This window comes from Nonomuraea sp. NPDC003707, from assembly GCF_053587055.1.
Map to the genome: position 1 here is coordinate 167,181 of NZ_JBSFNK010000017.1, position 55,667 is coordinate 222,847.

Annotated in this window: 54 protein-coding genes (2 of these 54 cut by a window edge); 25 read left to right on the forward strand and 29 right to left on the reverse strand. The window is 70.7% G+C overall.

Annotation, left to right across the window (positions count from 1 at the left end):
• On the forward strand, positions 1-462 hold the 3' portion of the coding sequence (locus ACWDRB_RS37045) for an NAD(P)-dependent oxidoreductase (protein ID WP_449901744.1). 372 nt of this gene lie to the left of the window's left edge; the window shows 462 of its 834 coding nt (coding positions 373-834); its start codon lies beyond the left edge, outside the window; its stop codon occupies positions 460-462.
• Positions 463-506: 44 nt separating this feature from the next.
• Here ACWDRB_RS37045 and ACWDRB_RS37050 read toward each other — a convergent pair whose 3' ends face one another.
• The 3 genes from ACWDRB_RS37050 to ACWDRB_RS37060 form a co-directional block, all read right to left on the reverse strand.
• Positions 507-1,832 carry a maltokinase N-terminal cap-like domain-containing protein gene (locus tag ACWDRB_RS37050; RefSeq protein WP_364264375.1) on the reverse strand — a complete coding sequence of 442 codons (1,326 nt, stop codon included), beginning with the start codon at positions 1,830-1,832 and terminating at the stop codon, positions 507-509.
• Between the two features lie 3 nt (positions 1,833-1,835).
• Positions 1,836-3,539: a maltose alpha-D-glucosyltransferase gene (gene treS / locus ACWDRB_RS37055; protein ID WP_364264377.1), complete on the reverse strand. Its 1,704-nt coding sequence runs from the start codon at positions 3,537-3,539 to the stop codon at positions 1,836-1,838.
• A 72-nt stretch (positions 3,540-3,611) separates the two neighbouring features.
• Positions 3,612-5,711, reverse strand: coding sequence for an alpha-1,4-glucan--maltose-1-phosphate maltosyltransferase (locus tag ACWDRB_RS37060; RefSeq protein WP_449901747.1), 2,100 nt, complete (start codon positions 5,709-5,711; stop codon positions 3,612-3,614).
• 293 nt (positions 5,712-6,004) lie between these two features.
• Between ACWDRB_RS37060 and glgP the strand changes: the two genes are divergently transcribed.
• Positions 6,005-8,587: an alpha-glucan family phosphorylase gene (glgP, locus tag ACWDRB_RS37065; RefSeq protein WP_449901750.1), complete on the forward strand. Its 2,583-nt coding sequence runs from the start codon at positions 6,005-6,007 to the stop codon at positions 8,585-8,587.
• 53 nt (positions 8,588-8,640) lie between these two features.
• Positions 8,641-9,537, forward strand: coding sequence for a MurR/RpiR family transcriptional regulator (locus ACWDRB_RS37070; protein ID WP_350729495.1), 897 nt, complete (start codon positions 8,641-8,643; stop codon positions 9,535-9,537).
• Here ACWDRB_RS37070 and ACWDRB_RS37075 read toward each other — a convergent pair.
• Both ACWDRB_RS37075 and ACWDRB_RS37080 read right to left on the reverse strand, forming a co-directional pair.
• Positions 9,500-11,419, reverse strand: coding sequence for an N-acetylmuramoyl-L-alanine amidase (locus ACWDRB_RS37075; RefSeq protein WP_449901753.1), 1,920 nt, complete (start codon positions 11,417-11,419; stop codon positions 9,500-9,502). The two genes, ACWDRB_RS37070 and ACWDRB_RS37075, sit on opposite strands and share 38 nt — an antisense overlap.
• 104 nt (positions 11,420-11,523) lie before the next feature.
• Positions 11,524-12,462: a S66 peptidase family protein gene (locus ACWDRB_RS37080; RefSeq protein WP_449901756.1), complete on the reverse strand. Its 939-nt coding sequence runs from the start codon at positions 12,460-12,462 to the stop codon at positions 11,524-11,526.
• Positions 12,463-12,530: 68 nt separating this feature from the next.
• On the opposite strand from ACWDRB_RS37080, the gene ACWDRB_RS37085 reads away from it, so the two are divergent.
• Positions 12,531-13,322 (forward strand): class I SAM-dependent methyltransferase, encoded by a 792-nt coding sequence (locus tag ACWDRB_RS37085; protein WP_449901758.1) that lies wholly within the window; start codon positions 12,531-12,533, stop codon positions 13,320-13,322.
• Here the strand turns inward: ACWDRB_RS37085 and ACWDRB_RS37090 are convergent.
• The 4 genes from ACWDRB_RS37090 to ACWDRB_RS37105 form a co-directional block, all read right to left on the reverse strand.
• Positions 13,319-14,290, reverse strand: coding sequence for a zinc-binding dehydrogenase (locus ACWDRB_RS37090; protein WP_449901761.1), 972 nt, complete (start codon positions 14,288-14,290; stop codon positions 13,319-13,321). The genes ACWDRB_RS37085 and ACWDRB_RS37090 overlap by 4 nt on opposite strands.
• Positions 14,291-14,362: 72 nt before the next feature.
• On the reverse strand, positions 14,363-15,145 hold the full coding sequence (locus ACWDRB_RS37095) for an SDR family NAD(P)-dependent oxidoreductase (RefSeq protein ID WP_449901763.1): 783 nt from the start codon (positions 15,143-15,145) through the stop codon (positions 14,363-14,365).
• Positions 15,142-16,416, reverse strand: a complete 1,275-nt coding sequence (locus ACWDRB_RS37100) for a beta-ketoacyl-[acyl-carrier-protein] synthase family protein (protein ID WP_449901765.1) — start codon at positions 16,414-16,416, stop codon at positions 15,142-15,144. The genes ACWDRB_RS37095 and ACWDRB_RS37100 overlap by 4 nt, the downstream gene beginning before the upstream one ends.
• A gap of 119 nt (positions 16,417-16,535) precedes the next feature.
• Positions 16,536-17,564: a 3-oxoacyl-ACP synthase III family protein gene (locus tag ACWDRB_RS37105; protein WP_449901768.1), complete on the reverse strand. Its 1,029-nt coding sequence runs from the start codon at positions 17,562-17,564 to the stop codon at positions 16,536-16,538.
• 177 nt (positions 17,565-17,741) lie between these two features.
• On the opposite strand from ACWDRB_RS37105, the gene ACWDRB_RS37110 reads away from it, so the two are divergent.
• Both ACWDRB_RS37110 and ACWDRB_RS37115 read left to right on the forward strand, forming a co-directional pair.
• Entirely contained in the window at positions 17,742-17,990 is a 249-nt protein-coding gene (locus ACWDRB_RS37110; protein ID WP_364264393.1) for an acyl carrier protein, read from the forward strand.
• A 232-nt stretch (positions 17,991-18,222) separates the two neighbouring features.
• Positions 18,223-18,483, forward strand: a complete 261-nt coding sequence (locus tag ACWDRB_RS37115; protein WP_449901770.1) for a hypothetical protein — start codon at positions 18,223-18,225, stop codon at positions 18,481-18,483.
• A gap of 217 nt (positions 18,484-18,700) precedes the next feature.
• Here the strand turns inward: ACWDRB_RS37115 and ACWDRB_RS37120 are convergent, their stop codons facing one another.
• Complete coding sequence (locus ACWDRB_RS37120; RefSeq protein WP_449901772.1) at positions 18,701-19,429, reverse strand: helix-turn-helix domain-containing protein; 729 nt, start codon at positions 19,427-19,429, stop codon at positions 18,701-18,703.
• Positions 19,430-19,833: 404 nt separating this feature from the next.
• On the opposite strand from ACWDRB_RS37120, the gene ACWDRB_RS37125 reads away from it, so the two are divergent.
• Together ACWDRB_RS37125 and ACWDRB_RS37130 are read left to right on the forward strand one after the other, a co-directional pair.
• Entirely contained in the window at positions 19,834-20,964 is a 1,131-nt protein-coding gene (locus ACWDRB_RS37125) for a DUF418 domain-containing protein (RefSeq protein ID WP_449901775.1), read from the forward strand.
• Between the two features lie 131 nt (positions 20,965-21,095).
• Complete coding sequence (locus ACWDRB_RS37130) at positions 21,096-21,971, forward strand: oxidoreductase (RefSeq protein WP_449901777.1); 876 nt, start codon at positions 21,096-21,098, stop codon at positions 21,969-21,971.
• Here the strand turns inward: ACWDRB_RS37130 and ACWDRB_RS37135 are convergent.
• The 3 genes from ACWDRB_RS37135 to ACWDRB_RS37145 form a co-directional block, all read right to left on the reverse strand.
• A complete protein-coding gene (locus ACWDRB_RS37135) occupies positions 21,951-23,093 on the reverse strand; it encodes a helix-turn-helix domain-containing protein (protein WP_449901779.1) in 1,143 nt (380 codons plus the stop codon). The two genes, ACWDRB_RS37130 and ACWDRB_RS37135, sit on opposite strands and share 21 nt — an antisense overlap.
• A complete protein-coding gene (locus ACWDRB_RS37140; RefSeq protein WP_449901782.1) occupies positions 23,086-23,847 on the reverse strand; it encodes a hypothetical protein in 762 nt (253 codons plus the stop codon). Before ACWDRB_RS37140 ends, ACWDRB_RS37135 begins: the two co-directional genes overlap by 8 nt.
• Positions 23,848-23,972: 125 nt before the next feature.
• Positions 23,973-25,979, reverse strand: a complete 2,007-nt coding sequence (locus ACWDRB_RS37145) for a CehA/McbA family metallohydrolase (protein WP_449901784.1) — start codon at positions 25,977-25,979, stop codon at positions 23,973-23,975.
• Positions 25,980-26,047: 68 nt separating this feature from the next.
• Here ACWDRB_RS37145 and ACWDRB_RS37150 point away from each other — a divergent pair, with 68 nt between their 5' ends.
• The gene (locus tag ACWDRB_RS37150; protein WP_449901787.1) at positions 26,048-26,737 is read left to right on the forward strand and encodes a rhodanese-like domain-containing protein; all 690 of its coding nucleotides are present in this window, start codon (positions 26,048-26,050) and stop codon (positions 26,735-26,737) included.
• Positions 26,738-26,743: 6 nt separating this feature from the next.
• Here ACWDRB_RS37150 and ACWDRB_RS37155 read toward each other — a convergent pair whose 3' ends face one another.
• The gene (locus tag ACWDRB_RS37155; protein ID WP_350729526.1) at positions 26,744-27,028 is read right to left on the reverse strand and encodes a Fe-S cluster assembly protein HesB; all 285 of its coding nucleotides are present in this window, start codon (positions 27,026-27,028) and stop codon (positions 26,744-26,746) included.
• A 94-nt stretch (positions 27,029-27,122) separates the two neighbouring features.
• Here ACWDRB_RS37155 and ACWDRB_RS37160 point away from each other — a divergent pair, with 94 nt between their 5' ends.
• The 12 genes from ACWDRB_RS37160 (at position 27,123) to ACWDRB_RS37215 (ending at position 40,347) form a co-directional block, all read left to right on the forward strand.
• A complete protein-coding gene (locus tag ACWDRB_RS37160) occupies positions 27,123-27,776 on the forward strand; it encodes an endonuclease (protein WP_449901789.1) in 654 nt (217 codons plus the stop codon).
• 46 nt (positions 27,777-27,822) lie between these two features.
• Positions 27,823-28,596 carry an enoyl-CoA hydratase/isomerase family protein gene (locus ACWDRB_RS37165; protein WP_350729529.1) on the forward strand — a complete coding sequence of 258 codons (774 nt, stop codon included), beginning with the start codon at positions 27,823-27,825 and terminating at the stop codon, positions 28,594-28,596.
• 69 nt (positions 28,597-28,665) lie between these two features.
• Positions 28,666-29,028 carry a hypothetical protein gene (locus ACWDRB_RS37170; protein ID WP_397373691.1) on the forward strand — a complete coding sequence of 121 codons (363 nt, stop codon included), beginning with the start codon at positions 28,666-28,668 and terminating at the stop codon, positions 29,026-29,028.
• On the forward strand, positions 29,019-30,224 hold the full coding sequence (locus ACWDRB_RS37175) for a DUF6395 domain-containing protein (protein ID WP_449901792.1): 1,206 nt from the start codon (positions 29,019-29,021) through the stop codon (positions 30,222-30,224). Before ACWDRB_RS37170 ends, ACWDRB_RS37175 begins: the two co-directional genes overlap by 10 nt.
• Positions 30,225-30,240: 16 nt before the next feature.
• A complete protein-coding gene (locus ACWDRB_RS37180) occupies positions 30,241-31,083 on the forward strand; it encodes a M55 family metallopeptidase (RefSeq protein ID WP_449901794.1) in 843 nt (280 codons plus the stop codon).
• A gap of 54 nt (positions 31,084-31,137) precedes the next feature.
• Complete coding sequence (locus tag ACWDRB_RS37185; protein WP_397373694.1) at positions 31,138-32,688, forward strand: flavin monoamine oxidase family protein; 1,551 nt, start codon at positions 31,138-31,140, stop codon at positions 32,686-32,688.
• Between the two features lie 71 nt (positions 32,689-32,759).
• Positions 32,760-33,278 carry a YbaK/EbsC family protein gene (locus ACWDRB_RS37190; RefSeq protein ID WP_449901797.1) on the forward strand — a complete coding sequence of 173 codons (519 nt, stop codon included), beginning with the start codon at positions 32,760-32,762 and terminating at the stop codon, positions 33,276-33,278.
• Between the two features lie 132 nt (positions 33,279-33,410).
• Entirely contained in the window at positions 33,411-35,366 is a 1,956-nt protein-coding gene (locus ACWDRB_RS37195) for a serine/threonine-protein kinase (RefSeq protein WP_363976278.1), read from the forward strand.
• A 16-nt stretch (positions 35,367-35,382) separates the two neighbouring features.
• On the forward strand, positions 35,383-37,158 hold the full coding sequence (locus ACWDRB_RS37200; RefSeq protein WP_449901800.1) for a serine/threonine-protein kinase: 1,776 nt from the start codon (positions 35,383-35,385) through the stop codon (positions 37,156-37,158).
• A 35-nt stretch (positions 37,159-37,193) separates the two neighbouring features.
• Positions 37,194-38,399 (forward strand): serine/threonine-protein kinase, encoded by a 1,206-nt coding sequence (locus ACWDRB_RS37205; protein WP_449901802.1) that lies wholly within the window; start codon positions 37,194-37,196, stop codon positions 38,397-38,399.
• A gap of 195 nt (positions 38,400-38,594) precedes the next feature.
• The gene (locus ACWDRB_RS37210; RefSeq protein ID WP_350729545.1) at positions 38,595-39,374 is read left to right on the forward strand and encodes an electron transfer flavoprotein subunit beta/FixA family protein; all 780 of its coding nucleotides are present in this window, start codon (positions 38,595-38,597) and stop codon (positions 39,372-39,374) included.
• A 19-nt stretch (positions 39,375-39,393) separates the two neighbouring features.
• Positions 39,394-40,347 (forward strand): electron transfer flavoprotein subunit alpha/FixB family protein, encoded by a 954-nt coding sequence (locus ACWDRB_RS37215; RefSeq protein ID WP_350729546.1) that lies wholly within the window; start codon positions 39,394-39,396, stop codon positions 40,345-40,347.
• A gap of 350 nt (positions 40,348-40,697) precedes the next feature.
• Here the strand turns inward: ACWDRB_RS37215 and ACWDRB_RS37220 are convergent, their stop codons facing one another.
• Positions 40,698-41,492 (reverse strand): ArsR/SmtB family transcription factor, encoded by a 795-nt coding sequence (locus ACWDRB_RS37220; RefSeq protein WP_449901805.1) that lies wholly within the window; start codon positions 41,490-41,492, stop codon positions 40,698-40,700.
• A gap of 285 nt (positions 41,493-41,777) precedes the next feature.
• Here ACWDRB_RS37220 and ACWDRB_RS37225 point away from each other — a divergent pair, with 285 nt between their 5' ends.
• Entirely contained in the window at positions 41,778-42,104 is a 327-nt protein-coding gene (locus tag ACWDRB_RS37225; RefSeq protein ID WP_449901807.1) for a hypothetical protein, read from the forward strand.
• Positions 42,105-42,186: 82 nt separating this feature from the next.
• Here ACWDRB_RS37225 and ACWDRB_RS37230 read toward each other — a convergent pair whose 3' ends face one another.
• The 4 genes from ACWDRB_RS37230 to ACWDRB_RS37245 all read right to left on the reverse strand — a co-directional run bounded on the left by ACWDRB_RS37230 (position 42,187) and on the right by ACWDRB_RS37245 (position 44,302).
• Positions 42,187-42,483 carry a hypothetical protein gene (locus tag ACWDRB_RS37230; protein ID WP_449901810.1) on the reverse strand — a complete coding sequence of 99 codons (297 nt, stop codon included), beginning with the start codon at positions 42,481-42,483 and terminating at the stop codon, positions 42,187-42,189.
• Positions 42,480-42,839 (reverse strand): hypothetical protein, encoded by a 360-nt coding sequence (locus ACWDRB_RS37235; protein ID WP_449901812.1) that lies wholly within the window; start codon positions 42,837-42,839, stop codon positions 42,480-42,482. The genes ACWDRB_RS37230 and ACWDRB_RS37235 overlap by 4 nt, the downstream gene beginning before the upstream one ends.
• A 62-nt stretch (positions 42,840-42,901) precedes the next feature.
• A complete protein-coding gene (locus ACWDRB_RS37240) occupies positions 42,902-43,723 on the reverse strand; it encodes a helix-turn-helix domain-containing protein (RefSeq protein WP_449901814.1) in 822 nt (273 codons plus the stop codon).
• Between the two features lie 168 nt (positions 43,724-43,891).
• Positions 43,892-44,302: a hypothetical protein gene (locus tag ACWDRB_RS37245; protein ID WP_449901816.1), complete on the reverse strand. Its 411-nt coding sequence runs from the start codon at positions 44,300-44,302 to the stop codon at positions 43,892-43,894.
• Between the two features lie 94 nt (positions 44,303-44,396).
• On the opposite strand from ACWDRB_RS37245, the gene ACWDRB_RS37250 reads away from it, so the two are divergent.
• Positions 44,397-44,597: a putative quinol monooxygenase gene (locus ACWDRB_RS37250; RefSeq protein WP_449901819.1), complete on the forward strand. Its 201-nt coding sequence runs from the start codon at positions 44,397-44,399 to the stop codon at positions 44,595-44,597.
• A 288-nt stretch (positions 44,598-44,885) separates the two neighbouring features.
• Here the strand turns inward: ACWDRB_RS37250 and ACWDRB_RS37255 are convergent, their stop codons facing one another.
• From ACWDRB_RS37255 to ACWDRB_RS37295, 9 genes are all read right to left on the reverse strand, one after another.
• Entirely contained in the window at positions 44,886-45,671 is a 786-nt protein-coding gene (locus ACWDRB_RS37255) for a hypothetical protein (RefSeq protein ID WP_449901821.1), read from the reverse strand.
• A complete protein-coding gene (locus ACWDRB_RS37260; RefSeq protein WP_449901823.1) occupies positions 45,668-46,219 on the reverse strand; it encodes an RNA polymerase sigma factor in 552 nt (183 codons plus the stop codon). The genes ACWDRB_RS37255 and ACWDRB_RS37260 overlap by 4 nt, the downstream gene beginning before the upstream one ends.
• Before the next feature lie 119 nt (positions 46,220-46,338).
• Positions 46,339-47,808, reverse strand: coding sequence for an ATP-binding protein (locus tag ACWDRB_RS37265; RefSeq protein WP_449901825.1), 1,470 nt, complete (start codon positions 47,806-47,808; stop codon positions 46,339-46,341).
• Positions 47,805-48,506 carry a response regulator transcription factor gene (locus tag ACWDRB_RS37270; protein WP_355205454.1) on the reverse strand — a complete coding sequence of 234 codons (702 nt, stop codon included), beginning with the start codon at positions 48,504-48,506 and terminating at the stop codon, positions 47,805-47,807. The genes ACWDRB_RS37265 and ACWDRB_RS37270 overlap by 4 nt, the downstream gene beginning before the upstream one ends.
• Before the next feature lie 27 nt (positions 48,507-48,533).
• Positions 48,534-49,298, reverse strand: coding sequence for a hypothetical protein (locus tag ACWDRB_RS37275; protein ID WP_449901828.1), 765 nt, complete (start codon positions 49,296-49,298; stop codon positions 48,534-48,536).
• On the reverse strand, positions 49,295-50,194 hold the full coding sequence (locus ACWDRB_RS37280; protein WP_449901830.1) for an ABC transporter ATP-binding protein: 900 nt from the start codon (positions 50,192-50,194) through the stop codon (positions 49,295-49,297). Before ACWDRB_RS37280 ends, ACWDRB_RS37275 begins: the two co-directional genes overlap by 4 nt.
• Positions 50,195-50,321: 127 nt before the next feature.
• Positions 50,322-50,993 carry a rhomboid family intramembrane serine protease gene (locus ACWDRB_RS37285; RefSeq protein WP_449901832.1) on the reverse strand — a complete coding sequence of 224 codons (672 nt, stop codon included), beginning with the start codon at positions 50,991-50,993 and terminating at the stop codon, positions 50,322-50,324.
• Positions 50,994-51,063: 70 nt separating this feature from the next.
• On the reverse strand, positions 51,064-52,260 hold the full coding sequence (locus ACWDRB_RS37290) for an MFS transporter (protein ID WP_449901834.1): 1,197 nt from the start codon (positions 52,258-52,260) through the stop codon (positions 51,064-51,066).
• A gap of 409 nt (positions 52,261-52,669) precedes the next feature.
• Positions 52,670-53,182, reverse strand: coding sequence for a TetR/AcrR family transcriptional regulator (locus ACWDRB_RS37295; RefSeq protein WP_350729567.1), 513 nt, complete (start codon positions 53,180-53,182; stop codon positions 52,670-52,672).
• Between the two features lie 54 nt (positions 53,183-53,236).
• Between ACWDRB_RS37295 and ACWDRB_RS37300 the strand changes: the two genes are divergently transcribed.
• Positions 53,237-54,400: a cysteine desulfurase family protein gene (locus tag ACWDRB_RS37300; protein ID WP_449901836.1), complete on the forward strand. Its 1,164-nt coding sequence runs from the start codon at positions 53,237-53,239 to the stop codon at positions 54,398-54,400.
• A gap of 18 nt (positions 54,401-54,418) precedes the next feature.
• On the opposite strand, the gene ACWDRB_RS37305 is transcribed toward ACWDRB_RS37300, so the two are convergent.
• Positions 54,419-55,462 (reverse strand): DUF695 domain-containing protein, encoded by a 1,044-nt coding sequence (locus tag ACWDRB_RS37305; RefSeq protein ID WP_364264452.1) that lies wholly within the window; start codon positions 55,460-55,462, stop codon positions 54,419-54,421.
• A 67-nt stretch (positions 55,463-55,529) separates the two neighbouring features.
• Here ACWDRB_RS37305 and mnmA point away from each other — a divergent pair, with 67 nt between their 5' ends.
• Positions 55,530-55,667: the 5' portion of a tRNA 2-thiouridine(34) synthase MnmA gene (gene mnmA / locus ACWDRB_RS37310; protein WP_449901839.1), read on the forward strand. Its footprint extends 921 nt past the window's final position; 138 of the gene's 1,059 nt are visible here — the first part of the coding sequence; its start codon is at positions 55,530-55,532; its stop codon lies beyond the right edge, outside the window.

A 55,667-nucleotide genomic window follows, 5' to 3' on the forward strand; every position in this document is an offset into this window, starting at 1 on the left:
CTCTACAGCGGCTCGCAGCCGGCGTTCGAGCGCTATGAGCAGGCGTTCGGGGCCATGGCCGGGGCCCGCTACACCGGCGACGACCCCGGCATGGCCCCGCTGCTCGACCTGGCCATGCTGACCGGCATGTACGGCCAGATAGCCGGCTCCCTGGAAGCCCTCGCCCTGGTGAGGTCGGCGAAATACCCGTTGACGGAGTTCACCGCGGAACTGCTGGTCCCGTGGCTCAACGCGATGGGCTCGATGCTGCCCCGCTGGGCGGCGGAGATCGAGTCGGGCGACTACCGGACCGAGGTGTCCAACCTGGAGGTCAACAGGGCGGGCATGGAGAACCTCGTCCGCGCCTTCGAGGAGCAGGGCGTCAAGCCGGACCTGCTCCTGCCCATGAAGACCGTCATCGACCGGCGCGTGGCCCGCGGTCTCAGCCACGAGGGCCTGTCGGGGCTGGTGGAGGAGCTCTAACGCGGAGGGAGTCTGGCGGGGAAGGGCTCTGGCGGGGAGGGGCTCTAGCGGGGGCGGAAGGCGGCCAGGGGGATGGAGATCCACGACGGGCGGTTACGGGCCTCGTAGACGACCTCGTACACCGCCTTGGACAGCTCGAACGCCCGCAGCAGCGCCGCGTCGCTCCGCGAGATCACGCCGCCGCCCTCGGCGTAGCCCTCCAGGAACGCCGCCCGGTTGCGGTCCGCCCACTCCTGGGCCCGCGGCTCCAGCCGCTCGGCCTGGGAGTGGCCGGCCAGCAGGTGCCTGGCCGCGTAGTCGAACGAGCGCAGCATCCCCGCCACGTCCCGCAGCGGCGAGTACAGCGCTCTGCGCTCGGCCAGCGGCTGCCCGGGCTCGCCCTCGAAGTCCAGCACCACCCAGTCCGTGGGCGTGCGCATGACCTGGCCCAGATGGAAGTCGCCGTGAACCCGCTGCACGGGCACCTCGTGGGTGAGCAGCTCCACCTGGTGATAGGCGTCCTCGATGGCGGTCACGTGCTGGCGCAGCTCGGGCACCTCCGCGGCGGCCCGGCCCAGTTTTCGCCGGAACGCCTCGGCCATGCGCTTGACCTCGTGCGACTCGATGACGTCCGTGGGGAAGGCCGCGGCCAGCTCGTGGTGCACCCGCGCGCTGGCGCTGCCGAGCCGCAGCGACTCGGCCGCGAAGTCGCCGCCCGCGTCGGACGCCGGCAGCTCGGGGAGCGACGCGTACAGGTCGCGGACGCTGGCCAGGGCGAGATCCCAGCCGTCGTTGGCGTTGGACAGGAACTCCTGCATGAAGCCGAGCGTGGTGTCGGTGCCGTCGAGGTCCGTCTCGATCCACCCGTACGGCTGCGCGACGTGCGGCGCGCCCCTGGCCGCCAGCGCCGTGACGATCTCCAGCTCGGGGTTGACGCCGGGGATGAGGCGGCGGAAGAGCTTGCAGATGTACGCGTCCCCGTACACGAGCGAGGTGTTGGACTGCTCGGCCCCCAGCACCAGGCTGCGCTGGGAGGTGTCGATGGCGGCCTCCGGCACGTGGCGCAGGCGCAGGCCGTTGCCGCTCACGTCGTGGGCCATGCCTTCGAGGAGCCAGCTCATGCGCTCGGAGTCGTGGACGGCGTCGTAGAGGTAGGTGTCGCCGATGGTGCCGATGAGGGCGTGGGACAGGCGGTCGGGGAGCTCTGCCCGCTCGCCGAGCAGGATCTGGTAGCGGTCGCGCGAGCCTTCCTGCCACACGGCGACGATCAGATGTCTGAGCCCGGACGTCAGTTCGACGTCCGATTCGATCGACAACTCGTCGATCACCCGCCCCTTGCCGCCGAACCAACGCTGACGACCGATCCATGCGGCAAGGGGCTCGCTCAGCACGTCCTACTCCTCCTGGGTGATAGCCGGCGGGAGTGTGAACCAGTAGAACCCATGCCCAGGAAGCGTCAAAAGATACGGAAGTTCGCCAATTGCCGGGAATGGGACCCCACCCATCGTCTCCACGGGGGAGACGCCGACGAATCTCCGCAGGTCAAGCTCGACCGGCTGGGGGAAGCGTGACAGATTGTTCACGCAGAGCATCCGGTCGTCTCCCAGCTCCCTGACGAACGCGAGCACGCTGGGATTGGAGGAGTTGAGCTCCGCGTAACCGCCCAGCCCGAACACCGGGTGCCGCTTGCGGATCTCGATCATGCGCTTGGTCCAGTGCAGCAGCGAGCCGGCGTTGCGCTGCTGGGCCTCGACGTTCAGGCCCTGGTAGCCGTAGATCGGGTCCATGATGACCGGCAGGTAGAGCCGGCCGGGGTCGCAGTCGGAGAAGCCGGCGTTGCGGTCGGGGTCCCACTGCATGGGCGTGCGCACGCCGTCGCGGTCGCCGAGCCAGATGTTGTCGCCCATGCCGATCTCGTCGCCGTAGTAGAGCACGGGGGAGCCGGGCAGCGACAGGAGCAGCGCGGTGAACAGCTCGATCTGGTTGCGGTCGTTCTCCAGCAGGGGCGCCAGGCGGCGGCGGATGCCGACGTTCGCCCGCATGCGGGGGTCCTTGGCGTACTCGGCGTACATGTAGTCGCGCTCCTCGTCCGTGACCATCTCGAGCGTCAGCTCGTCGTGGTTACGGAGGAAGATCCCCCACTGGCAGTGCTCCGGAATTTTCGGCGTTTGCGCCAAGATTTCGGAAATGGGGTAGCGAGACTCCCGGCGTACGGCCATGAAGATGCGCGGCATCAGCGGGAAGTGGAAGGCCATGTGGCACTCGTCCCCGCCGCCCACTGGGTCGCCGAAGTACTCCACCACGTCCGACGGCCACTGGTTGGCCTCGGCGAGCAGGACCCGGTCGGGGTAGATCCGGTCGATCTCGGCCCTGATCCGTTTGAGGTACTCGTGGGTCCTCGGCAGGTTCTCGCAGTTGGTGCCCTCCTCCTCGAAGAGGTACGGCACCGCGTCCAGCCGGAACCCGTCGATGCCCAGGTCCAGCCAGAAGCGCAGGACCTCCAGCATGGCCTCCTGCACGTCCGGGTTCTCGTAGTTGAGGTCCGGCTGGTGGTGGAAGAAGCGGTGCCAGTAGTACTGGCCGCGCACCGGGTCGTAGGTCCAGTTGGACGTCTCGGTGTCGATGAAGATGATCCGGGCGTCCTGGTACTTCTCATCGGAGTCGGACCAGACGTAGAAGTCGCCGAACGGCCCCTCGGGGTCGTGGCGCGAGGCCTGGAACCACGGGTGGGCGTCGCTGGTGTGGTTCATGACGAGGTCGGCGATGACGCGCATGCCGCGTTTGTGCGCCTCGTCCACGAGCTTCACGAAGTCTCCCAGGTCCCCGAACTCGGGCAGGATCTTCATGAAGTCCGCGATGTCGTAGCCGCCGTCGCGCAGCGGCGATTCGAAGAGCGGCAGCAGCCAGAGGCAGTCGACCCCGAGCCACTGGAGGTAGTCGAGCTTGTCGATGAGACCTCTGATGTCGCCCGTGCCGTCGCCGTTGGAGTCGGCGAAACCCCGGATCAGGACCTCGTAGAAAACCGCGCGTTTGTACCAGTACGGATCGCGCGGCTTTTCCTCGTCAAAGGTGTTGGGAATGGGTGTGGTTGAGCTCATGAGCCACTCCGGGAGTGGCTCATGACGGAGGCGCTTTCACACACGTTGAAGACTCCCCGCTGAATTCAGTTCTTACCGTGGAGCGGCTCGGACGTTGAGGATATGGGCAGGCTGGATGTGGGGATCGAGGCGCACGTAGTTGCTCTGCCGCCAGCGGTACGACTCACCCGAGAGTTCGTCGTCCACGACGAACTCGGCGTTCCAGTCGAGTCCGATGGCAGGAAGGTCAAGTTCTACGGTCGCCTCGTGGGTATGGTGCGGATCCAGGTTGACGACCGCCAGCACCACGTCGCCCGGCCCGTGCCTGCGCGTGGCCGGATCATAGGCGCCGGGAAGCCGCTTCGAGAAGCAGACGATGTCCGGCTGGTCGACCCTGTGGATCCGTAGATTACGCAATTCCTGCAGTGCGGGATGCGCTCTTCGGAACAAATTCAGGTGGGTGATGAAGGGCGCCAGGCTCCACCCCTCACGTTCGGCGGTAACCCAATCGCGAGGTTTGTACTGATATTTCTCGCTATCGAGGTATTCCTCGCTGCCGGGGCGTACCGGAATGTTCTCTATAAGCTCATATCCGGAGTAAACCCCCCAACTCGGCGAGCCGAGCGCGGCCAGCACCGCCCTGATCTTGAAGGCGGGGATGCCGCCGTGCTGCAGGTATTCGTGCAGGATGTCCGGCGTGTTCACGAAGAGGTTGGGGCGCACGTAGGTGGGAGTCTCGTGGGAGAGCTCCATGAGGTACGACTCCACCTCGGGCTTGGTGTTGCGCCAGGTGAAGTACGTGTAGGACTGGTGGAAGCCGACCTTGCCCAGCATGCGCAGCATCGGGGGCCTGGTGAACGCCTCCGACAGGAAGATCACGTCGGGGTCGGTGGTGTGCACGTCGGCCAGCAGCCGCTCCCAGAACCCGACCGGCTTCGTGTGCGGGTTGTCCACCCGGAAGATCCGCACGCCGTGGGCCATCCAGCGCATCAGCACCCGCTTGACCTCGGCGTAGATGCCCTCGGGGTCCTTGTCGAAGTTGACCGGGTAGATGTCCTGATACTTCTTCGGCGGGTTCTCGGCGTAGGCGATGGAGCCGTCGGCCCTGATCGTGAACCACTCGGGGTGCTCCTTCACCCACGGGTGGTCGGGCGAGCACTGGAGCGCGAGGTCGAGCGCGATCTCCATGCCCAGCTCTTTGGCGCGGCCGACGAACACGTCGAAGTCCTCGAACGTGCCCAGGTCGGGATGGATGGCGTCGTGGCCGCCGTCTTCGGAGCCGATGGCCCAGGGGGAGCCGGGCTCGTCGGGCTCGGGGCTGAGCGTGTTGTTGCGGCCCTTGCGGAACGTCGCGCCGATGGGGTGGATCGGCGGCAGGTAGACGACGTCGAAGCCCATCTTGGCGATGGCGGGGAGGCGCTTGGCAGCAGTCTGGAAATTTCCGGATTTGGAGATGCCGAGCTCGTTGACGACCGCGCCTTCCGACCTGGGGAAGAACTCGTACCAGGAGCCGTACAGCGCCCGGCGCCGGTCCACCCTGATCTTGTTCGACTTCGACCTGGTCACCAGCTCCCGGAACGGGTGCGACTCCAGCAGCGCGGCCGTCTCCGGCAGTTGCGCGATCGACAGCCGGGCCCTGGGGTCCAGGTCCTCGTCGCGCAGCGTGGCGGAGACCGACAGCAGGGCGGCACGGTGCCCGCAGGCGCTGTCGCCGTTGCCGTTCCCCTTGGAGCGGCCGTTCGGGCCGCCGTTGGAGCCGTTCGAGCCGTTCTTGGGCTTGCCGTTGGGGCAGTCGGCCGTGCGCACGGCCTTCGCCGCCCGCTCGAACAGCCGGGCGCCCTCCTCGCACATCAGATCGACGTCCATGCCGCGAGGGATCTTGATCTCGGCGTCGTGCAGCCATGTGCTGATCGGGTCGCTCCACGCCTCTACCCGGAACAGCCAGTCACCCTCGGCGGGAAGGGAGACCTCCACGCCCCAGCGGTCGGTGCCGGGGGCGAGCTCGCGCATCCGTTTCAGACGGGCACGCTGCCCATCGGGCGAGGTGAGCACCACGCCCGCGGCCACGGCGTCGTGGCCCTCTCTGAACACGGTCGCCGAGACCTCGAAGGTCTCGCCGGCGACCGCCTTGGCGGGCCACTGCCCGCAGTCGACGACGGGGGAGATGTCCGTGATGGGAATTCGTCCGATCATCGCATTCAAGGGTTGGCGACGGCGCGCTCGGTGCCGCCGGAGGCTTTCCGTGGGTGCAGACTCCGCGTCCCGGCGGTGGACCGCTGGAAGCGAACCACCGTGGTCGGAACGATCCTTGCATGTAAATTGTGGACAGCAGCGGATAGACCTCCCGAGTGTGTCCGCGGGAGTGCCAACATTCAGGAAAGTTGCCCCAATCGTCCGTCTTCATGCTTGTTCCCGGAAGGGGTTTGAACGGCCTTCTTGGGGGTGAAGGACTGAGAGGTCCCTCCTAGCCCGTAGGGTGCAGAAACGTGAGAGCAATCCGCCGGTTTACCGTCCGCACCGTCCTGCCCGCGGAGCTGGCCGCCCTCGGCGAGCTCGTCCATAATCTCCGCTGGTCCTGGCACCCGGAGACGCTGGACCTCTTCGCGGAGGTGGACGCCGCGCTCTGGGAGCAGGTCGGGCACGACCCCGTGGCCCTGCTCGGCGCCGTCACCCCCGCCCGGCTCAGCGAGCTGGCCGCAGATCGCCGCTTCCTGCGCCGCCTCGCCGACGCGGCCGACGACCTCCGCGAATACATGACCTCCCCGCGCTGGTACCAGACGCTTCCCGACGGGGCGCGGGCCATCGCGTACTTCTCCCCCGAATACGGCATCGCCGCCGCCCTCCCGCAGTATTCGGGCGGCCTCGGCATCCTGGCCGGAGACCACCTCAAAGCCGCCAGCGACCTGGGCGTGCCGATCCTCGCGGTCGGCCTGCTCTACCGCCACGGCTACTTCACGCAGTCGCTGTCGCCGGAGGGCTGGCAGCTGGAGCACTACCCGTCGCTCGACGCGGGCGGCCTGCCGCTCAGCCTGCTGAAGGACGCCGCCGGCGAGACGGTCAAGATCCGCCTCGCCCTGCCCGGCGAGCGCGAGCTGCACGCGCAGGTGTGGGTGGCGCAGGTCGGGCGGGTGCCGCTGCTGCTGCTCGACTCCGACGTGGCCGAGAACGACACGGCCGCCCGCGACATCACCGACCGCCTCTACGGCGGGGGCACCGACCACCGGCTCATGCAGGAGCTGCTGCTGGGCGTGGGCGGCGTACGCGCCATCAGGGCGTACTGCAAGATCACCGGGCATGCCGATCCCGAGGTGTTCCACACGAACGAGGGACACGCCGGCTTCCTCGGCCTGGAGCGCATCCGCGAGCTCACCGAGGCGCGGCTCTCGTTCGACGAGGCGCTGGAGGCGGTGCGGGCGGGCACGGTGTTCACCACGCACACGCCCGTCCCCGCGGGCATCGACAGGTTCCCCGTGGACATGATCGAGCGCCACTTCGGCGGCGCGAACGCCTGGCCGACCGTGCCCGTCGAGCGGATCCTGGCGCTGGGCGCCGAGGCCGATCCCACCCGGTTCAACATGGCCGTCATGGGCATGCGGCTGGCCCAGCGGGTCAACGGCGTCTCCGTGCTGCACGGCCAGGTCAGCCGGGAGATGTTCAAGGATCTCTGGCCCGGATTCGACGTGGCCGAGGTGCCGATCGGGTCGATCACCAACGGCGTGCACGCTCCCACCTGGGTCGGCAGGGAGCTCATGGAGCTGGCCGAGCGCGAGCTGCCCTCGCTGCTGGAGCGGGCCCGCGGCTGGGAGGGCATCCAGAAGATCTCCGACGCCGACCTCTGGCAGATCAGGGGCACGCTGCGGCAACGGCTCGTCGAGGGCGCCCGGGTGCGCCTGCGCAGGTCGTGGCGCGAGCGCGGCGCCTCGGACGCCGAGCTCGGGTGGATCGACGACGCGCTCGACCCCGACGTGCTGACCATCGGCTTCGCCCGGCGGGTGCCGTCGTACAAGCGGCTGACGCTGATGCTGCGCGATCCCCGGCGGCTCACCGAGCTGCTGCTCGACCCGGACAAGCCGGTCCAGATCGTGATCGCCGGCAAGGCGCACCCCGCGGACGAGGGCGGGAAGAAGCTGATCCAGCAGATCGTCAAGTTCGCCGATCAGGCGAACGTGCGCCACCGCATCGTCTTCCTGCCCGACTACGACATGGCGCTCGGCCAGCTCATGACCCAGGGCTGCGACGTCTGGCTGAACAACCCGCTGCGCCCCCTGGAGGCGTCCGGCACCTCGGGGATGAAGTCCGCGCTGAACGGCGGGCTCAACCTGTCGATCCGCGACGGCTGGTGGGACGAGTGGTACGACGGCACCAACGGCTGGGCGATCCCGACCGCCGACGGCGTGACGGACACCGACCGGCGCGACGAGCTGGAGGCCGCCGCCCTCTACGACCTGATCGAGCACGAGGTGTCCGACCGGTTCTACGACCGTCCCGTGGACGGGCTGCCGCGGCGCTGGCTGGAGATGGTCAAGCACACGCTCACCTCGCTGGGCCACAAGGTGCTGGCCGGTCGCATGCTGCGCGACTACGTGGTCGACCTGTACAACCCGGCCGCCGCCGCGGCCAACGCGCTGTCGGCCGACTCGTACGCGCCCGCGAAGGCGTTCGCGGCCTGGCGGGTCCGGGTCACCAGGGCCTGGCCGGGGGTGCGCGTCGAGCACGTCGAGGCCTCGGGCGTGGGGGACACGCCGGAGGTGGGCGCCTCCATCGAGCTGCACGCCACGATCGCGCTCGGCGACCTGGAGCCTGACGACGTGCTGGTCGAGGCCGCCTACGGCAAGGTCGGGCCGCACGACGAGCTGATGCGTCCGACGTACGCGAAGCTGACCGTCGCGTCGGCGGGCGACGACGGCCGGGCCCACTACACGGGCACGGTGCCGCTCGACCGGACGGGAGCGTTCGGATACACCGTGCGCGTCGTTCCTTTCCACCCGCTCGTGGCCACCCCCGCCGAGCTCGGCCTGATCGCCGTGCCGGAGGAGCCCGTGGGCATGACAAATGGCACATTGCGTTAATCAGGGGCACCCGCGAACGGCATATCGCGTTAAACGGACGGCATAATCAGGACGTGGACGACAGCGGGAACGGCATGCGGGCCGACACTCTGGTGGCCACGGTCCGCGGTGTGCTGCCGTCCCTGACGCCGGCCGCGCAGACCGTCGCCCGGCTCATCCTGGAGGACCCCGCGACGGTGGCCAGGAGCACCATCACGGAGCTCTCCGCCGCCTCGGGCACCAGCGAGGCCACGATCGTGCGCACGGCGAGGCTGCTCGGGTTCGCGGGATATCCGCAGCTCCGGCTGGCCTTAGCCGCTGCCGCCGCGCAGCCCGACCGGCTCGTGCCCGGCGACCTGGCACCGGACGACCCGTTGTCGGAGGTCATCCAGAAGGTCGCGCGGGCCGAGTCGGAGGCGATCAACGACACCGTGGCCCAGCTGACCTCCGAGCGGCTGGGCCTGGTCGTGGACGCCATCGTGGGTGCCCGGCGGATCGACGCGTACGGCGTGGGCGCCTCCGGGCTGGTGGCCGAGGACGTCGCGCAGAAGCTGCTGCGCATCGGGCTGTCCAGCCACGCCTTCCAGGACGCGCACCTGGCGCTGACCAGCGCGGTGCTGCTCAGGGAGGGCGACGTCGCGATCGGCATCAGCACGTCGGGGGAGACGCCCGACGTGATCGAGCCGCTGACCCGGGCCAAGGAGGCCGGGGCCACCACGGTCGCCATCACGAACAACCCGCGCTCGTCCATCGCGGAGCTGGCCGAACACGTGCTGATCTCCGCCGGGCGCGAGACGGAGTTCCGTCCCGGCGCCCTGGCCAGCCGGATCAGCCAGCTCCTCGTCGTCGACTGCGTGTTCGTCGGCGTCGCCCAGCGCACGTACGACTCCTCTCAGGAGGCGCTCGCGAGCACCAGGCGCGCCGTCAAGGAGTTCACCCGGAGAACGTCACCTGCACGTCGTCAGCCTTGACGAACATGACGCGGTGGCCGAACTGGATCTGCAGGTACTTCGTCTTGCCCCGGACCACCTTGTGGTCCTGGTCCATGGTGAAGGTGACCGCCCGGTAGTACTCCGCGGGCGCCGCCCCGGCGAGCGTGTACTTCTCGCCTGCCGAGAACGTGTACTGCAGCGGGGTCACCGCCTGGTACGGGATGTCCGCCGGGTACGCCTCCTGCTCCGGGTACGCCCTGCCGAACACCGGGACGGTGGCCTTGCCCGGCTTCGGGGTGACCACGAGGCCGGCCGACGGGACGGCGGTCGGCGCGCTCGCCGGGTTGAGGAACCACGCCTTCTGACCCAGGTACCAGATGGCCGTCCAGTCGCCCTGGCGCTCGGCCACGGCGAAGCGCTGGCCGGTGGTGGCGCGGGCGCTGTGGTCGTACACGCTGTAGAGGGACTCGCCCGTGGGGTGCTTGCCGATGTCCTTGACCAGCGGCGCGTCCGCCCTCGGCTCGGTGCGCAGCCAGACCGTGCTCGCGGGGAGCGGCGGGCAGGCGTTCTCCGGGTTCTTGCGGTCACACCCGTAGAAGTACGGCTTGTTCGTCGCGAAGTCCGGCTTGATCATGACCGAGCCGGAGTTGGGCCCGCCGAACCGGTGCAACGGGGCGCCCATCAGCTGGAAGTAGTGCGCCCAGTCCCAGAACGGGCCCGGGTCCTCGTGCATCTGCTTCACGGTCGTGGGCAGCGTGCCGGGGACGTTGTCGTGGCCCAGGATGTGGGCGCGGTCGAGCGGGATGCCGTACCTGAACGCCAGGTAGCGGACCAGCCGGGCGCTCGAGCGGTACATCGCCTCGGTGTACCAGGTGCTGCCCTCGGCCAGGAAGCCCTCGTGCTCGATGCCGATGGACTTGGCGTTGACGTACCAGTTGCCGGCCTGCCAGGCGACGTCCTTGCCCTTGATGTGCTGGGCGATGTGGCCGTCGCTGGAGCGCACGGAGTACTGCCAGCTCGCGCCGTACTTGGGGTTCTCGTTCAGGTCGATGGAGGAGTCGAAGTAGCCCTCCATGTCATGAATGATGATGTATTCGATCTTCTGGCTGAACGGCCGGTTGGCCAGGTCGTAGTGCCCGTAGTTGTTCGGGGGCAGCTCCTGGTAGGCGGCCGGGATCCACTCGCAGGAGACGGTGATCGGGCACTCCACACCGTCCTTCCTGGACGGGCGCAGACCGAGCTTCTCCAGCCACTTCTCGATCTTCTCCAGGTCCGGCACGGCCGGGAGCGCGACCCGCTGCCCGTCGTCCGTGGTGCGCGCTTCGCCGTCCTTGATCGTCGCGAACACCTCGTCGGCGAAGAACTTCGCCGCCTCGTCCTCCTGGGCTCCGGAGTACTTGGCGACGGCGCCGTACCACTCGCCGGGGTTGTCGCTCAGCGGCGCGCCGAGCGCCTTCTGGTAGTCGGCGAGCAGCGCGGCGCCGCCCCGGATGTTGGCGGCGTCGTCCGTACGCAGCCGCTCGTGGGTCTCGCCGGTGAGCTCCGCGGCCTTCTCCATGGTGCGGAGGGAGGCGGGGATCGCGACGGAGGACTGCTGGGGTTCGGGGGCGGGCAGGGGCCGGTTCTCGTCGCCCCGGGCATCCTCCTCGCCGTCGCTGTGATGGTTGGACGCGGTGTACGCGGTGGCGTCGGTGAGATGCATGGGCCCGAACCCGGCGTCGTTGGACGGCTGCCCGGCATGGGCCTCCCACCGCGACTCCAGGTAGGACACGCCGAGCAGGACGCTCTCGGGGACCTTGAACTCCTGCGCGGCGGCCGTGAAGGCCTGCTGCCGATCAGCGGGATCCTGGGCGTGAGCTGGGACGATGCCAGAAGTTAAGGGCAGCGCGGCGACCGCGGAGATCGCCAATAGGCGGCGCATGAACCACTCCTTGGGGCTGGGGGCACCTGGTGCAGATCAGCGTCTCAACATTTTCCTTCGTAAGCGAGATCTTTGCGAAGAGATTCTTCATCGCTTAACGCGGATCACCGCACGGCGGCCTGCACGGTCAGGGTGCCCGCGGCCGTGTCGATCGCGGCCTCCGTGCCGATGGGGATGGTCGGCGGGTTGTCGCCGTGCCCGGCCGGCAGGCCGCCGAGGATCGGGACGCCGAGCCGGTCGAGGTGGTCGCGCAGCACGTCCACGACGCCCCAGCCGCCCAGCGTCGGGTCCCCGTCGTCCTGCTCGAACCCCCGGAACTGTCCGAGCGCGATGCCCCGTACGCCGTCGAGCGCTCCCGAGCGGGACAGCTGCGTCAGGGAGCGGTCGACCTCGCCCAGACCGGTGCCGCGGTTGTCCTCCAGGAAGAGGATCGCTCCCTCCAGGCTGGGCAGCCCGGCGCCGACCTGCGTGCGGACCGCGCTCAGGTTGCCGCCGATCAGCGTGCCCGTGGCGCTGCCCGCCGCGCCGATCTGCGCGGTGACCTCGGACGGGTCGCGGTGGACGGTGACGGGGTCGGTGGTCATCAGGGCGCGGCGCAGCGCCTCGGCCGACGCCGGTCCCGTGACGGACGCGTTCCAGTTGACGAAGGGGCCGTGCAGGCCGGCCAGGCGGCAGTGCCGCCACACGGCCAGGTGAAGGTGGGTGATGTCGCTGAAGCCGATCACGGGTTTGGGGTCCCGTGCGAGCGCGTCGAAGTCCAGGTCGTCCACGATCCGGTACGCGCCCTTGCCGCCCCTCGTCGCGAACACGGCCCGTACGCCCGGATCCCGGAAGGCGTCGTTCAGGTCGGCGGCGCGCTCCTCGTCGCGGCCCGCCATGTAGCCCCACTGGTCGAAGGCGTGCTCGGCCAGCTCGACCCGGAGGCCCCACGAGGTGAGGAGTTCGACTCCGGCGGCGACCAGGTCGGGGTTGGGCGGGGAGGCAGGGGAGACGACCCGGACGCGATCGCCGGACATCAGGCGGGGAGCTCGTAAGGTGTCCATCGCCTGGCACCTTATTGGGTGGACTTTATTGGGTGGACCGGGTGCGATGATCGTGCGAGGCTCGCTTCGTGTCGGACTACTACCGTGACCTGGCCGTCGACTACCACTGGATCTTGGCCGACGAGGTCGTGAATGCCCCGGGCGTGATCGGCGGCACGTCCGTCTCCCGCCGGGAGTTCATCCAAGCCGTGGTCGACACCCTGCCGCCGGGCGCCCCCGTGCTCGACTGCGCCTGCGGCATCGGGGCGGACGCCATGGCGCTGGCGCACGCCGGGTTCCGGGTGACCGCCACCGACGGCAGCCCGCAGATGGTCGCGGAGGCGCGCCGCCGCGTGCCCGCCGGCGTGGAGCTGCTCACCTCCCGGTGGGAGGACCTGCCCGCCGCCGTGACCGGGCCGTACGAGCTGGTGCTGTGCCTGGGCAACTCCCTCGTCCACACGGGGTCGCGCGAGGCCATGGTGGCGGCGCTGTCGGGGATGCGGCAGGTGCTGTCCCCGACCGGCACGCTGATCGTCGACTCCCGCAACTGGGAGCTGCTCTATCGCGAGCGCCGGCGGATCGTGGTCGGTGACCGGGTGCGCGAGCGGGACGGCGTACGGTCCACCTGCGTCTACGTCTGGACCTTCCCCGAGAGCTTCGGCGAGCCGTGCCTGGCCGAGATCCTGTTCGTCCAGGAGCACCCCGACGGCACGCTCAGCCACCACCGGCACACCATCGACTTCCTGCCGTTCACCCCCGCCGACCTGGAGGCGCGGCTGGCCGAGGCCGGGTTCACCGTCGTCGGCTCGTCCTACCGCCCCGAGAATCCGCAGTACGCCATCGCGGCCAAGGCAATCGCGGCTCAGGGGATTCGTGGCTAAGGGATGAGCACGACCTTGCCCGTCGTACGCCTGCTTTCGAGCGCGGCGTGGGCGGCCGCCGCCTCCGCGAGCGGGAACGTCTGCACGGCAGGGGTCAGCGTGCCGTCGGCGAGCGCCGCCAGCGCCCTGACCTCGTAGTCCGGCCGCGTGTTCGGCTCGCCGAGCAGCAGCATCAGGGCGTTGGTCACGGTGAGGCCGCGCTCCTCCACCGTCCGGGAGTCCGGCTGGAACTCCTGCCGGGAGGCGTTGCCGATGGTGACGTAGCGGCCGCCGTCGGCCAGCAGCCCGAACGCGGCCCGCGCCCTGTCGCCGCCGACCCCGTCGAGCAGGGCGGTGACCGCGTGGCCGCCGAGCTCCTTGGCGACGGTCTCCTCCCAGCCCGGCCGGTCGTAGTCGACGGCGAGGTCCGCCCCGAGGTCGCGTACGGCCGCCACCTTCGCGGCCCCGCCCGCCGCGCCGACCACCCTGGCGCCGAGGCCGCGCGCGTACTGGACGATCAGGCGCCCGATGCCGCCGGCCGCCGAGGTCACCAGCACGACGTCGTCAGTGGTCAGCTTGGCCACGTCCAGGAACTGCAGCGCCGTCACCCCGGTGACGACCATGGCCACGGCCGTCTCGTAGGCGGAGGCGATCGGGTGCACGGACGTCACGTCCGCGACCGCCAGCTCCGCGTAGCCGCCGGGGCGGCCGTACGCGGTCACCACATCGCGCCCGATCCAGGACGGATCCACCCCGGGACCCACCTGGTCCACGCGTCCGGCCACCTCGCCGCCGAAGATCGCCGGGAGCTCGGGAAGCGGCGGCGTCATGCCACCGGTCGCCCCTGACCGCATCGTCGTCTCGATCAGGTGCACCCCGGCCGCCTTGACGGCGATGCGAACCTGGCCGGGCCCCGGCTCGGGGTCGGGCACGCTCTCGTAGCGGAGGTTCTCGGCGGGGCCGAAGGTGTGCAGGACGACGGCATGCATGGCGCACTCCCGGAGACAGCGGTCAACTCGTCTTCCGAGCCTGCAACCTCAACCTTGCTTGATGTCAACCGGTCACAGGAAGCCGCGGCCGGCGGCGGCGCGGGCGTACCCCTCGACCCCCATGAGGCGCTGCACCCGCGCCCCGGCCCCGGGCCACACGCTCGCCAGCCCGGCCGCGACGCGGACGGGCAGCGGCGCGACGTCGATCTCGGCGGCGTCGGTCAGGATGGCCCGGCACACCGCCCGCGCCACGTGCAGCGGGCTGCGCGTCATCCATGAAGGCACGGTCAGCGAGGTACGGGTGAGCATCCCGGCGTCGCGCACCAGCCCCGGGCAGATGACGGAGACGCCGACGCCGTAGGGTGCCAGGTCCATCCTGGCCGCATGCCCGAACCCCCGCAGGCCATGCTTGGTCGCGTTATAGACGGCTAGATGCGGATGCGCCATCTTCCCGCCGATCGAGCTCATGAACACCAGGTGGCCGCGCCCGTTGGCCACCATCCGCTCGGCGGCCAGGCGGGCCATCACGAGCGGCACGCGCAGGTTGAGCTCCAGGTAGTGGTCGATCTCGTCGAGATCGTGATCCGTCATCCGCGCGGGAGCGATGACCCCGGCGTTGGCCACCAGGATGTCGACCGGTCCGGCCTGCTTCATCATCTTCGCGATGGCTTTGCGGCCCGTCAGGTCGGCGGGGACGGCACGCCCGCCCACCTCCGTGGCCAGCGTTTCCAGCACGCCGGCGTCGCGGCCGGTCAGGACCAGGTGCACGCCGTGCCGCGCGAGCGCGCGGGCCGTGGCCTGGCCGATGCCGCCGCTGGCGCCCGTGATCAGGGCGGTCGTGCCCGCCAGTTTCATCGGTCCTCCCGGAACGGGGTGAAGACGAGGGTCGCGTTGTGCCCCCCGAAGGCGAACGAGTTGGACAGCACCGGCCCGGGAACGACGGGGCGCGGCGCGGTCACGACGTCGACGGGGCAGGCCGGGTCCCGGCGGTCGAGGTTCGCGGTGGGGTGGACGGTGCGCTCGATCAGGGTCAGCACGCTGATCACGGCCTCGATCGCGCCCGAGGCCCCCAGAGCGTGGCCGATCACGCTCTTGCTCCCCGTGACCGGCACCGCGTACTCGCCGAACAGCCGCGCGATGGCCCGCGCCTCGGTCTCGTCGTTGAGGCGGGTGGAGGTGGCGTGCGCGTTGACGTGGACGACGTCGGCCGCCGCGATCCCGGCGTCGGCCAGCGCGTGACGCATGCAGCGGTACGCGCCGCCGCCCTCGGGGTCGGGGGCCGTGAGGTGATGGCCGTCGGACGTCCGGCCGTACCCGCTCAGCTCGGCGTACACGTGGGCGCCCCGGCGCAGCGCGTCCTCCAGCCGTTCCAGCACGAGGAACGCAGCGCCCTCACCCAGCACGAACCCGTCGCGATCGGCGTCGAAGGGCCGGCTGGCGCGTCCGGGCTCCGACACGCGGCGCGACAGCGCCCCCGCCCGCCCGAACCCCACCAGCGCGCTGGCCTGCACCCCCGCCTCCATGCCGCCCGCCAGCACCACGTCGGCCGTCCCGTCGCGGACCAGCCGCATGCCCTCACCTATGGCGTGGCTGCCGGAGGCGCACGCGGTCGCCACCGACATGCTCGGGCCGAGGAACGCGTGCCGGATGCTGATCTCGGCGGCGGCGGCGTTGTGCATGCTCATGGGGATGTGCAGGGGGCCCGGCCAGGCGCGTCCGCGCTCGTCCAGGGTGCCGAAGGCGAGCTCCTGGGTGGCGACACCGCCGTACCCGGTCCCGGTCACGACGGCCCGGCGCTCGGGCCCCGCCGCCGTCTGGCCCGCATCTGCCAGGGCATCGGTCGCGGCGCAGAACGCCAGCCGCGTGACCCGGTCCATCCGGCGGGCGTCCCTGGGCTTCACGTAGCCGTCGAGGTCGAGGTCGGGCACCTGGCAGGCGAAGTCCACCGGCAGGCCCTCGGCGTCGAACGAGGTGATCGTACGCGCCGTCGACCGGCCGGCCAGCAGGGTGTCCCACAGCTCCTGGGGATGGGCGCCCGCTGGGGTACGCACGCCCATGCCGGTGACGGCGACCCGGGCGCGCACCGGACCTCCGCTGGATCGCATGTCCCACATGGAAGTGATCATCGCATGCATTGTCACGAAAAGTAGCGCGACAACTCCGTAGTGTCGCGGCCGTTCACCCCACCCTCAACCCCGCCACACCGGCACCCGCCAGCCTTCAGCGCCGGGAGTCTTGGAGGCCGTCACCAGCGCAGCAGCACGGTCCCTGCGCTGACCCCGCTGGCCACCCCCACGAGCGCAACCAGATCGCCCCGCTGCACCCGGCCCGACTGGACCGCCTGGTGCAACTGCACGGGGATCGTGGAGGCGACGAGATTGCCGTGCTCGGCGATGGTCACCACCACCTTCCCCAGCGGGATCCCGGCCGCCTCGCAGAAGGTGTGCAAGGACGACAGGGACGCCTGATGCACGCAGATCGCCGCCATGTCGTCCCAGTCGAGCCCGCGTTCGGTCAGCGGCGCCCGCAGCACGGACCGGTCGAGCTTGTGCACCCCGACGGCCAGCCCCACGGGATCCACGGTGAACGCGCCCACCTGGTAACCGGCCGAGATGGAACGCGTGACCGGCAGGACGGCGGCGTCCCAGTGTGCCGAGCTGGCGCAGAACCGGTGCCCCAGCACCCCGGGCACCGCACTGGCCTCCAGCAGCATGGCCGTCCCCGAGTCGGAGACGGTGTAGGAGGGCCCGGCGGCGACGAAGTCCGCGTCCGACTCGACCTGCCAGCGGATGGCCGGAGTGGCGACCTCTCCGCACACGATGAGGACCGTACGGTAGCGGCCGGCCGTGATGAGCGTGTCGGCCAGCTCGACCGCGTTCAGAACGCTGTTGCATGCATTGCGTACATCGAATACCGGGCAGCTCGCCCCCAGCTCGGCGGCCACCATGTGCGCGGTGGCGGGCTCGACGGCGTCGACGGTCACCCCCGCATAGATGATCAGGTCTATGACGGGCGGGACATGCCCGGTCTGCTCGAGCAGAGTGCGGGCGGCGGCCGCGGCCATCCCGGCGGCCGTCTGACCGGGATCGGCCACGTGCCGCCGCTCCACGCCGCTGGCTTGCTCGATGGCGCCGCGGGGGATGTGCGTGCCCGGATTGCGGGCGGCCAGTAGCTTTTCCAGCTCCGGCGTGGTCAGGCTCTCCTCAGGCAGGTGCACCGCCACCCCGGCCACGTGGGCGTACCGCCTCGGGTACGGCTCGGACTGCGCGGCCACGCCCATCCCCCCTCAAGATCAGGTGCTGCTCAGGATAGGTACGCGGCCCCGCGGGCGCCCGTCACGACCCTCGAAACTTGATCAACTCCTTAACGGCGGGTTCCGCGTCACGAGTGCCCATTTATCGGGCGACCGGCCACGCTAAGTGACAAGACCGCTACGAGGAAAGGGCCCGGTGTGAGCGACGAGGAGATCTTGACCGTGGTGCGCGACCGCTGCGTCAGCATCCTGAAGGTCCACCCGAGCCGGGTCACGCTGGACGCGCGGCTCCGCGAGGACCTGGAGGCCGACAGCCTGGACCTCGCCGAACTCCACGTCGCCATGGAGGACACGTGGGGCCCGATGCCTCGCGAAACCCTCGTCGGCGTACGCACGATCGCCGACGTGCTCACCCGAGCCCGCCTCTTGGCCGTGGCGCGTACGTGAAGCACGGTTCCCGCTCCCTCGCCTGCTGACCGCGACACGTGCGTGAGGGGCGCTCTCGCTCCCTCGCCCCCTGGCCGGGTGGGTGCTCGCGTTTGCCCGCGGTCCGCCCGGGGCGTGCGCGTTCGCGCTGGGGTGCCCTCTCGTTGAGACGCGGGCACGGGTGCGATGAGCGTCGGCGCCTCATCGGCGACAGCGCGAATTTGATCTTCTCGTCAGCTACGAAGGAAGCAACATGTACAAGCACGCTCTGACCGCGACCGCCATCGGCGCCGCTCTGCTCTCAGGCCCGGCCGCCACCGCCGACACCCTGCCGAAAGTCTGCGTGAAAATCCCGGTAACGGCCATCGCCCAGTCCTTCATGGATTTCGTCACCACGGGCGATCTGGCCATTCCCATGGAAAAAATTGCGAAGGGAGACCAGATTTCCCCTTCTGACTTCTTCCGCGGCAAGCCGCTGAAAGACGTGACCATCCTGGAAAGAACGTCGTGTTAATTTGCCCGCCGCCTCGTTGAGTGTTTTCGTACCGCCTGCCGCTGTACCGGCTGAAGCGGCCTTTCGCCAGTCGCCCGCTGCGCCAAGAACGGGCGCTCAGCGCTGCACGCGAGGAGAGCGGTTCGCGCCGCCATAAGGTCGCGGGCCCTCACCCCAGCTCCATCACCGGCCAGAGTTGGCGTGTGGCGGTGTCGCCGCGTCGACGGATCGCGTTAAATTACTCAGGGTTTTCGCGTGCTTGTGGGATCAAAAGGTGCTGCCAGCGTTCGGCTGTCTGGAGTATGTCCTCGCCGGTACGTCGAAGGAATTCACCCACGAATTCACAGCGCGCTCCGGCTGGGGTCGTGGCGCCCAGGATGCGTGCCCCGTCGCGGGCGGTCTCGGCCAGCAAGAAGTTTCGCTGCGCACTCGCCAGAAACGACCGGTACCAAAGAGCGTTGTCGACGCTGTACAACTCGCGACGGCTCCGCGGGTCGCGGTCGCGCCTGATCAGCTCCTGTTCCTCCAGGTAGGCGACGGCGGTGGAGATCGAGGCCGGGCTGACCTGGAGGCGCTGGGCGAGATCCTTGGCCGTGAGCGCGCCGGTGTCGGTGATGTAGAGGCAGGCCAGGACCCTCGATGCCATCCGCTGCACACCCGTCTGCACCAGGGTCTCGACGAGGCGCTCCGCGAATTCGCGCATCTCGTCGGGGTCGCGGCCGTACGCCGTGTTGGCGGCCGGGGGCGCTGATCGCGGGGTCTGCCGGCGGCGGCGGGCACGTCGTTCGGTCGCCTGGTGCGCCCGCTCGGCCCGGTACGCTCCGGGGCCGCCGTTGCGGCTGACCTCCCGGCTGACGGTGGAGGTCGGCCTGGACAGGCGCCGGGCGATCTCGGCGTAGCCGAGCCCGTTCGCCAGGCCTGCGGCGATGTCCCGGCGGTCCTGTTGGGTCAACCTGCCTCCCGGCATCGGCGCTCGCCTCCTGGTGGTCCTGTCCCTGTGCTCTGGCGATCCAGTATTGCCTTCGATCGCACCCCATTGCAATAGAGGCAAACTTGAGAGTTGCATTCAGCTTCAGGTCCATTGCAATTATTAGTGCCATCTAACTGCGTGAATGGCGGATTCTCGGCACGGTTCTGATTGACAAATATTTGAACGCAACGTAGCTTTTGGCTTCGGGTGAACGCGTACTATCGCGAATGGCGGGATGATGAAAGCCCATGTTCATACGGGTGCCGAGCGAGGCCGGGCCGGGGAAGCCTTTGCCGACGTCGCGACCGGTCGCGAGCGTGGGGCTGCTGGCCCCGCAGGACGTAGCAGCACCGTCAGGCCCGCAGCAGCGGCCCGGCGCGCCGAACCGGAAGGAAACCGACATGACCCTCACGGCGCCCACCGGCGTGACAGCGAGAGCGCTGGCGCCGGATCTGGCACGCGGCTTCATGCTGCTGCTGATCGCCCTGTCACACGCGCCGGCGTTCGTCGGCGACTGGGACGCGGGGCCCGCCGCGCTTAACACCGCGGCGAAGTTCATCAAGTCGCTGCTCGCCGACAACCAGGCCCGCGACATGTTCGTGTTCCTGTTCGGCTACGGGCTCGGGCAGTTAGCCCACAGCCGGCAGGCCAGGGGCGGCGACTGGGCCTCGATCCGGAGCCTGCTGCGACGCCGGGCGCTCTGGCTGATCGTCATCGGCTTCCTGAACACGGTGGTGCTCGTGCCCATCGACATCATCGCGGTGTACGGGCTGACCCTGCTGGTGCTCGCTCCCCTTGTGCGAGCGCGGGATTCGGTGCTGTGGTGGACGGGCCTGCTGACGCTCGTCCCCGCGACCCTCCTGCTGGCCTGGCAGAGCGTGGTGGCCCAGGCGAAGCCGGTGAACATGGCGGAGTTCATGGAGCCCACGTTCGCCGCGCACCTCGTCGCCGCCATTCCGTCCTGGCCGGTGGAGACCGCGATCTCCACCATCATGGTGGTGCCGGGCATGATGCTGGGCATCTGGGCCGCCAGGCGCCGGTTCCTCGACGAGCCCGAGCGGCACCTGCCGCTGCTGCGCCGCGTCACCGTGGTGCTCATCGGCGTGGCAGTGGCGGGCAGGCTGCCCGCGGCGCTGCTCGCGGCCGGCGTGTGGACTCCCACCTCGGTGCCCGTCAGCTGGGCGGTCGCCGTGGCGCACGACCTGACCGGGTACGCGGGCGGCATCGGCATGGCCGCCGCCGTCGGACTCGTCGCGGTCAAGGTCCGGCCCGGCCGGCTCACCACGGCCCTGGCGGCGCTGGGGCAGCGGTCGTTGACGTTCTACCTGTTCCAAGCCGTGGTCTGGGTGGTGCTCTTCTACCCGTTCACGCTGGGCCTGCGCGACGGCGTGAGCTTCGCCGTCACCTTCGGGATCGCCGTCGGGGTCTGGCTGCTGTCGATCGTGCTGGCCGAGTGGTTGCGCGCCGTCGGCCACCGGGGCCCGGCGGAGGTGTTCCTCCGGCGGATGTCGTACGGCCGCCCCAAGCGGTGAGGCGGCCAGGTTGTGCGTGGAAGGTGACCAAGGCGAGGTCCGACCAGGGCCCTGCGACCCTGGAACAGCGGGTACTCCCACCTGGAGCAGGCACGTTGCAGAGTGTCCACGGAATGAGAGGAAATCATGAAATGTCGGATAAGGCGCTGACGCTTGCGGACGACCTCACCCTCAACCGCATGGGCTACGGCGCCATGCAGTTGGCCGGCCCCGGCGTCTTCGGGCCGCCCCAAGACCGCGACCAGGCCATCGCCGTGCTTCGCGAAGCCCTCGAACTGGGGATCAACCACATCGACACCAGCGACTTCTACGGCCCCGCCGTCGTCAACGAGCTCATCAAGGAGGCCCTGCACCCGTACCCGGCGGACCTGCGTATCGTCGCCAAGGTCGGCGCGCGCCGCGGCCCCCAGGGGGAGTGGATGCCCGCTCAGGACCCCGCGGACCTCAAGGTCGCGGTGCACGAGAACCTCCGGCACCTCGGCCTGGACGTCCTCGACGTCGTCAACCTGCGCGTGGTCACGCACGAGGGCACCACCGACGAGTCGCTCGCGGAGCAGTTCGGGGCCCTGGCGGAGCTGCGCGAGGAGGGGCTGATCCGCCACCTCGGCCTCAGCGCGGTCTCCACGGCCCAGCTCACCGAGGCCCAGTCCATCGCGCCCGTCGTCACCGTGCAGAACCTCTACAACGTGGCGAACCGGCAGGACGACGCCCTCGTCGAGCGGTGCGCCGCCGAGAACATCGCCTACGCGCCGTTCTTCCCCCTGGGCGGTTTCACCCCGCTCCAGTCGGAGACGCTCCGGAACGTGGCCGCCCGCCTGGGCGTCTCACCCCAGCAGGTCGCCCTGGCCTGGCTGCTGCAGCGCTCGGCCACCATCGTCCTCATCCCGGGGACCTCGTCCCCGGCCCATCTCCGCGAGAACGTCGCCGCCGCCGACCTGGTCCTGCCCCCGGACGCGGTCGCGGAGCTGGACACCGTCGGCGCGGGGCTAAAGGACGAGCTTCAGTGAGGGCCGCTGGTCGGGCAGGCCGATCAGCTCGCGTACGCGGGTGATGGGCCAGGCCAGCTCCCGGGCGAGGGTGGCGGCGGTCAGGTCGCTCTCGCGGGTGGCCAGGTCGAAGGCGTGGGCGAGCAGGACCGGCTGCTCGCCGGGGTAGCCGGAGACGGGCTCATTGGTGAAGCCCGGCTGGTCGCGCAGGGCGGCCAGGCGCTGGTAGGCGCGGCCGGCGGCGGAGTCGGAGATCAGCCCGGTCTCGCGGCACCGGTAGAGCAGCGAGTCGACCGACACCCCCCATGTCCGCCGCAGCTCGGCGAGCTTGCGCAGGTCGGCCCGCTGCGGCAGCTGCGGCAGGATGCTGCCGCGCGGCGTGAGGAACTCGGCTGCGAACGCGTCGGCCTCGCGCTCCTGATGGCTGTCACCGGCCGCCGTGTCGCCGTGCAGGACGAGGTGGCCCAGCTCGTGGGCGGCGGTGAAGCGGTGGCGGTAGATGTCGTCGAACCGGTTGGGGGTCAGCACGACGATCGGCCGCGGCAGGCTGGAGGTGGAGAACGCGTCGACGGTGACCGCGTCGGGGTCGTGGCGGGGGAAGGCGACGACGATGCCGTGGGACTCCATGTGGCGTACGAGGTGGCTGACCGGCCCGGTGCCCAGCCCCCAGTGGGCCCGCAGCGCGCGGGCCGCTCCCGCCGGGTCGCGCGGCAGCGCCGAGTGCATCTCGCCGCCCGCGAACCCGGGCAGGTCGACGGCCGGCAGCTGGATCCGCTTCTCCAGCGCGTACGTCAGCTCCCACACCTGCTCGACGAAGGCCACGGCCTTGGCCCGCTGGTAGGCGCGGGTGGAGCGCAGGCTGCGGAAGTGGGCCATGGAGCCGTCGAGCTTGCCGTGCGGCCGTCCTGGCAGGAAGAAGGCCATCGGCACGGCCAGCGCCTCGGCCAGCAATGGGATCAGGTCGGGGCGCGGGCGGGTGACGCCCGCCTCGTACTGCCCGACCGCGGCGGGGGAGACGCCGAGGAGCTCGGCCACCTCCTTCTTGGTGAGCGCGGCCAGGTGGCGGGCCTGGGTGAGGCGGGTGGCGTCGAACGCGTCGGCGACGGCTTGGGGGGTCGGCGCGCCGGTCTTGAACTCACTCACCGCCGGCGGCTTCTGCCCTGGTGATCGGCACGGCTTCGCTGACGGGCGCCGTGAGCCGCCCGGCCCCGGTGCGGGGGTTGAGCGCCGGGGTGGGCAGGGCACCCTGGTCGAACGCGGCCGGCTGCGCCCCGGTCTGCCCGGCCGTCGTCGTGTCCTGGGCCAGGGGGATCGGCTCGCACACGTGCCAGCGCAGGCTGCCGGTGCGGTCGAGCAGCTCGGCCTCGCCCCACCAGGCGTCGAGCAGCCCCGCGTGCGCGTTGCAGGCGTACGCGATGAGCACCAGGCTCGTGTCGTCGGGCAGGCCGGACAGCGCCTCGGCCACCGGCACCGCCTGCGGCGCGAGGTCGTGCAGCGAGAGCTGCCGCATCCGCGGCTCGGGCCCGAACCGGTTGAACAGCGCCTGCACCAGCGCCGACGGGCGGCCCTCGCCGATGCGCGCGCTCATCACGCCGATCGAGCGGTCCTTGGCATAGCGGAACGGGAACAGCAGCTTGCCGTCGAGCACCACCAGCTCGTGGGGGGACCCGGCGGGCTTGATGATCCGCACGTCGCCCATGTCCTCGAACGCCTTGGCCAGCGCCTCGAACTTGCGCGACATGAGCGTGAACCCGAACGGGTGCGTGTGCTCGGTCTGCGCGGCCGTCTGGGCGTCGCGGGCGTTGTCGAGCGCGACCGACAGCGCCTCGGCGATCGCCTGTCTGATCGCCGGCACCCGCTGCCCGAACGTGTCACGGGCCCACTGCGACTCCAGCATGCGCCGACCTCCGAACGCTTCGCCCGGCGGCGACCGGGGACCGGAGCCGCTTCAGTTTCCAACATCATAGACCCGCCACGACTTCACGAAGCCACTCCGCAACACGCGCGTGTCGCGGGTCTCGCCTAGGGGAGTCGGGCGCGGTAGACGGCCCTGGCGCGCTCGTACAGCTCCAGGTGGTCGTCCAGCTGCGCGGGCGTCTCGAACGTGCCGTACCGCCGCAGCAGGACCTCCAGCCGGTCCAGCCACGCCAGGCACCAGCGCACGTCCGCCTCCCTGGCCACGTGCCCGCCCGCGACGTCCACGTACACCGGGCTGCTGTGCGCGTACGCCCCCGACCGGTGCACGGTGCGCGGGTGGGGCCCGCCCGAGGCCACCGCGACCACGTACGTCGGCTCGCCCGCCGTCATCGACGCGACCAGCCGCCCCGGCGGCCCCTGCGCCAGGACGCCGTCGGCGGTGCGGATCTCCAGCGACTCGACCTCGGGCCCGATCGAGGAGACCACGATCTCGACCCGCTGCCCGGGTGCCAGCTCCAGCGTGTCGCCCGGCCCGTGCCCGTTCACGGTCAGCTCCAGCCACGGCCCGGTGGTGGCGAACGTGCGGCCGAGCAGGATCGCCTCGGCGTAGGACTCGGCGGTGAGCGGGCCCGCGACGTTCGCGTACACCCGCTCCCACCCCGGCGGGCTGGACGCGGTGCCGCGGCGGCAGAAGGACAGCACGGCGTCGGTGCCCGCGGTGACCGTGAGCCTGTTGCCCGCGCCGATCAGGCGGCGGTAGACGGTGGCGGTGGCCGCGAGCGAGGAGTGGTTGAGCACGTCGAGCGTGTCGATCAGGCCGAGCGCGGCGTCCGCGACGATCTCCCTGGCCGCGCAGTTGCGGCCGGTGTTGAGGATCACGTCCGGCGGGTCGTCGTCGGAGAACGCCGTGTGGAACGGGTGCCCGTACCCCGTCACCCCGCCGAGCGCCCGCAGCTCCTCCAGTGCGACCGAGTTCGGCGGCCAGTCGACCGTGCCCTCGAACCCCGCGTGGTAGCGGCTCGGCGGCTCCCGCAGGCCGAACGCGGTCAGGTGGCCGACGACGTCGTTGCGGTACTCGACGCCGAGCCTGGCCAGGTGCCTGTCGTCGGACCAGGGCAGGTCCTTGCCCACCCAGTGCTCCAGCGCCTCGACGTCGTAGACGCGCCCGCTCGCGACGTTGCCCGCCACGAGGTTGAGCACGTGCAGGTCCTCGCCGTGCTGCGCCGCCGCGGCCAGCTCGGGCGCGGCGGGCTCCTCGCCCATCCAGTTGAGGTGCACGTGCAGGTCGCCGCCGTACCAGCCGCGGGCCGCCGCGTCGTACAGGCGCTCGGGGGCCAGCTCGACCAGCGTCTCCGCGCCCGCCTCGGGGGTGATCACGACCTCGGACGCGGTGTACTCCATGCCCCTGGCCACCGCCACCGTGACCGGCTCGGCGGGCACAGCGATCACGAGGTCGTCGCCGTGGAAGAACGGCCTGCGGTGGACGTCCACCTTGGGCGGGACGCCCTCGGGGTACCAGCCCTGCCCGTCGGCTCCCGTCACGCTCCACCGGCACGGGAACCCCGCCCGCACCCTGATCATGGCCGCCTCCGCCCGCCTGCGCAGCGGCGACAGGTCCACGGGTTCCCCGTTCACGCTGACGTCCCGCTCCAGGCCGGCCACCCGGGCGCCATGAGGAGGCACCTCGTACGGCGTGCCGTCCACGACGACCGTGACCGGCTCGTCCACGCTGGAGTCGAGGAGCAGCGACGTACGGAAGGGCCGGTCGTCCAGCACCACCCGGGTGACGGCCTCCAGCGCGAACCCCTCGGGGGTCAGGCGCAGCGCGGCCAGGTTGTCCAGCACGTCGCCCGCCAGCGCGTCCCGCACCGCCCGCTCCGGGTCCACCTCGTCGAGATGATCCTCGGCCTCCTCCGGGGGATATCGCCCGGCGAGCTGGCGCAGCCCCGCGCCCCAGTAGTTGTGGCGGCGGTCGAGGAAGACGGTGGCCCAGGCCTGGACGACGTACGGGATGGGCGGCTCGCCCCAGCAGGGGCCGTGCGCGTCCCGCAGCTCACGGTAGTCGGCCAGCGCGCGGGCCACGGGGGCGGGCAGCAGCGGATCGTCACACATCGGGCACTCCCTGAATAGGACGCCTCGTCATCGTGACACGAATCGCCGTCTGAGGGCAGGGGGACGCCATGACGCACATCATCGATCGCGAAGCCGTGCGGGACCTGGTCGCCAACCGGCGGGCCCAGCTCGTGGAGGTGCTGCCGGAGAAGGAATACGCGTGGGCGCACCTGCCGGGGGCCGTGCACCTGCCGCTCGCCGCGATGCGCACGTCCGCCGGTGAGCTGGATCCGGGGCGGCCGGTCGTCGTCTACTGCCACGACTGGCTCTGCGACCTGAGCCCGCGGGCCGCCCACCGGCTCGACCACCTCGGGTTCGAGCACGTGTACGACTACCGGCAGGGCAAGATGGACTGGCTCTCCGCGGACCTGCCCTACGAGGGCACGGCCACGCTGGTGTCGCGGTACCTGCGCCGCGACCCCGTGAGGGCCGCCCTCGGCGACCCCCTGGACGAGATCACCGAGCGCATCATCGCCGACCCGGCCGGGCTGGCGGTCGTCGTGGACGACGACGACGTGGTCCAGGGCGTCATCGGCTCGCGCGAGCTCAAGGGCGCCGATCTGAACGGCGTCGCCGAGCGGGCCATGCGGGTCGGCGTGACCGCCGTACGGCCGAGCGAGGAGCTCGAACCGCTGGTCCAGCGCATGGACCGGGCCAAGGTGGACCACGTCGTCGTCACCCGGGTGGACGGGACGCTGGTGGGCCTGTTCGGGCTGGGCGACGTGCGCCCGCCCGAGACCGGACCCGATTTCGGCTGAGCCCTGTCAGGCCCGCCGACCCAGCCGGAACATCGGCTGCCCCGGCGCGCCCGGCTGCGCGTCGAGCGCCTTGTCGTCGAGGATCTCGACCACGTCCTCGGCGACGAAGACGCGGACGTTCTCCTTCTCGACGACCTGGTCACTCGCCTCCGGTGTACTCGTCAGCGAGAGCTCCAGCGTTCCCGCCTCGTCGGGCTTCGGGGAGATGCGCAGGCCCGCGTCGGCGGGCACGTCCTCTCCGACCATCAGATCGCGGATCGCCTCGACGGCGTTGTCAGTCAAGGTCAGCACGGCTAGCTCCTTCGCAGTCGCCAACCCTCCGCCTCCCCAGCGACCTCCACCCCAAACCCGGCATGTCACGACACGCCCCGGGTAGCGGGCGGGCATGGGCAAGACCGAGAAAGCCGTCGTGGACGTGCTGCTCGACCGATACGGCCGGACGTTCGCCCGCGAGGCCGGCATCAAACTCGCCGACCAGCCGAAGCCCCTCTACCAACTGCTCGTCCTGGCCACGCTGCTCAGCGCGCGCATCTCGGCCGAAGTCGCCGTCGCGGGCGCCAGAGAGCTGTTCGAAGCCGGGTACGGCACGCCGAAGGCCATGCGGGAGGCGAGCCGGCAGGACCGGGTGGACGCGCTGGACCGCGGCCACTACGTCCGCTACGACGAACGCACCTCGACGATGCTGGGCAAGGGCGCCGAACTGCTCCTCGATCGCTGGAAGGGCGATCTGCGCCGCCTGCGCGAGGAGGCCGGCGGCGACGACCGCAGGATCGCGGCGCTGCTGACGGAGTTCCCGGGCATCGGCCCGACGGGGGCCGACATCTTCCTGCGCGAAGTCCAGGCCGTGTGGCCCCAGGTCGCGCCGCACCTGGACCAGCGGGTGCTGGAGGGTGCGGGCAAGCTCGGGCTGCCCCGCCAGGCGCGCCCGCTGGCCGCGCTGGCCCACTCCGGCGAGGAGCTGGCCCGGCTTTCGGCGGCGCTCGTCCGCGCCTCCCGCAGCAGGAAGACGGTGGACGAGGTGATCTCAGCCGCCCGCTGACCGTGGCTGCCATGGATGAACGCGATCACTCTGTTAGGTTCGGCTCATGGGTGAGTTTGTGAGCGTCGAGGTGGCCGACCAGATCGCCACGATCCGTCTTGACCGTCCGAAGATGAACGCCCTCAACATGCAGGTCCAGCGGGAGATCGTCGAGGCGGCCCGCGAGGTGGACGCCGACCCGCAGGTGCAGGCCGTGATCGTCTACGGCGGCGAGAAGGTCTTCGCCGCGGGCGTGGACATCAAGGAAATGGCCGACATGTCCTACGCCGACATGGCCGCCCACTCCCGTACGCTCCAGGCCTGCTTCACCGAGGTCGCGCGGATCGGCAAGCCGGTCATCGCCGCCGTCACCGGCTACGCGCTGGGCGGCGGCTGCGAGCTCGCCCTCTGCGCCGACTTCAGGGTCGCGGGGGAGTCGGCCAAGCTGGGCCAGCCGGAGATCCTGCTCGGCCTCATCCCCGGCGCGGGCGGCACCCAGCGCCTGCCCCGCCTGATCGGCCCGGCGCGGGCGAAGGACCTGATCTTCACGGGCCGCCACGTGCCCGCCGCCGAGGCCCTCGACCTGGGCCTGGTGGACCGGGTGGTGCCCGACGAGCAGGTCTACACGGCCGCCCTGGAGTGGGCGGCCACGTTCGTCGGCGGCCCCTCGGTAGCGCTCCGCGCCGCCAAGCAAGCGGTCGATCAGGGTCTGGAGGCCGACCTCGACACGGGGCTCGAGATCGAGCGTCTGCAGTTCTCCGGACTGTTCGCCACCGACGACGCCAAGATCGGCATGCGGGCCTTCTCGGAGAAGGCCAAGCCCAAGTTCACCGGTCGCTGAAAAGGGAAAGTCGACCCATTCGAACGGCTCGTCCTATCGGGCGCGGGTTTGCCAGTATGGTGGCGTTTCATGATGCGCGTCCTGGTCCCTGCGCGGCTCCGGAAGGCCGTGCGTACGTGGTTCGACTCCCGCTACATCTCCATTTCCGACCACCGTCAGGACATCAGGGACGCGCTCTGGGAGGTCCAGACGGTCCGGCGGGAGATGGCCACCCTCCAGAGCGAGGTGGAGCGGCTCAGGAACGCCCGCCCGACCGGCTCCGGGATCAGCAGGGCCGACAAGGCGAAGCTCGACGACACCCACCGGCTCGCCCAGGAGACGGCGAAGGCGCTGGACGGCGTGCTCCAGAACGAGGTCCTGGTCTGGCAGGCCATCGACGACCTCCGCTCCGGAAGCGCTTCCGGGCAACCGGGGGAGCAGCCGTGCGCGTGACCTGGACCGGCACGAGCCTGGCCTTCCGCCTCGACGCGGAGGACGAGATCACGGGCAAGGCCTCCGACGAGCATCCCATCAAGCTGGCCATCAACTCCTGCTCCATCGGCGGCGTCCCCGGCGACGCCCACCCGGACCTCTTCGCCGTCGCCGCCTGGACGGTCGTGGCGCCGTGGACGAGGAAGCGCATCTCCTTCGACCGCGCCATCTCGGCCGACCTCGCCGACGCCCTGCACTCCGGGTGGGGCGTCGAGGCCGGTCCGGTGGGGGCCGAGCCGCGCCGCCCCGGGGCCCGGCTCGCGATCTCGTACAGCGGCGGCGCGGACTCCGTGGCGGCGGCCACCGTCTACCCGCAGGCGCCGTTCGTGCATTTCCGCCGGGTGCCGCACCCGCGCGTCCCCAACCGCTGGTCCCACTACCGGTCGGACGTCCTGGCCAAGCTCGCCGCCAAGACCGGGCGCGAGCTGAGCACGGTCACCTCCGACCTCGAGTTCACCCTGGCCGAGCCGCGTCCCGGCTACCCGGAGCACCACGCGGTCGCGGCCGGCGCGCTGCTGCTCGCCGACCAGCTGGACCTCGGCGGGCTGGGCTTCGGCTACGAGCTCGGCTCGCGCTGGCTCGGCGGGGGCCGTTACCTGTGGCGCTACACGCCCGACAACCCCATGTGGTCGCCGCACGGCAGGTGGGGCCGGCTGTTCGCGGCCGCCGGCGTGCACATCGTGCTGCCCGTCGGCGGGGTGAGCGAGGCGACCACGATGCGCCTGGCGCTGGGGTCCGACCTCAAGGACTACGTGCGCTGGTGTCTGCGCGGCACCGACGGCCCGTGCCGTACCTGCGGGAAGTGCCTCTACAAGGAGCTCATCCAGGCGGCCGTCGAGCGCCGCCCCCTCGACACCCCCATCACCGCCGACCGCCCCGTCGCGCAGAAGTACCTCAAGAAGCCGCCGTACGGGGGGCAGGAGATGATCGAGTACGGGTTCGCCCGCGTCCCCGGCATCGAGAACACGCTCTTCGCCAAGGCGCTCGACTACTTCGACGTCTCGGAGGAGTCGACGGCCTGGCTGGACCGCTGCTACCCGCGGGCCCTGGCCGAGATCCCGGACCGGTGGCGCGAGGAGGCCACGGCGTTCGTCGAGAAGCACGTGGGGCTCATGACGGAGGCCGAGGTCCGGCGGGTGGAGACATGGGGCGCCTGATGAGGAGTGGGAACGCGTGAAGGTTTATCTGTCCGTCGACATGGAGGGCGTCACGGGGCTGACCGACCCCGAGGAGATGCACGCCGGCAAACGTGGGTACGAGCGCGGCTGCGAGCTGATGACGGCCGACGCGAACGCCGCCATCGAGGGGGCCTTCGACGCCGGGGCGGCCGGTGTCCTGGTCAACGACGCCCATGGCTCCACCAAGAACCTCCGGATCGACCTGCTCGACCCGCGCGCCAGCCTCATCCGCGGCCCGGGCAAGGCGCAGCGGATGGCCCAGGGGCTCGACGGCTCGTTCCAGGCGGCGTGCTTCGTCGGCTACCACGCCCGCGCGGGCGTGCCGCACGGCGTGCTCAACCACACCTGGATGGGCAAGGAGATCCAGAACGTTTACCTGAACGGCGAGCTGTGCGGCGAGACCAGGCTCGTGGCGGCGTGCGCCGGGTTCCACGGGGTGCCGGTCGTGCTGGTGGCCGGGGACGAGGCCGTCGGGGAAGAGGCGCGCGAGCTGCTCGGCGACGTCGAGACGGTCGCGGTGAAGAAGGGGATCGACAAGTTCTCCGCCGAGTTGCTGCCGCCGAGCGTCGCCCAGGCAAGGATCCGTGAGGCGACGGCTCGTGCGCTCAACCGGTTGAGCGACTTCACGCCTTATGCGGTGGCTGCGCCGTACACGCTCGGGGTGGAGTGGAACTCCACCGCCATCGCGGCGGCCGTGGCGCTGATCCCGGGCGTGAAGTCGGTGGGGCCACGGCAGATCGAGTTCACGACGGACGACTTCGCCCAGGTCATGGCCCTGTTCGGCATCTTCGCCACCATCGGCGGCCAGATCGCCTGCGGCAGCGGCCCGTACGGCTGACCCCGGGCGTATGGTGCGGAGCGGTTTTGCAGAGCGCGGAGGGGAGACGGCGGCGTGGAGGGTGCGGCGCTGACCCGGCGGGGGCTGCTCGTCGGGATCGGGGCGGTGGGCGGAGCGGGCGCCATGTACGCCGCCATGGGCGCCCTCGGACTGGCGCCGTCCGAGCAGGACAAGCAGTTCGCCGCCCCCAGGCCGGGCGACTTCAGCCTGAGCGGCAAGGGGGCGGCGAAGGTCGTGATCCTCGGCGCCGGGGTGGCGGGGCTGACGGCCGCGTACGAGCTGGGCAAGGCCGGGTACGACTGCACGCTCCTCGAGGCCAGGGAGAAGCCGGGCGGGCGGAACCTCACGTTGCGCGGCGGCGACCGGCTGGCCGAGCTGAACGGGCCCGCCCAGGACGTGAAGTTCGGCGAGGGCGTCTACTTCAACGCGGGCCCCGGCCGGATCGCCCCCTGGATGGTGACCCTCGACTACTGCCGTGAGCTGGGCGTCCCCATCGAGACCTTCGTCAACAACAACGCCGCCGCCTACGTGCACACCAACAGCCGGACGGTGCGGGCGCGCACGGCCCGAGCCGACATGTATGGCTATATCGCTGAATTACTGGCTAAAGCGACAAATGTCGGTGCGCTGGACAAAACCGTCAGCAAGGCCGACCAGGAGACGCTGCTCGACTTCCTCCGGAGATTCGGCGACCTGGGCCCGAAGCACGAATACGAAGGGTCAATGCGCCGCGGTTTCACGAAATATCCGGCAATAGACACCGGCACCCCCCTCGACGCCCCGGGCACCCTCCACCAGGTCCTCGCCGCCGGCACCGGCCGGGCCATCACCAACGACTTCGGCTACGAACAGGCCACCCCCATGTTCCAGCCCGTCGGTGGCATGGACGCCATCGTCACCAAGCTGACGGAGGCGGTCGGCCGCGACCGGATCAGGACCGGCGCCAAGGTCACCAAGATCACCAGCCTGGCGGACGGCGTCGAGGTCGCCTGGGAGGGCGGCGGCATCAAGGCCGACTACTGCATCGCCGCCCTGCCGCCCCACATCCTCGCCAAGATCCCGCACAACCTCGGCGCCCAGGTCACCACCGCGCTCAGCACCCCGGTCCCGGTCGCCGCCGGCAAGATCGGCTTGGAGTACGGCCGGCGCTGGTGGGAGCTGGAGGACCGCATCTACGGCGGCGTGACCGAGACCGACCTGGACATCACCCACATCTGGTACCCCTCCCATGGTTACCACTCCGAACGCGGCCTCCTCGTCGGCTACTACAACACCGAGCGGAACGCCGAGCTGTACGCGGCCCTCACCCCCGAGGACAGAAGGCGCAGAGCGCTCACCCAGGGCAAGAAGATCCACGGCGACAAATACCGCCAGAACCTCCTGTCCAGCGTCTCCATCGCCTGGGACCGCCAGCCGCACATCCAGGGCGGCTGGGTGCGCTGGCCCGACTTTGATTCGTCCTTCACTTTTCTGCAACGCCCCGCCGGAAGGGTTTACTTCGCGGGCGACTGGCTCACCCATCTGATCGCATGGCAGGCGGGGGCCATGGAGTCCGCCCGCAGCGCCGTCACCCAGCTGCACCAGCGAGTGCTGCAGTCCGCCTGACGCCGCACGCCACCCCCGCGGCCACCGTAGGCTCCTGGGGAGAAGCGATCTGCGGAGATAAAATCGAGGAGATGGGGATGGCGTTGCACTGGGTGCCCGCCAACGACCGGACCGACCTGCTGGCCGACCCGGTCGCACTCGTCGTGCCGGAGCTGGAGGGCGTCGAAGTGGCCGAGATCGATCCTGAGCTGGCCGACACGGCGGCGTTCTGCGAGCGGTATGGCGTGACGCTCGACGAGTCGGCCAACTGCGTGGTCGTCGCGGCCAAGCGCGGCGGCGAGACGCGCTACGTGGCCTGCATGGTGCTCGCGACGATGCGCGTGGACGTCAACGGAGTCGTCCGCCGCCACCTCGACGCCCGGAAGGCGAGCTTCGCGTCGATGGCCGACGCGGTCGAGCTGACCGGGATGGAGTACGGCGGCATCACCCCGCTGGGCCTGCCCGCCGACTGGCCCATCCTGGTGGACACGCACGTCGCCGAGCATCCCAGAGTGGTGATCGGGAGCGGCGTGCGCAGGTCGAAACTGGCCGTGTCCGGTGCCGCGCTGGCCGGGCTGAAAAGCGCCGAGGTTCTGCCGCTGGCCGGTTGAGGGGAAACTGAAGCCGATTCGAGACCGTTGGATGGGAAACCGATGGCCCCTTTCTGGACGTTGTACGAGTGGGAATGTGGCCTCATGGTTCATCTCGTGGGCGGGGATTAAGCCGGTATGGTGCTTCATGCCATGAACGATGACCGACTAGGCCCTTACCGGCTGCTCAGGCGGCTCGGTGAAGGCGGGATGGGCGTTGTCCACCTCGCTGTCGACCCCCAGGGGCGGCAGGTGGCGGTCAAGGTCCTGCGCGGAGAGGTCGCCGGCGACGAGGTCGCCAGGCGGCGGCTTTCGCGCGAGGTCGAGACGATGCGGCGTGTGCGGAGCAAATACATCGCCGAGGTGCTGGACGCCGATGTCACCGGTCATCGCCCGTACATCGTCACCCGTTACGTCCCCGGTCGTCCCCTCGACGAGATCGTGAAGGACGACGGGCCCCTCGACCTGCCCTCGCTGGTCAAGCTCGCGCACGGGGTCGCCGCCGCGCTGGCCTCCGTGCACTCGGTGGGCGTGATCCACCGCGACCTCAAGCCCGGAAACGTGCTGATCCTCGACGGCGAGCCCGTCCTGATCGACTTCGGCATCGCCCAGGCGGTCGACGCGACCCGGCTGACGCAGACCGGCATGTTCATCGGCACGCCCGGCTACCTCGCGCCCGAGATCATCGAGGGCCAGGAGGCGGGGCCGGAGGTCGACGTGCACGCGTGGGCGGGCACGCTGCTGTTCGCCTCCACCGGCCAGCCGCCCTTCGGCAAGGGCACGCTGGAGATGATCTTCTACAACATCACCGCGGGCAAGGCCGACGTGAGTGCCGCTCCGGCGACGTTGCAGCCGCTGCTGAAGGCCGCGTTCCAGCGCAATCCGAACAAGCGCCCCAAGGCGGCCGACCTGGCCGAGCAGACCGCCCGGATGCTCCAGAAGACGCCGAGCAACTCGCCCGACGAGATCTCGACCGTTCCCCGGCCGACCGAGGCCCCGCCGGCGCAGGACAAGCCGTCGTACGACATCTCCACGCCGCCGGTGACGCCCAAGCGCCTGCTGGAGTCCCAGGAGCAGCCCACCGCGCCGCCGCAGGACCAGCAGTACGTCTCGCTCCTGCCCAACCAGCCGGACCCGTGGCCGACCCGCCGGGTGACGCCGGAGGAGCTGCGGCGCATCCAGCGCGAGAGCGGCCTGACCCCGCCGCCCTGGCAGCCGCAGCAGCCCGTCAACAACCACGGCCTCGTGGCCCCGCCGGGTGAGGGCGACGTGCCCACCCGACGGGTTCGCCCCGACTCGGCCGACTACGGGCGGATCCACACGCCGGTCCCCAACGCCCAGGCGCCTCATGCCCAGGTGCCGAGCGCGGGTCCCGACGTGCCCGACTACGCCCGGCCCGGGCCGAGCCCGCTCCAGCCGCCCCCGTACATCCCGCCGCAGTACCCGCAGCCCGACCCGAGCACCAAGCGGGAGCCGTACATCCCGTCGGTCGCGCCGGGCAAGATGCTGCAGCGGTCCAGGGCCTACGGTGTGGCGGGCGCGATGCTGCTCGTCGTGATGATCGTGGCGGCCGTGATCGCACCCGTGCTGGTCGCGGTCGTGGCGATCCCGGCCGCGATCCTGCTGCGCGCGGCCGACCTGGCCCAGCCCCAGCTGACCTCCCGCAGGGCTGCGGGGGCCGCGGCGCTCGACGTGGTCAGGGTGTTCGCCTTCCCTCAGGCGCTGGCCAAGTCGGTGGGCATCACGCTGGCACTCATGCTGTACGCGCTCATCCTGGGCCTTCCGGTGACGCTCCTGCTCACCGTGGTGGCCAGGATGGACCCGTCCAACGCCCTGGCCTGGGGCGCCGCGGTCGCGTTGTGGACCGTCTGCGCGGGCCCGGGAGTGGAGGGTCCTGGCAAACAAATGCGCAGAACGCTCTCATCGCTCGTACCCTCGAGGACAGCGGCGATGGTGATGGCGGGGGCTCTCGCGGCGGCCGCCGCGCTCTCGCTGATCCTCGCCGCCGGCACGTTCGGGGACAAGCCAAGGGGGGCCGTATGGACTCCGCTGAACGTCAATCCAGTGGTCAGACAGCTAGACGGGCTAAGGGGGAATCCCGGGGGATGACGCGGGGAAGGTGGCGATGAGCACCCAAGCACCAGAACGCCTGGGCCCGTACCGGCTGGTCAGGAAGATCGGCGAAGGTGGCATGGGGGTCGTCCACCTCGGTCTCGACGGCGAGGGCCGCGAAGTCGCCATCAAGGTCCTCCACCCGCACGTGGCCGCCGACCTCAAGGCGCGCGACCGGCTGACCCGCGAGGTCGAGACCATGCGCCGGGTGCGCAGCCCGCACGTCGCCGAGGTGATCGACGCCGAGCTCGTGGGCGGCCAGCCGTACGTCGTGACCCGCTTCGCCCCCGGCCGCACGCTGGAGGACACCGTCCTGGCCGACGGCCCGCTGGAGGCGCGCGAGGTCATCAGGCTCACCCACGGCCTCTGCCAGGCGCTGGTGGCCATCCACACGGCCGACGTGATCCACCGCGACTTCAAGCCGTCCAACGTCATGCTGGTCAACGGCGAGCCGCTGGTCATCGACTTCGGCATCGCCCACCTGGTCAACGCGACCAGGCTGACCCAGACGGGCATGTTCGTCGGCACGCCGGGCTATCTGGCGCCCGAGATCATCCGTGACTCCGAGATCACCCAGGCGGCCGACGTGCACGCGCTGGCCTCGACGGTGTTCTTCGCCGCGACAGGGGCGCCGCCGTTCGGCACGGGAACGTTCGAGGCGGTCTGCTTCAACATCATGGAAGGGCGGGCGCAGATCGACAAGGCGCCCGCATGGTTGCGCGGCTGGCTCGGCAGGGCGCTGCAGGTCGACCCCGCGTCCCGGCCCAGCGCGCACGAGCTGCTGCGGATGGCCAGGGCGCTCGACCCGGCCGTGACCACCTTCAACGAGACGTCCTTCGACGGGCCGACCGGCACCAAGCGCATGGGCGGCGGCACGCGGACCATGGACACGTTCTCCGACCTGCTGCCGCCGGTCGAGTACGGCAAGACCGCGCCGCCCCCGGCCAGGGAGGAGCGACCGTACCGGGAGGAGCGGCCGCCGCCGTACGTGCCCGCGCCGGTCGCGGCCAGGCCGATGGCCCGCACCGACCAGCGGGTCGCGGGCTACCCGGCACCGCCGCCCACCTCGCCGTCGCAGGTCAGGCCCTACACGCCGCCGCCTCAGTACACCCCGCCGTCCGAGCGGAAGAGATACCTGTTCGGCAGCCAGGTCGTGGGCCTGCTCCTGCTGGTCACGCTGGTGGCGCTGACCGTCATGATGCCGGTCATGGTCGGCACGATCGCCGTCGCGCTCGCGCTGGTGCTGCGGCTCGGCGAATACCTGTTCGGTGACCTGGTCAAGCGGCGCCAGATGCGCGGCAGCAGCTCGGCCGACCCGCTGCTGGCGGTCGTCGGCACGCCCTGGGCGCTGGTCAAGTCCGCGCTCGTGACGGCGGTGCACGTGCCGCTGGCGCTGCTGTTCGGCCTGTGCGTCTGGGGCCTGCTCCGCTGGGCGGGCGGGATGAGCGTCAACGAGGCGGCCTCGTTCGCGGCGGGCGCCTTCGCGGCCGGCCTGTTCGTGCTGCCGGGCGGCGGCGCGCCGCGCCAGGCCGTCACCCGCACGCTCACCGGCGTGCTGCGCAGCCCCGGCGCGGCGCTGGTCGCGGTCGTGCTGGTGGGTACGGCGGCGCTGTTCGCGGTGATGTTCGCGCTGGGGCAGGACGCGTCGTGGTACCCGTGGCAGGCGCCGGAGACGGTCATCGACGAGCTGGCGAACAACGCCCAGCAGAGCACGATCGGCCTGATCACCGGGCTGATCGACAGCCTGCTCAGCGACCTCGGGCTGGGGTTCCTGACTCCCTGGTCCTGAGTGTCCCCATCGGCTCTCGGGGGGAGAGATGAGGTATGAGCGAGCACCTCGGCCCATATGAGCTTCTTTCCAAGCTTGGGGCGGGCGGGTTCGGCGAGGTGCATCTCGCCCTCGACGCCGAGGGACGTACGGTCGCGGTCAAGGTGCTCCATCCCCACGTCATCGCCGACGGCGGGGCGCTGGCCCGGCTGGCGCGCGAGGTGGAGACCATGCGGCGGGTCGGCGGGTCGCACGTGGCGGAGGTGCTCGACGCCTCGCTGGAGGGCGCCCGGCCCTACCTCGTGACCCGCTACGTCCAGGGCCGCCCGCTCAGTGCCACGCCCGTGCCCGTGGCCGACCTGCGCAGGCTGGCCTCCGGACTGGCCGACGCGCTGCTCGCCATGCACGAGTCCGGCGTGGTGCACCGCGATCTCAAACCGGCCAACGTGATGATGGCCGAGGGCGAGCCCGTCGTCATCGACTTCGGCATCGCCAGCGCGCTCGACTCGCTGTCGGTCACGGCCTCCGGCGCCGTGGTGGGCACGCCCGGCTACCTGGCCCCCGAGGTGCTGGAGGGTAAGAGCGCGGGCATGGAGGCCGACGTGTTCTCCTTCGGGGCGACGCTGGCGTACGCGGCGACGGGGCGGCAGCCGTACGGGCAGGGGCCCGCCTCCGCGGTGGCCTACCGGGTCGTGCACCATTCGCCCGACCTGGAGGGTGTCCCCGAGTGGCTGGCGCCGCTGTTACGCGAGTGCCTGTCCGCCGACCCTGCCGCGCGGCCGACGGCCGCGCAGCTCTGCGCCAGGCTGGGGGTCGAGCCGGTCTCCCACGTACGCCACGTCCCGCCCCGGGCGATGAGCCTCGCCGACGACCTGGCCACGAGGGAGTGGCGGCCGGGCAAGGGACGGCCGCGCAGATCGGTGGAGGAGTCCAGGGCCAGGCACCGGGAGAAGGTGCGCAGGCGCTGGCTGATCGGTTCGGGACTCTTCGTGTCGCTGCTGGCCGCCGCCGCCCGCGGGCCGCTGCCCGAGGTGGCGCTGTTCCTGCTGGCGGCGTACGCGCTGGCCGTGGTGGCCGACGCCGGGGTGGCGCTGTTCTCGAAGAGCCTGTTCCGGCGCAGCCGCATGATCACGGATCTGGTCAGCGTGGCGGGGGCAGTGGGACTGTGTTTCGGGCTGGCGGCGATGTTCAGCCCGTTCACGCTGGCGCTGTTCGCGGGTACGGCACTGGTGGTGGGGGTCGTGTTCCTGCTGTCGGCCTAGACCGAACAAAGTTCTGTATAGTGGGTGGCTGCGGGTTTGCAGTTAAGCTACTCATGGGTAACATAACTGGCGAAAGCTTGGGCAGACCCTCTGTCAGTGGCCCGGTGGGCACCTGGCAGTCTGGACAGCATTGCATTCGGCGCCCGCCGCAACGAGGCGGTGGCGCACGCGAACACGGGAGGTCGGCCACCGGCCATGAACATCGTCGTCTGCGTGAAGCAGGTCCCCGACACTGCGACCGAGCGCAAGCTGCGGTCCGATGACAAGACGCTCGACCGCGACGCCGTCGACGGCGTGGTCAACGAGCTTGACGAGTACGCGGTCGAGGAGGCGCTGCGGCTCAAGGAGGCCCACGGTGGTGAGGTGACCGTGCTCACCATGGGCCCCGGCAAGGCCACCGAGACCATCCGCAAGGCGCTGGCCATGGGCGCCGACAAGGCCGTCCACCTCAGCGACGACGCGCTGCACGGCTCCGACGCGCTGTCCACCTCGTACGCGATGGCGCAGGTGCTCAAGAAGATCGGGTTCGACCTGGTCATCCTGGGCTCCGAGTCCACCGACGCGCGCACCGGCGTGCTGGCCGCGATGCTGGCCGAGCGCCTCGGCACCCCGCAGCTCACGCTGGCCAACAAGGTCGACGTCGAAGGCTCCTCGATCGCCGTCCAGCGCATCACCGACTACGGCTTCGACAAGGTCGAGGCCACGCTGCCGGCTGTCGTCTCCGTGGTCGAGAAGATCAACGAGCCGCGCTACCCGTCGTTCAAGGGCATCATGGCCGCCAAGAAGAAGCCGGTCGAGACGCTGGCCATCGGCGACGCCTCCATCGACGCCGCCCAGGTGGGCCTGGCCGCCGCGTGGTCCTCGGTCGTCGACTTCGCCGCCGCCCCGCCGCGCGCGGCCGGCACGATCGTCAAGGACGAGGGCGACGGTGGCGCGAAGGCCGCCGACTACCTCGCGTCCAAGAAGTTCATCTGAGAACGGGAGTTTTGCTGATATGTCGGAGATTCTCGTTCTCGTCGAGCAGGTCGAAGGCGAGGTCAAGAAGGTCACGCTGGAGCTGCTGACCCTGGCCCGCTCGCTCGGCACCCCCTCCGCCGTCTGGGCGGGCCCCGGCCTCACCGCCGAGGCCAAGGCCAGGCTCGCCGAGTACGGCGCTGACAAGATCTACGTCGCCGCGTCGAGCGACATCGTCGACTACGTGGTCGCGCCCAAGGCCGAGCTGCTCGCCCAGCTCGTCGCCGCCACGTCCCCGGCCGCCGTGCTCGTGGCCGCCACGTCCGAGGGCAAGGAGGTCGCCGGTCGCCTGGCCGTCAAGACCGACTCCGGCGTCATCACCGACGCCGTGGGCCTGGGCGAGGGCTTCGTGGCCGACCAGTCCATCTTCGGCGGCGGCATCAACGTGCAGTCCAAGGTGAGCAAGGGCACGCCGATCGTCGCCGTACGCCCCAACTCGACCGCCCCCGAGGCCGCCCCCGCCGCCGGCACCGAGGAGGAGGTGTCGGTCACCCTGTCCGACGCCGCCAAGGCGGCCCGCATCGTCGAGCGGGTCAAGCAGGAGAAGGGTGCCCGGCCCGAGCTGACCGAGGCCGCGATCGTGGTCTCGGGCGGGCGCGGCGTCGGCTCCGCCGACAACTTCTCGATCATCGAGGGCCTGGCCGACTCGCTCGGCGCCGCTGTCGGCGCCTCCCGCGCCGCCACGGACGCCGGCTGGTACCCGCACCAGTTCCAGGTGGGGCAGACGGGCAAGACGGTGTCGCCGCAGCTGTACATCGCGGCGGGCATCTCGGGCGCCATCCAGCACCGGGCCGGCATGCAGACGGCCAAGACGATCGTCGCGATCAACAAGGACCCGGAGGCCCCGATCTTCGAGCTGGCCGACTACGGCGTGGTGGGCGACCTCCACCAGGTCGTGCCGCAGCTCACCGAGGAGATCAACAAGCGCAAGTAGCCGCAGGGGAAAAGCATGGTCTTCGCGCTATAGCGCTCAGGCTGTGACATTGGGGGGCGCAGCCCCCCAGCCCCTGGCTTCAAAGGCTCGGTCCTCGCGGTGGGGGCGCTTCGCGCATGAGGGCTCGGGCTGTGGCATTGGGGGCGCCCCCAAAAAGCCGCTTCGCCGATCCGTCGGCCCATCCATGACGCTTGGATCGCTGCCACAGCCATTGCACACCAGGTTTCTTCGTCACGGCGGCTTCTGGACGGCGCTCGGCGCGACCGCACTGCCCTTCGGGCTGCTCGCCTTCCTCTGGGCGGGCCGGCGGGGCGGCACCTCGCGACGTCGTCGAGCCCTGATCGGGGAGGTCACGCATCCTCCGGCAGCGGTTCGCCGGTCTCCAGCAGCGACTTCAGGCTCGCCACCACGTTCGGCCAGCCGTGGCTGACCATCTCGGCCATGCTCGATCCGGGCTCGAAGCCGTCGTGTACGACGGTGAGCTTCACGACCTGCGCGGCGGCCTCCTCAATGGTGAAGGTGACCTTCGAGCGGGCCTCGCCGGACAGCCGGGCGAGCATCTCCTCGTCCCAGCTGAAGCGCTTGGCGAGCTCCGGGGTGATGGCGTGCCAGGTGTAGGAGAGGCGACTGTAGGGGTCGGCCTCCAGCACGACCTGCTCCGGGTCGCTGATCAGCACGCCGTGGTTGTCCCAGGTCATCGGCGAGCCGACGGACCAGTCCGTGGTGAACTCCGTGGCCCAGTATTGGCGGGTGAAGGCAGGCTCGGTCAGCGCCTGCCAGAGCTTCTGCGGGGTGGTGCGGATGTAGGTGGTGTAGACGAAGGTCGGGGCGTCCATCGGGGTCTCCTCCAGGGCGAGTTTCAGGTCCGCCAGGGCTTGGACCCTGGCCTGGTCGTAGCGGCTGATCCACCGGTGGGCGATCTCGTGTACGGGCGCGGCGTTGAGGTAATGCAGCTTCTCCCGGCCCCGCCGCACGGTGGCGACGAGCCCGGCCTCCTCCAACACCGCGAGGTGCTTGCTGACGGACTGCCTGGCCATGTCGAGTCCGGCGCGCAGCTCGCGCAGCGTCTGCCCGTTGCGGGCGTTGAGCGAGTCGAGCAGCGCGCGCCGGCTCGGATCGGCCAGCGCCTTGAACACCTCGTCCATGTCCGCCCTCGTACCTGGGTTGCCGCTTGTCGATAGGCAGCCTTTCGGCTGCCTTTAATTTAGGCAGCCAGATGGCTGCCTGTCAAGACGCGCGACTAGCGGGAGCTGATCATCCTCGAGACGGCGGTCATGTGGGACGGAATGCTCTAGATCATCGGATGTCGCCATCTTCGAGAGGTCGACAGTCCAGGCCGACGCCGGGAGACGTCTCGCACGGAGAAGTAAGTTCCGTCGCCATTCTCGTAACTTTAAGTACAGGACATGTGACAATAAGTGTCATGCAGCATGTCCGCGCCCGAAGTGCGGCGCCTCCTGGAGGAGATCATCGTGACGTCCACCACCTGGCCCGTCTACAGTCCCTTCGCCCGCGAGCACTATGGCCGCGGCCAGGAAGAAGGCAAAGCGGAGGGCGTGGCAGAAGGCAAGGCGGAGGAGGCGGTCAGGATGCTTCTGCTGGTGCTGGGCGCCCGTGGCTTCGACATTCCGGATGACATGCGGACCCGGATCTCCACCTGCGCTGATCTGGCCCAGTTGGAATCATGGGCCACTCATGCGGTGACCGCCCAGTCCCTCGAGGACCTGTTCGACGAGACCGGTGCACAGCACTGCTAGGGCTCACCGCGGGCGCGGTGGCCCTGCTGGTAGTCGCGGCCCTGCGGCTCCGTCAACCATCGGTCACCGGTACGGAGGACGTTCAGCAGAGCCGGCGATGAAAGTCGCGCCGGCCGCAGAGCGGGCGACGCATCGCGTTGACGTCGCGATGGCTGGAGATCAGCCTGCTGTCGCGAGCACGATCGGCCAGGTATCGGCCGAGGCGGGCCGGACTTTCGGCCACGACGAGCAGGATCCCGTCCCGGGCCTCGAGCCTGCACGTCATCCCCTGCTGGTTCAGGCGATCGTCGCAGGTCTCGGCACGTCTGACCACCATCAAGATCGCTTCGATTCCGCGCTCCAGGCGTTGCCGGCCGGGCTCGGGCCGCGGCGCGATCAATGAGCAAGCGTGTGAACCAGCACGTCGAAGTGCAGGACGTGGGGGTCCGAGTCCAGCAGCGTCGCGCGGGCGGGCGGGGTGACGCGTTCGCGGGTATGGTCCGCGCCCGCGAACGCCTTGACCGTGTCCAGGGAGTCGAACAGCGTGACGGTCGTCAGCTCCATGGCCTCCGCGTCGTGGCGGGCCAGGAGGTACGCGCCGCGGAAGCCGGGCAGGCCGCGTAGCTCGTGTATCACCTCTGACTCGAACACCTGCTGATATCTGCTGGTAGCCGCAGTGCCGGTGGTCCTGGCGCGCCATACTCGGGCGATCATGATCGGCTCGTTCTCCTTCGGCGTACGGGGATCGGACGTCACCGAGTCTTGACTCCGTCGTACGGTCGCCGCTTGAAGATTCTTGCCCGAACGTGGGCACGTCGTCAGCGCGGCGGCACCGCGAGCAGGCGGCGTACGGCCACCGGTGGCATGCCGCATTCCTCGCGGACCGTGCGCGTCAGATGGGCGTGATCGGCGAAGCCGAGGTGGGCGGCGAGGGAGGCCAGATCGTCGTGGCCCGCCTCGATGGCCTGGAGCGCGCGCATGGTGCGGAGGCGATTGCGGTACGCCGTCAGGGTCACCCCCGTCTCCTGGCGGAAGGCGCGGCTCAGGCGATAGGGCGACCAGGCGACGCTCCGGGCCAGTTCGCGCAGGGAGGCGGTCAGATCGTCGGCGATGAGCGCGCGTACCGACTCGACCATGGCCCTCCGCCGCGCCAGTGTGGCCGCCCGGCCGCGGGCCTGGGCCTGAGGCGTGCCGGCCTGGGCCGTGAGCAGGTCGCCCAGCAGGCCGATCACTATCTCGGCGAGTTCCGGGGTATCCGCGCCCTGCCCGGCCCGTGACACCAGCAGCCGATGTACGAGGGCGATCCTGCCGTTGACCGGCAACGCGGTGGCGTTCGGTGGCTCGTCATCCGTGAGCTCGCGCATCAGGCCGGGTGAGCAGGTCACGGTCGTGCAGCTGTCCTCGATCCCGGGACGGTGGGCGATGCTCAGCTCCTGGCCGGCGCCGCCGAGGTAGGCCAGCGCGGGATCGGCCAGCAGGACCTGATCGTCCACACGGGCCCGGAAGGTGCCACTTCGCACCAGCACCACCCGGTACGCCGCCGTCACCTCGGGCGGCGACCACGCCTCGCTCTCGGCCCGGATCCTGACCCGCTCCAGTGAGAACCCGTCTCCGGCCGCGATGTGCGTCACCATCCGCATTCCACAACGCTACTCGCGGCTCTGCCCGTGGCCCCGGACCCCGACGATGGGGGACGGCAACGGTCGGCAGGACGTGCGACTCATCGAGTGTGCCGTCGACTTGGAAGCGGAAGAAGGCATCGACGTACTCGGTCGTGGACGCCGGGCGGGTGAAGAGCTCCGAAGGCGCTATGCGGCACCGGCGAGACCGACGGCCAGGGCGATCAACGCGGCGGCCAGGAGCAGGGCCCCTCCTCGCGTGAGCATCGTGCCGGGCGAGCGGCGGGCGCCCGGCGCGCCGATGGCCAAATGCAGGAAGAACCCACCCGATTGCGCCAGTACTCCGGCCAGCAGGGCCCCGCCGGCCAGCCACTCCAGGCCGTCGGAGAAATCGGCGCGGGGCAGGTAGAGGAAGTAGACGAGCGACAGCACCAGCAGTACGCCGGCGTGCGCATGCCCGGCGCGGAAGAACCGCTCGCGAAATTCACCCAGCTTCTCGCGATCGGTGGTGATGAAGCGGAGCAGCGCGTGCCCGCCGAACTCCACCGTGACGACCGAAGCCAAGGCGATGATCGGCAGGATCTCGGGGGCTTTCCCCATCCGATCCCCCTCACTATGTGATCTTGCTGACTTGACACGGAAATCGTGACATTCGGCGAAGAGGAGTCGACAGTGTCCCTGTCATCGGCCGAGTATGCATTTTGCATGGGTTCCTCACGGCCGTGGTGCTGCTCTACTGCTCGCCGCTCCCGGGCAGCACGACCGGCTCCGCACGGGGCTGGAAGCCATGATCGAGCCGTCCCTGGACGAACCCGGTTGCCTGGCCTACGAGCCCTACATCGACCCCGCCCGCATGCTGATCGTCCAGGAGTGGACCGGCCGGCAAGCCCTGTGACTGCTGGTCCTCGGCGTAGTACGGCTGCTCGGCCAGGCACCCGGTTATCTGATCGGCGCCGCACTGGAGCCGTGGGATGCCGAGCGATGGGCCGTCCTCAGGTCGGGATCTGGCCGCACTACACGGGCTACCAGCGCAAGGCGGCGAGACAGATCCCGATGGCGGTCATCGAGCGGGCGTCCATCGGCGGATAACCGCCCGCTCGCGTCCAGCTCCAGCGTCCGAACAGGCCTACCGGTGGGGTACGGCGCGCCCCTGTGCACATCGCCGTACCCCACCGGCTCGCGATCAGTTCCCGGCCATCTCCTTGACGCTCTCCTCGTCGGAGTCGGCGGTCACGAGTTTGCAGGGCGCGACAGGACTGCCCGCCTTGGCCAGATAGGTGCCGAGCGCCCAGTCCATCCCCGGGTAGTTACCCGGTCGAAATTCCAGGACCAGCGTCTCTTCCGGCCGCATGAAGCGCGGGGAGATCAGGAAGGTGTTCCGGTTGATCGGCGCGGCGGCGTCGCGGGAGCGCCAGTTGTCCGGCTTGTCGAACTCCTTGCGCTCCTGTTCGGTCATGTTCTGGGTGCTCGGCGGATCGTAGGCCAGGTCCGCGCCGACGAAGCGGCCAGGCGCGCATCGCTTGTCCGCTTCGGTGAACGTCACGTCAGCCGTGATTCCCTCAGCCTTGAGCTTGGCCTCCAGCCCTTCAGGGTCCCGGAACTCATTGACCGTCACCTCAACGGTGCCGTCGGACTTCTTCACCACCGCATACGCCGCACTCTGTGATCCGGAGACCAGCGGCACGGCCACCAGCGCGGCCGCGGCGATGCCCGCGAGCGCCGCGCCCGCCAGCAGGCGACGACGCAGGGGGGAAGGACCATGTCGAGGCGCCGCCGCGGTGATCGCCGGGGACCGGTGGGCCTGCCCGGGTTCGGCGACCCGACTGCCGGGCAACCAGGATGCGCGGCGGGGCGCAGGCGGCGTCGCCACGATCTCCTCAAGGAGGTCGTGGGCACCCTGGCTCATGGAAGGCTCGCTGAATTCAGCGGCCGGATCGATGGCGGACACCATGCGGTCGATCTTGTTCATCGTGTTTCTCCTCTCAGTGGGGTCATCACGGGGGCCTCGTCCGTCGTGCCGAGGAGCTGGGCCAGTCGTTTACGGGCCTTGTGCAGCCGGAGCCGGGCGGCAGTGCTGCTGCAGCCCAGTACCGTGGCGATCTGCGGGCCGGTCAGCCCTTCCCAACCGGCCAGCGCGAGCACCTCCCGGTCAGCCGGGCTCAGAGCGGCGAAGGCGGCGCGCAGAGCGTCGGTCCGCGGATCGGCTGGCCTCGTCTCCCGGCCGACGGCGAGTTCGTCGCGGAGCCGCGCGGCCAGAGCGCTACGGCGCGACTCCCCGCGGCGGTGGTTGGCCAGGACGCGGCGTGCCGCGCCGTACAGCCACAGCAGGGCGGCGTCGCCGTCCGGAACGTCGTCCAGCCGCCGCCACGCGGCGAGAAAGGTCTCCGCGATCACATCGGCGACGTCGTCGACCGAATCGGTACGGCGTAGCGCATAGCGATGTATCGCCGGATAGCAGGCGAGGTAGAGCGCCTCGAAACGATCTCGCGTGCCGGAGGGCACGCGTGGATCTTGCACAGGTGTCTCCTAACCGAAGATTGCCGGAACACCTCACTAGATGTCCGGCATCACCCACAAGTGTTTCCCGCCCTGCTCAGGTACGCAGCGGAAGGGCGATCGACGAGCGCGCGCCGGTTTCAGCGGGGGTCGGTCGCGGGGAGGCGTACCTGGAAGGCCGTGCCCTTGCCCGGCGCGGAGCGGACCTCCACCCGGCCCCCGTGGGCCGTGACGATGGAGCGGACTATCGCCAGTCCGAGCCCCGCACCCCCCGTCGCGCGGGCGCGGGAGGCGTCCGCGCGGTAGAAGCGGTCGAAGACGCGGGCCTCCTCCTCAGGGCTCAGCCCGGGCCCTTCGTCCTCGATGACCAGGACCGACTCACCGCCGTCCGTCCCGACGCCGATCCGTACCGGGGTGCCGGCGGGTGTGTGGGTGATGGCGTTGCCGACGAGGTTGCTGACGACCTGCCGCAGGCGGGCCTCGTCCCCCAGCACGGGTGCGGACGCCGCCGGGCCGCCGGACGGGCCGGTGAAGGTGACGGGCCTGGACGGGGCGAGTGCGGCGAAGTCGTGGCGGGCGTCGGCGGCCAGCGTACGGAGGTCCATGGGGGTGAGGTCGAGCCCCGGCCCGTCGCTCTCGTCGAGGCCGGCGAGCAGCAGCAGGTCCTCCACCAGCCGGGCCAGGCGGCCCGACTCGCTCTCGATGCGGGCCAGCGCGGGTCCCGCCTCGGTGCCGCCCATGCGGTAGAGCTCCGAGAAGCCTTTGATGCCGAACAGCGGGGTGCGCAGCTCGTGGCTGACATCCGCCACGAACCTGCGCATCCTGGCCTCCGACTCCACCTTCGCCGCGACCCCCTGCTCGATCTGGGCCAGCATCTTGTTGAGCGAGCGGGCCAGCCGGCCCACCTCGGTGGAGAGGCCGGCAGGCTCGGGTACGCGCCTGGTCAGGTCGCCGTCCGCGATGGCCGCCGCCGTCTCCTCAACCCGGCGCAGCGGAGCCAGCCCGGCCCTGATGGCGACCCCGCCGACGAGCGCGAGCACGCCGAGCAGGACGGCGCCCGTGAGGAGGCAGGCCGCCCGGAGGCGGTCGACCGTGGTGTGCAGCTCGGCGAGCGAGACCGCCGCCACCACCGCGGTGTGATCGGCCGGGCCGAGGCTCGTGCCGCCGGAGCCGGAGCCGGGGCGCGGGCCGTTCGTGCCGGCGCGGGGCAGTGCCACCGCCCGCCACTCGTCGCCGTCCGTGCCGTTCACCGTGAACGGCTGCCCGGCGCGGGCCGCCACTGCGGCGCTGTCGAGCCGGGGCAACGCGGGCCCGGCGAGGTCACCGAGCTCGCGGAGAACGGACCCGTCCGCCGCCAGGTAGGCCACGAACCCCTTCCCCATCAGGTCGAACGACCCGGCCGGAAGCGGGCTGCGCGACAGCTTGACGACCAGGTCCGGCGGGATGGCGGACGCCGCCTTGCCCATCGGCTCCAACTGGGCGTCGACGCGCGTCATGAGCTGGGTCTCGAGCTGACGCAGCACCACCGAGCTGATCACCACCAGGCCGACCACCAGCAGCGCGACCGCGATGGCCAGCAGCCGGGCGGCGAGCGACAGCCGGCCGATCATCGCTTGGGCTTGCGCAGGACGTAGCCGACGCCGTGGACGGTGTGGATCAGCTTGGGTTCGCCGGCGTCGAGTTTGCGCCGCAGGTAGCTCACGTACGTGTCCACGATGCTCGTGTCGCCGGCGAAGTCGTAGCGCCACACGTGCTCCAGGATCTGGGTCTTGGGCAGCACTCGCCCGGCGTTGAGCACCAGGTGGAGCAGGAGGCGGAACTCCGTGGGCGACAGCCGTACCGGACGTCCCGCCCTGGTGACCTGGTGGCCGTCGGGATCGACCTCGAGGTCCCCGACCACCAGCGTGGAATCGTCGGGGGCCGCGCCCGTGCGGCGGAGGATGGCCCTGATGCGGGCCAGCAGCTCCTCCAGGTCGAACGGCTTGGTCACGTAGTCGTCGCCGCCCAGCCGCAGCCCGTTGATCTTGTCGGCCGTGGCGTCCCGCGCCGTGAGGAACAGCACGGGCACCGGACCGGGCCGTCCGCCGCCCCTGGGCAGGCTCCGCAGTCGGCGGATCACCTCGAACCCATCGAGATCGGGCAGCATGACATCGAGCAGGACCAGGTCCGGCGGGTCGAGCCGGGCCGACTCCAGCGCCTGCGCGCCGTTCTCCGCCGAGCTCACCGTGAAGCCGGCGAACCGCAGCGTCGCGGAGAGCAGCTCCTTGACGGTGGGCTCGTCGTCGACCACGAGCAGCCGTTCTCCCACGAGAGGCACCTCCCCGGTTCAGCGTAGTCAGGCGTCGCGATTCTTGAGCTGGACGTACGCGGCGACCAGCATGACCGTCACGAACCCGACCAGCAGTCCGAACCCCAGCGCCCCCGGCAGCTCGGATTTCCCGGAGACGGCCTGGAGGGCGGCCATGCTCGGCCAGTAGACGCCGATGAGATCGCGCAGGAAGCCCGGCGAGGCCCCGGCCATGACGGGGAGCAGGAGGAAGGCGGTGCTGACGTTCGCGGCGGGGGCCGTGCCGCGCAGCAGGACGCCCAGCGCCAGGCCGAACAGCGCGAGGAGCGTCAGCACGAGCGGTCCGAACAGCAGCAGCCGCAGCGCGACAGGATCGCCTGGCAGGACGGACGGCGCTCCGCCCGCGGACAGCGTCAGCTGGCTCGTCGTGAACATCAGCCACACCGCGGCCACGCTCACCGGCAGCGCGGTCAGCACGGTGATCCCGCACTTGGCCGCCAGCAGCCGGCCGCGACTGCTCACGGCGGCCAGGCTGGCCCGCATCGTGCCGGAGCCGTACTCGGAGGAGGCCACCAGCACGCCCAGCGCCGCCACCAGCAGCTGCACGATGAACACACCGCGCATGCCCAGGTCCAGCGGCTGGAAGTCGAGCCGCTCCTGCGCCGTGGCCGTGGCGTACTCCTTGGCGGCCGTGCTGCTGAACAGCCAACCCAGCAGCCCCGCGACGGCGGCGGTCGCCGCCGACAGCACCATGGTGGACCTGATGCTGCTGAACTTGGTCCACTCCGCCCTCAGCACCCCCGCGTCGATCATCGTGCCGCCCCGTACTCGACGCTCTCCCGGGTGAGCTCCATGAACGTCTCCTCCAGTGACGCGCGGCGGGGGGCCAGCTCGAACAGCGGCACGCCCTCGGCCGCCGCCAGCCGCCCGACGTCGGGTGCCGTCATGCCGGTGACCAGCAGCTCGTCGGCGCCGCCGGGCCGGACGTAGGCGCCGGACAGCTCCAGGCGCCGGGCGAAGGAGGCGGCGTCGGGCGTGCGTACGAACACCGCCGCCCCGCCCTCGGTGAAGTCGTCGATCTCCCCCTCCGCGATGAGCCGGCCCTTGCCGATCACCACGAGGCGGTCCGCCGTCAGCGCCATCTCGCTCATCAGGTGGCTGGACACCAGCACCGTGCGCCCTTCCGCGGCCAGCCCGCGGATGAGCGTGCGGATCCACAGGACCCCTTCGGGGTCCAGGCCGTTGACCGGCTCGTCGAGCATCAGCACCGGCGGATCCCCGAGCAGCGCCGCGGCGATGCCCAGCCGCTGCCCCATGCCCAGCGAGAACTCGCCCGCCTTCCTGCCCGCCACCGCCGTGAGCCCGACCAGGTCCAGCACCTCGGCGACGCGGACGTCGGGGACGGCGTTCGTCTGGGCGAGGTAGAGCAGGTGTTTGTACGCGCTGCGCCTCGGGTGCACGGCCTGCGCCTCCAGCATCGAGCCGACCTCGCGCAGCGGGTGGCGGAGCTCGTGGTGGGCACGGCCGTTGATCGTGGCGGTGCCGGAGGTGGGCAGGTCGAGGCCAAGGACCATGCGCATCGTGGTGGTCTTGCCCGCGCCGTTCGGGCCCAGGAAGCCGGTGACTTGCCCCGGGCGCACCGTGAAGGTGAGATCGTCCACGGCGAGCACGTCGCCGTAGCGTTTGGTCAGTCCGTCGAGCTGGATCATGGGTCCAGCGTGGGGGCGGCGGTTGGGGGAGTTCTGAGGAGTCTGTGAGTTGTCTGTGAGCCGGGGCGCCCCCACGTGGGCGTGCGCGCCATCGCCTGCCGCCGATCCACAGAGAACTCTTAGGACGTCACGCGGGCCTCGTACGCCTGGATGTCGAAAGGTACGTTCCCTTCAAGATCCATCCGACGATGATGCCACTCAGCAGCGCCATCCCGTGGAGGTCCGCCAACGCGGCCGGCACCCCCGCGGCGGGGACGGCGACGGCGGCGAAGAGCCAGAGGGGCAGGCGTTCGCGCTTGTCCACCAGCTGGGAACCGGCCGCCGCCACGGCGATCATGACGATGACGCCCCACGTGCCCAGGCCCATGAGGGTCGAGGCGCCCAGGACGAGCGCGTAGTACGCGCCCAGCGCGCGGCCCAGCCTGTCGCCGGCGGCCACGGCCAGGCCGCCGGCCAGGCCGCAGACGGCGATCGAATTGCCCGCACCCGGATCGTTCAGGAGATATCCGGCCGCCTCGCCGACCACGGCGCCCGCGGCGTACAGGGCGAGCCAGCGGGCCGGGCCGAACGCCCGCTCGGCGAAGTAGCCGAGCACGGCGAGGCACACCAGGTTGAACAGCGTGCCCAGCAGACCGCCGTCCTGCACCACCAGCGCCGTCCCCAGCCGCCACCACTCACCCTCGGCGATCACCGCCGGGTTCCGCATCAGGGCGGGCTCCAGGCCGGGAATCGCGAACTGGAGGAGGCTGGGGACCGCCGTGATCACGAAGACCACGGCTGTGGTGTACGGCTTGAACATGGCGTTCAGCCTCGCACGGCGGCACTGAACGGGGCAGTGGCCTATGTACGAGGCTTAACGGTGACAAATGTCAGGCCGCGACCTCGACGGTCTCACGGTCGGCCAGGGTGACCGCCGGGGTGATCGCCGACGGCTCGCTGCGGGGGAGGAGGCGGGAGGCGGCGGCGATCAGCACGCCCAGGACGACCCCGATGCCGAGCGCGGTACGCAGCGTCGTGGCGTCCGAGATGAAGCCGATCACGACGGGCCCGAGCAGCAGGCCGGCGTACCCCATGGCGCCCGCCTGGGCGATCGCCGGTCCTGGGGAGTCGGTCGCGGTGCCCGCCAGCGACAGGGTCAGCGGCGAGATCGTCGCCACGCCGAGCCCGACGAAGAACATCGCGAACACCGCCACCAGCGCCGCCGGCGCCATCAGCACCACCGTGAAGAACCCGGCCGTCGCCACTCCGGAGACGGTCAGCATGCCCCGCACGCCGAACCTGGTCCGCAGCCGGTCACCGGTGAGTCTGGCGATCAGCATGCCCAGCTCGAACACCGGGTAGCCGAGGGCGGCCAGCGCCTCGGGGGCGCCCAGCTCGTTCCGCATGTAGAGGCCGTTCCAGTCGGCGACCGTGCCCTCGACCATGAACGCGAAGAACATGATCGCGCCCAGCAGGTAGACGATCGGCGGCATGCGCCGGCGGGCCGCCGTCGCGGTCCCGGCCGCCGGGGGCTCGGGCAGGTACGTACGGCCGATCAGGACCATGACGGGCAGCGAGATCAGGCCGATCAGCGCGACGTTGGCGGTGAACGGCAGCTCCACGGCGATCGCCACGCTGCCCAGCGCGCCCGCCGAGATGGCGCCCACGCACCAGCCCGCGTGCATGCCGTTCATCAGCGGCCGTCCGTACGCCTGCTCGACCGTGGAGCCCTGGGCGTTCATGGCCACGTCCACGGTGCCGAACGCCATGCCGAAGAGCGCCACGGCCACCATGAGCAACGGGAGGTTCGGGGCGAACGCCACGGCCACGAGTCCCAGCGCGGTGAGCGGCCCGCCGATCCGCAGCACCGCCCGGCTGCCCGCACGGGCCATGATCCGGCGCATGGACTGCATCGTCACCAGCGCGCCCAGGCCCCACACGAGGAGGACGGCGCCGACCGTCGACTCGGACAGGCCGAGCTTGTCGGTCAGCGCCGGGATGCGCACCGTCATGGTGCCGACCATCAGTCCGCCCAGCACAAACGTCAGAACCGCCCCGTAACGGGCACTCCTCAGGGAACGGGTCATCGTTTAACACCTCACAAGAATTCGCACTATTTCGCCATATTTAGGTCTCGGGGCCCGCCCGCCCCGCGGCATCCGAGCGTCGCGCCGGGCGAGCTCAGGCTGGGGTGGGGGAGGGGTTCGGCTGGACGGTTGTGGCCCGAGGGGTTCCGCCTGGCCGCTCGTACTGAGTACCGAGCACAGTCACCGGCCGAGCACCCAGGTCGAGTGGCCGGGTCGGCGACGGGTGTCCGGGCGAGCGGCGGCCCGTGTCTGGGACGCGGTCCGGGCGTCGGCTCGATCGTGGCCTCCGCCTTGAGGGAAGGCCGCGCGCCAGTCGGGCGGCGCCGCACCGGCTGTCGTCCGAGCGGGCAGCCGGGAAGGCACAGACGGACCCGCATCCCCACGGTTGGGGGGCGGGCGGGTCAAGGGCTCAGGAAGGGGGTTTGAGCAGCGCTTTCATCCGGGTCTCGAGCGCTTGGAGATCGTCCTCCGTGTTCAGCTCCGGGTCGTGGCTGGCCACGTCCCAGAGCCCTTCACACGCCAGTCGTACGATCTGCGACGCCCGCGGATCCGGCTCCTCGCCCAACCCCTCGCGATGCCAGCGGGCCATCGCCTCGCGTAGCGGCGCGAGCAGGAAGAGGTTGCCCGAGGCGCCCGTGACCACGGCCCATCGTCGCAGCCGTCCGGAGCGGACGGCGGCCAGCGTGGCGTGCAGGTAGCGCTCGGTGTAGGTCTCCCCGGGCTGTGCGACCATGAGCTGGTCGAAGTCCTCGATCAGACGCTCCACCATGCCCTTGATCAGGGCTTCTTTGGTGCCGTAGTGATAGAGGAGGCCGCCCTTGCTGACGCCTGCCCGGTCCGCCACGGCGGCCAGGGTGAGTGCGGACGAGCCCTGATCGCAGAGCAGGTCCTCTGCCGCGTCCAAAAGCTCGTCCCTTCGCATGGTCTCTACTGTACCGTCCGGACGGTACAGTAGCAAACGAGATACCCTGATCGGGTGACCAGACCGTCGGCCTATCTTGATCATGCGGCTACCACACCCATGCTGCCCGAGGCGATCGAGGCCATGACGGAGCAGCTCAAATGCGTCGGCAACGCCTCCTCGCTGCACGCGGCGGGCCGCCGGACCCGCAGGGTGGTCGAGGAGGCGCGCGAGACGATCGCCGACGCGCTCGGCGCCCGGCCCAGCGAGGTCGTGTTCACCTCGGGCGGCACCGAGGCCGACAACCTCGCGATCAAGGGCCTCTACTGGTCGCGCCGTCCGAGGCGGCGCGTGCTGATCAGCTCGGTGGAGCACCACGCCGCGCTCGACCCCGCCCACTGGCTGGCCGACAGCCAGGGCGCGGAGGTCGAGCTGCTCGGCGTGGACGCGTACGGCCGGGTCCACCCCGAGACGCTGCGCGAGGCCATCGAGCGCGACCCCGACGACGTGGCCATGATCAGCGTCATGTGGGCCAACAACGAGGTCGGCACGGTCCAGCCCGTCCACGTGCTGGCGGCCATCGCCCATGACCACGGCATCCCGTTCCACACCGACGCGGTCCAGGCGGTGGGGCAGTTGCCCGTGTCGTTCTCGGCCTCGGGGGTCGACGCGCTCACGCTGACCGGCCACAAGGTCGGCGGCCCGATGGGGGCCGGTGCGCTGCTGCTGGCCAGAGGGCTGACGCCGGTCTCCGTCCAGCACGGCGGAGGCCAGGAGCGCGACGTGCGCTCGGGCACGCTCGACGCGCCCGCCATCGCCGGGCTGGCCGCCGCCGTCAGCGCCGCCGTCAAGGAGCAAGAGGCCCTGGCCCGCCGCCTGACGTCGCTGCGCGACGAGCTCATCCAGCGCGTACGCCAGGCCGTCCCCGACGTGGTGCTCAACGGCGACCCCGCCGACCGGTTGCCCGGCAACGCCCACTTCTCCTTCCCCGGCTGCGAGGGAGACGCGCTGCTCATGCTGCTCGACGCCAAGGGCGTGGAGTGCTCGACGGGCTCGGCGTGTTCGGCGGGCGTGGCGCAGCCGTCCCATGTGCTGCTGGCCATGGGGGCGGAGTCGGCGGCGGCGCGGGGCTCGCTCAGGTTCACCCTGGGCCACACCTCGACCCGCGACGACGTCGACCGCCTGATCGAGGTGCTCCCCGCCGCCGTCGAACGCGCCCGCCGAGCCGGCCTCAGCTGAGACCCGGGCAGCCGGGGCTCAGGTCAGGAAGGACACCACGGCGGACCAGGACGGATCGGCGGCCACGTCCACCCGGGGCTCGCCCTCCTCCCAGCTCACGATCAGCTCCTTCGCGTGGATCGCCGCGTCGCCGGTCGGGTCGGCGTACACGTGGATGATCCGATGCCCCTCGGCACTCATGTGCGCCGCCAGCACCGCGTCGTCGCGCAGCTTGAGCAGCCGCGCGGCCAGCCGCTCCTCGAAGTCGCGCAGCGCCGTCAGCGAGTCGCCGACCGGCAGGCCGTTCTCGTCGCGGTGGGTGTACGGCAGTGTGATCGCGATGTGCTGGTCGAACAGCGGGTAGTCCACCGGCCGCAGCGGGTGGCGGGCCGTGGCGACCAGCGGCGCGCCGCTGCCGGTCTGCCCTTCGAGCAGCACCCACTCCTCCTCGGTGTAGCCCGAGGCCACGTCGGCGACCACGGCGGGCAGGTGGACGGCGGCCACGGAGTCGATCGGCTGGAACGTGGCCGGCGTGATCTCCCCGACCCAGCGGGCCACGTCGTCCTCGCCGAGCAGCCAGTCGAGGGCCAGCAGCGTGGCCTCCATCCTGGTGTCCTCGTCCAACTCGCCGAAGATCGGGTGGTACGCGGACACGTCGACCCGCGGCTGGTCCCTCGGCACCCGCAGCCCCAGCATCAGCTTGTCGAGCGCGAACTCGAAGCCGCCGACGTCCAGCGTCAGCTCCATGGCCTGCGGATTGGCCTGCCGCGACGGGTGGTACTCCCACAGCATGTCGGACGGCGGCGCCGCCTTGGCCCAGCGGTGCGCGAGCGAGCGCAGCTCGGGGTCGCCCGCCGCGGTCACCACCAGGGCGTGCGCGGCCTCCTTGCCCGGAGCCACCTCCCAGACCAGGCCCGGGTGGATCGCGGCGACCGCCGGGGCCAGCCGCTCCTCAAGCCCTTCGACGTCGCCGTTCGCGACCAGGGAGTCGAGCCCCGGCCTGGACTCCTGCCACCACGCCCAGAACTCGGCGATCCCGTCGCCGGTCTCTTCCTCTGCGCCCTTGCGCCCGAACAGTCGCATGGCCTGAATACTCGCAGACCCCACCCATGGTCGCGCACTCCCGCGCGGACAGTACGCTGGAACGGTCATGGGACTGCGTGTGCTTGCCGCCATGTCGGGCGGCGTCGACTCCGCCGTGGCCGCCGCTCGGATCGCCGAGGCCGGTCACGACGTCACTGGTGTGCACCTCGCTCTGTCGGCCAACCCCCAATCCCACCGCACGGGT

Excerpts from the sequence above, each read along its gene's own strand:
- ACWDRB_RS37195 (WP_363976278.1), top strand. The coding sequence starts at position 33,411 with ATGAACGATGACCGACTAGGCCCTTACCGGCTGCTCAGGCGGCTCGGT.
- ACWDRB_RS37170 (WP_397373691.1), top strand. The coding sequence starts at position 28,666 with ATGATGCGCGTCCTGGTCCCTGCGCGGCTCCGGAAGGCCGTGCGTACG.
- ACWDRB_RS37290 (WP_449901834.1), bottom strand. The coding sequence starts at position 52,260 with ATGACCCGTTCCCTGAGGAGTGCCCGTTACGGGGCGGTTCTGACGTTT.
- ACWDRB_RS37285 (WP_449901832.1), bottom strand. The coding sequence starts at position 50,993 with ATGTTCAAGCCGTACACCACAGCCGTGGTCTTCGTGATCACGGCGGTC.
- ACWDRB_RS37075 (WP_449901753.1), bottom strand. The coding sequence starts at position 11,419 with ATGCGCCGCCTATTGGCGATCTCCGCGGTCGCCGCGCTGCCCTTAACT.
- ACWDRB_RS37280 (WP_449901830.1), bottom strand. The coding sequence starts at position 50,194 with ATGATCCAGCTCGACGGACTGACCAAACGCTACGGCGACGTGCTCGCC.
- ACWDRB_RS37115 (WP_449901770.1), top strand. The coding sequence starts at position 18,223 with ATGTACAAGCACGCTCTGACCGCGACCGCCATCGGCGCCGCTCTGCTC.
- ACWDRB_RS37150 (WP_449901787.1), top strand. The coding sequence starts at position 26,048 with ATGACGCACATCATCGATCGCGAAGCCGTGCGGGACCTGGTCGCCAAC.
- ACWDRB_RS37090 (WP_449901761.1), bottom strand. The coding sequence starts at position 14,290 with ATGCATGCCGTCGTCCTGCACACCTTCGGCCCCGCCGAGAACCTCCGC.
- ACWDRB_RS37215 (WP_350729546.1), top strand. The coding sequence starts at position 39,394 with ATGTCGGAGATTCTCGTTCTCGTCGAGCAGGTCGAAGGCGAGGTCAAG.
- ACWDRB_RS37225 (WP_449901807.1), top strand. The coding sequence starts at position 41,778 with ATGTCCGCGCCCGAAGTGCGGCGCCTCCTGGAGGAGATCATCGTGACG.
- ACWDRB_RS37240 (WP_449901814.1), bottom strand. The coding sequence starts at position 43,723 with ATGCGGATGGTGACGCACATCGCGGCCGGAGACGGGTTCTCACTGGAG.
- ACWDRB_RS37145 (WP_449901784.1), bottom strand. The coding sequence starts at position 25,979 with ATGTGTGACGATCCGCTGCTGCCCGCCCCCGTGGCCCGCGCGCTGGCC.
- ACWDRB_RS37100 (WP_449901765.1), bottom strand. The coding sequence starts at position 16,416 with ATGATCACTTCCATGTGGGACATGCGATCCAGCGGAGGTCCGGTGCGC.
- ACWDRB_RS37220 (WP_449901805.1), bottom strand. The coding sequence starts at position 41,492 with ATGGACGAGGTGTTCAAGGCGCTGGCCGATCCGAGCCGGCGCGCGCTG.
- ACWDRB_RS37265 (WP_449901825.1), bottom strand. The coding sequence starts at position 47,808 with ATGATCGGCCGGCTGTCGCTCGCCGCCCGGCTGCTGGCCATCGCGGTC.
- ACWDRB_RS37140 (WP_449901782.1), bottom strand. The coding sequence starts at position 23,847 with ATGCTGGAGTCGCAGTGGGCCCGTGACACGTTCGGGCAGCGGGTGCCG.
- ACWDRB_RS37275 (WP_449901828.1), bottom strand. The coding sequence starts at position 49,298 with ATGATCGACGCGGGGGTGCTGAGGGCGGAGTGGACCAAGTTCAGCAGC.
- ACWDRB_RS37305 (WP_364264452.1), bottom strand. The coding sequence starts at position 55,462 with ATGCGACTGTTCGGGCGCAAGGGCGCAGAGGAAGAGACCGGCGACGGG.
- ACWDRB_RS37205 (WP_449901802.1), top strand. The coding sequence starts at position 37,194 with ATGAGCGAGCACCTCGGCCCATATGAGCTTCTTTCCAAGCTTGGGGCG.
- ACWDRB_RS37165 (WP_350729529.1), top strand. The coding sequence starts at position 27,823 with ATGGGTGAGTTTGTGAGCGTCGAGGTGGCCGACCAGATCGCCACGATC.
- ACWDRB_RS37160 (WP_449901789.1), top strand. The coding sequence starts at position 27,123 with ATGGGCAAGACCGAGAAAGCCGTCGTGGACGTGCTGCTCGACCGATAC.
- ACWDRB_RS37130 (WP_449901777.1), top strand. The coding sequence starts at position 21,096 with ATGTCGGATAAGGCGCTGACGCTTGCGGACGACCTCACCCTCAACCGC.
- ACWDRB_RS37120 (WP_449901772.1), bottom strand. The coding sequence starts at position 19,429 with ATGCCGGGAGGCAGGTTGACCCAACAGGACCGCCGGGACATCGCCGCA.
- ACWDRB_RS37295 (WP_350729567.1), bottom strand. The coding sequence starts at position 53,182 with ATGCGAAGGGACGAGCTTTTGGACGCGGCAGAGGACCTGCTCTGCGAT.
- ACWDRB_RS37255 (WP_449901821.1), bottom strand. The coding sequence starts at position 45,671 with ATGAACAAGATCGACCGCATGGTGTCCGCCATCGATCCGGCCGCTGAA.
- ACWDRB_RS37060 (WP_449901747.1), bottom strand. The coding sequence starts at position 5,711 with ATGATCGGACGAATTCCCATCACGGACATCTCCCCCGTCGTCGACTGC.
- treS (WP_364264377.1), bottom strand. The coding sequence starts at position 3,539 with ATGAGCTCAACCACACCCATTCCCAACACCTTTGACGAGGAAAAGCCG.
- ACWDRB_RS37245 (WP_449901816.1), bottom strand. The coding sequence starts at position 44,302 with ATGGGGAAAGCCCCCGAGATCCTGCCGATCATCGCCTTGGCTTCGGTC.
- ACWDRB_RS37080 (WP_449901756.1), bottom strand. The coding sequence starts at position 12,462 with ATGGACACCTTACGAGCTCCCCGCCTGATGTCCGGCGATCGCGTCCGG.
- ACWDRB_RS37210 (WP_350729545.1), top strand. The coding sequence starts at position 38,595 with ATGAACATCGTCGTCTGCGTGAAGCAGGTCCCCGACACTGCGACCGAG.
- ACWDRB_RS37200 (WP_449901800.1), top strand. The coding sequence starts at position 35,383 with ATGAGCACCCAAGCACCAGAACGCCTGGGCCCGTACCGGCTGGTCAGG.
- ACWDRB_RS37190 (WP_449901797.1), top strand. The coding sequence starts at position 32,760 with ATGGGGATGGCGTTGCACTGGGTGCCCGCCAACGACCGGACCGACCTG.
- ACWDRB_RS37250 (WP_449901819.1), top strand. The coding sequence starts at position 44,397 with ATGCATTTTGCATGGGTTCCTCACGGCCGTGGTGCTGCTCTACTGCTC.
- ACWDRB_RS37125 (WP_449901775.1), top strand. The coding sequence starts at position 19,834 with ATGACCCTCACGGCGCCCACCGGCGTGACAGCGAGAGCGCTGGCGCCG.
- ACWDRB_RS37095 (WP_449901763.1), bottom strand. The coding sequence starts at position 15,145 with ATGAAACTGGCGGGCACGACCGCCCTGATCACGGGCGCCAGCGGCGGC.